The 56,489-nt window shown below is 40.6% G+C and carries 65 protein-coding genes, 2 tRNA genes and 1 other RNA gene (1 of these 68 running past the window's edge); 53 read left to right on the top strand and 15 right to left on the bottom strand.

The genetic code is table 11. The annotated features are described in order from the left end of the window. From N2257_01720 to N2257_01620, 21 genes are all read left to right on the top strand, one after another. A protein-coding gene (locus N2257_01720) for a Ppx/GppA family phosphatase (protein ID MCX7793115.1) crosses the window boundary here: on the top strand, positions 1-679 show its 3' portion. 290 nt of this gene lie to the left of the window's left edge; the window shows 679 of its 969 coding nt (coding positions 291-969); its start codon lies off the left edge, out of view; it ends in the stop codon at positions 677-679. Further along, positions 679-2,088: a sensor domain-containing diguanylate cyclase gene (locus N2257_01715; GenBank protein MCX7793114.1), complete on the top strand. Its 1,410-nt coding sequence runs from the start codon at positions 679-681 to the stop codon at positions 2,086-2,088. Before N2257_01720 ends, N2257_01715 begins: the two co-directional genes overlap by 1 nt. After that, positions 2,085-2,816 carry a thiamine pyrophosphate-dependent enzyme gene (locus N2257_01710; protein MCX7793113.1) on the top strand — a complete coding sequence of 244 codons (732 nt, stop codon included), beginning with the start codon at positions 2,085-2,087 and terminating at the stop codon, positions 2,814-2,816. The genes N2257_01715 and N2257_01710 overlap by 4 nt, the downstream gene beginning before the upstream one ends. Positions 2,817-2,915: 99 nt before the next feature. Beyond that, positions 2,916-3,128 (top strand): hypothetical protein, encoded by a 213-nt coding sequence (locus N2257_01705; GenBank protein MCX7793112.1) that lies wholly within the window; start codon positions 2,916-2,918, stop codon positions 3,126-3,128. Positions 3,129-3,189: 61 nt separating this feature from the next. Then, positions 3,190-3,753, top strand: a complete 564-nt coding sequence (locus N2257_01700) for a 2-oxoacid:acceptor oxidoreductase family protein (GenBank protein ID MCX7793111.1) — start codon at positions 3,190-3,192, stop codon at positions 3,751-3,753. Continuing rightward, positions 3,725-4,192 (top strand): N-acetyltransferase, encoded by a 468-nt coding sequence (locus N2257_01695; protein MCX7793110.1) that lies wholly within the window; start codon positions 3,725-3,727, stop codon positions 4,190-4,192. The genes N2257_01700 and N2257_01695 overlap by 29 nt, the downstream gene beginning before the upstream one ends. Positions 4,193-4,311: 119 nt before the next feature. Next, entirely contained in the window at positions 4,312-5,508 is a 1,197-nt protein-coding gene (gene dsrA / locus N2257_01690) for a dissimilatory-type sulfite reductase subunit alpha (protein ID MCX7793109.1), read from the top strand. Positions 5,509-5,532: 24 nt separating this feature from the next. Then, entirely contained in the window at positions 5,533-6,603 is a 1,071-nt protein-coding gene (dsrB, locus tag N2257_01685) for a dissimilatory-type sulfite reductase subunit beta (GenBank protein MCX7793108.1), read from the top strand. Positions 6,604-6,662: 59 nt separating this feature from the next. Beyond that, positions 6,663-6,881, top strand: coding sequence for a GntR family transcriptional regulator (locus N2257_01680; protein MCX7793107.1), 219 nt, complete (start codon positions 6,663-6,665; stop codon positions 6,879-6,881). A 128-nt stretch (positions 6,882-7,009) separates the two neighbouring features. Then, positions 7,010-7,082, top strand: a tRNA-Gln gene (locus N2257_01675). A gap of 42 nt (positions 7,083-7,124) precedes the next feature. Then, positions 7,125-8,069, top strand: a complete 945-nt coding sequence (locus tag N2257_01670; protein MCX7793106.1) for a ribose-phosphate pyrophosphokinase — start codon at positions 7,125-7,127, stop codon at positions 8,067-8,069. 54 nt (positions 8,070-8,123) lie between these two features. After that, complete coding sequence (locus N2257_01665; protein ID MCX7793105.1) at positions 8,124-8,777, top strand: 50S ribosomal protein L25; 654 nt, start codon at positions 8,124-8,126, stop codon at positions 8,775-8,777. Continuing rightward, positions 8,778-9,329, top strand: a complete 552-nt coding sequence (gene pth, locus N2257_01660; GenBank protein MCX7793104.1) for an aminoacyl-tRNA hydrolase — start codon at positions 8,778-8,780, stop codon at positions 9,327-9,329. It abuts the gene before it with no gap. Next, complete coding sequence (gene thrS, locus N2257_01655; GenBank protein ID MCX7793103.1) at positions 9,320-11,074, top strand: threonine--tRNA ligase; 1,755 nt, start codon at positions 9,320-9,322, stop codon at positions 11,072-11,074. Before pth ends, thrS begins: the two co-directional genes overlap by 10 nt. After that, positions 11,071-11,577: a translation initiation factor IF-3 gene (gene infC / locus N2257_01650; GenBank protein ID MCX7793102.1), complete on the top strand. Its 507-nt coding sequence runs from the start codon at positions 11,071-11,073 to the stop codon at positions 11,575-11,577. Before thrS ends, infC begins: the two co-directional genes overlap by 4 nt. Before the next feature lies 1 nt (position 11,578). Then, positions 11,579-12,064: a hypothetical protein gene (locus N2257_01645; GenBank protein ID MCX7793101.1), complete on the top strand. Its 486-nt coding sequence runs from the start codon at positions 11,579-11,581 to the stop codon at positions 12,062-12,064. 11 nt (positions 12,065-12,075) lie between these two features. Next, the gene (gene rpmI / locus N2257_01640) at positions 12,076-12,276 is read left to right on the top strand and encodes a 50S ribosomal protein L35 (GenBank protein MCX7793100.1); all 201 of its coding nucleotides are present in this window, start codon (positions 12,076-12,078) and stop codon (positions 12,274-12,276) included. Between the two features lie 12 nt (positions 12,277-12,288). After that, on the top strand, positions 12,289-12,648 hold the full coding sequence (rplT, locus tag N2257_01635; protein MCX7793099.1) for a 50S ribosomal protein L20: 360 nt from the start codon (positions 12,289-12,291) through the stop codon (positions 12,646-12,648). A 31-nt stretch (positions 12,649-12,679) separates the two neighbouring features. After that, the gene (pheS, locus tag N2257_01630) at positions 12,680-13,693 is read left to right on the top strand and encodes a phenylalanine--tRNA ligase subunit alpha (protein ID MCX7793098.1); all 1,014 of its coding nucleotides are present in this window, start codon (positions 12,680-12,682) and stop codon (positions 13,691-13,693) included. Beyond that, the gene (pheT, locus tag N2257_01625) at positions 13,693-15,252 is read left to right on the top strand and encodes a phenylalanine--tRNA ligase subunit beta (GenBank protein ID MCX7793097.1); all 1,560 of its coding nucleotides are present in this window, start codon (positions 13,693-13,695) and stop codon (positions 15,250-15,252) included. The genes pheS and pheT overlap by 1 nt, the downstream gene beginning before the upstream one ends. Before the next feature lie 218 nt (positions 15,253-15,470). Beyond that, positions 15,471-15,743: a hypothetical protein gene (locus tag N2257_01620; GenBank protein MCX7793096.1), complete on the top strand. Its 273-nt coding sequence runs from the start codon at positions 15,471-15,473 to the stop codon at positions 15,741-15,743. A gap of 21 nt (positions 15,744-15,764) precedes the next feature. On the opposite strand, the gene N2257_01615 is transcribed toward N2257_01620, so the two are convergent. Genes N2257_01615 through N2257_01605 form a run of 3 tightly spaced genes read right to left on the bottom strand, consistent with a single transcriptional unit; the run spans position 15,765 to position 17,354 of the window. Beyond that, positions 15,765-15,971, bottom strand: a complete 207-nt coding sequence (locus tag N2257_01615) for a cation transporter (protein ID MCX7793095.1) — start codon at positions 15,969-15,971, stop codon at positions 15,765-15,767. A gap of 23 nt (positions 15,972-15,994) precedes the next feature. Then, positions 15,995-16,555, bottom strand: coding sequence for a DUF882 domain-containing protein (locus N2257_01610; GenBank protein ID MCX7793094.1), 561 nt, complete (start codon positions 16,553-16,555; stop codon positions 15,995-15,997). 13 nt (positions 16,556-16,568) lie between these two features. Beyond that, on the bottom strand, positions 16,569-17,354 hold the full coding sequence (locus N2257_01605; protein ID MCX7793093.1) for a L,D-transpeptidase: 786 nt from the start codon (positions 17,352-17,354) through the stop codon (positions 16,569-16,571). Between the two features lie 189 nt (positions 17,355-17,543). Here N2257_01605 and N2257_01600 point away from each other — a divergent pair, with 189 nt between their 5' ends. The 23 genes from N2257_01600 (at position 17,544) to recR (ending at position 36,250) form a co-directional block, all read left to right on the top strand. Next, complete coding sequence (locus N2257_01600) at positions 17,544-18,098, top strand: NTPase (GenBank protein MCX7793092.1); 555 nt, start codon at positions 17,544-17,546, stop codon at positions 18,096-18,098. A gap of 46 nt (positions 18,099-18,144) precedes the next feature. Then, entirely contained in the window at positions 18,145-19,479 is a 1,335-nt protein-coding gene (locus N2257_01595; GenBank protein MCX7793091.1) for a DEAD/DEAH box helicase, read from the top strand. Between the two features lie 255 nt (positions 19,480-19,734). Further along, a complete protein-coding gene (gene lysS, locus N2257_01590; protein MCX7793090.1) occupies positions 19,735-21,213 on the top strand; it encodes a lysine--tRNA ligase in 1,479 nt (492 codons plus the stop codon). Further along, positions 21,210-22,451 carry a lipoprotein-releasing ABC transporter permease subunit gene (locus N2257_01585; GenBank protein ID MCX7793089.1) on the top strand — a complete coding sequence of 414 codons (1,242 nt, stop codon included), beginning with the start codon at positions 21,210-21,212 and terminating at the stop codon, positions 22,449-22,451. The genes lysS and N2257_01585 overlap by 4 nt, the downstream gene beginning before the upstream one ends. Next, positions 22,444-22,707, top strand: a complete 264-nt coding sequence (locus N2257_01580) for a hypothetical protein (GenBank protein ID MCX7793088.1) — start codon at positions 22,444-22,446, stop codon at positions 22,705-22,707. Before N2257_01585 ends, N2257_01580 begins: the two co-directional genes overlap by 8 nt. After that, a complete protein-coding gene (locus N2257_01575) occupies positions 22,682-23,395 on the top strand; it encodes an ABC transporter ATP-binding protein (GenBank protein MCX7793087.1) in 714 nt (237 codons plus the stop codon). Before N2257_01580 ends, N2257_01575 begins: the two co-directional genes overlap by 26 nt. After that, positions 23,392-24,087, top strand: coding sequence for a dethiobiotin synthase (gene bioD, locus N2257_01570; protein ID MCX7793086.1), 696 nt, complete (start codon positions 23,392-23,394; stop codon positions 24,085-24,087). The genes N2257_01575 and bioD overlap by 4 nt, the downstream gene beginning before the upstream one ends. A 1-nt stretch (position 24,088) precedes the next feature. Beyond that, complete coding sequence (cobB, locus tag N2257_01565) at positions 24,089-25,477, top strand: hydrogenobyrinic acid a,c-diamide synthase (glutamine-hydrolyzing) (GenBank protein ID MCX7793085.1); 1,389 nt, start codon at positions 24,089-24,091, stop codon at positions 25,475-25,477. After that, entirely contained in the window at positions 25,470-25,841 is a 372-nt protein-coding gene (locus N2257_01560; protein MCX7793084.1) for a DsrE family protein, read from the top strand. The genes cobB and N2257_01560 overlap by 8 nt, the downstream gene beginning before the upstream one ends. A gap of 11 nt (positions 25,842-25,852) precedes the next feature. Then, on the top strand, positions 25,853-26,839 hold the full coding sequence (locus tag N2257_01555) for a HEAT repeat domain-containing protein (protein MCX7793083.1): 987 nt from the start codon (positions 25,853-25,855) through the stop codon (positions 26,837-26,839). A 188-nt stretch (positions 26,840-27,027) separates the two neighbouring features. Next, positions 27,028-27,363: a TusE/DsrC/DsvC family sulfur relay protein gene (locus tag N2257_01550; GenBank protein ID MCX7793082.1), complete on the top strand. Its 336-nt coding sequence runs from the start codon at positions 27,028-27,030 to the stop codon at positions 27,361-27,363. Positions 27,364-27,392: 29 nt separating this feature from the next. Next, positions 27,393-27,896, top strand: coding sequence for an RsbRD N-terminal domain-containing protein (locus tag N2257_01545; protein ID MCX7793081.1), 504 nt, complete (start codon positions 27,393-27,395; stop codon positions 27,894-27,896). Between the two features lie 37 nt (positions 27,897-27,933). Next, a complete protein-coding gene (dsrM, locus tag N2257_01540) occupies positions 27,934-28,929 on the top strand; it encodes a sulfate reduction electron transfer complex DsrMKJOP subunit DsrM (GenBank protein MCX7793080.1) in 996 nt (331 codons plus the stop codon). Positions 28,930-28,933: 4 nt separating this feature from the next. Continuing rightward, positions 28,934-30,550, top strand: coding sequence for a (Fe-S)-binding protein (locus N2257_01535; protein MCX7793079.1), 1,617 nt, complete (start codon positions 28,934-28,936; stop codon positions 30,548-30,550). Continuing rightward, complete coding sequence (dsrJ, locus tag N2257_01530; protein MCX7793078.1) at positions 30,547-30,945, top strand: sulfate reduction electron transfer complex DsrMKJOP subunit DsrJ; 399 nt, start codon at positions 30,547-30,549, stop codon at positions 30,943-30,945. Before N2257_01535 ends, dsrJ begins: the two co-directional genes overlap by 4 nt. After that, complete coding sequence (locus N2257_01525; GenBank protein ID MCX7793077.1) at positions 30,942-31,736, top strand: 4Fe-4S dicluster domain-containing protein; 795 nt, start codon at positions 30,942-30,944, stop codon at positions 31,734-31,736. Before dsrJ ends, N2257_01525 begins: the two co-directional genes overlap by 4 nt. Beyond that, positions 31,729-32,898 carry a polysulfide reductase NrfD gene (gene nrfD / locus N2257_01520; protein MCX7793076.1) on the top strand — a complete coding sequence of 390 codons (1,170 nt, stop codon included), beginning with the start codon at positions 31,729-31,731 and terminating at the stop codon, positions 32,896-32,898. The genes N2257_01525 and nrfD overlap by 8 nt, the downstream gene beginning before the upstream one ends. A gap of 149 nt (positions 32,899-33,047) precedes the next feature. Further along, on the top strand, positions 33,048-33,254 hold the full coding sequence (locus tag N2257_01515) for a hypothetical protein (protein ID MCX7793075.1): 207 nt from the start codon (positions 33,048-33,050) through the stop codon (positions 33,252-33,254). 162 nt (positions 33,255-33,416) lie between these two features. Further along, positions 33,417-33,510, top strand: a tRNA-Ser gene (locus N2257_01510). Between the two features lie 41 nt (positions 33,511-33,551). Next, positions 33,552-33,650: signal recognition particle sRNA small type (gene ffs, locus N2257_01505), an RNA gene on the top strand. Between the two features lie 24 nt (positions 33,651-33,674). Next, complete coding sequence (gene dnaX / locus N2257_01500) at positions 33,675-35,291, top strand: DNA polymerase III subunit gamma/tau (protein MCX7793074.1); 1,617 nt, start codon at positions 33,675-33,677, stop codon at positions 35,289-35,291. Positions 35,292-35,321: 30 nt separating this feature from the next. Beyond that, positions 35,322-35,663, top strand: coding sequence for a YbaB/EbfC family nucleoid-associated protein (locus tag N2257_01495; protein MCX7793073.1), 342 nt, complete (start codon positions 35,322-35,324; stop codon positions 35,661-35,663). Then, the gene (gene recR / locus N2257_01490; GenBank protein ID MCX7793072.1) at positions 35,660-36,250 is read left to right on the top strand and encodes a recombination mediator RecR; all 591 of its coding nucleotides are present in this window, start codon (positions 35,660-35,662) and stop codon (positions 36,248-36,250) included. The genes N2257_01495 and recR overlap by 4 nt, the downstream gene beginning before the upstream one ends. Here the strand turns inward: recR and N2257_01485 are convergent. The 5 genes from N2257_01485 to N2257_01465 all read right to left on the bottom strand — a co-directional run bounded on the left by N2257_01485 (position 36,247) and on the right by N2257_01465 (position 40,232). Continuing rightward, positions 36,247-37,563 (bottom strand): amidohydrolase family protein, encoded by a 1,317-nt coding sequence (locus N2257_01485; protein MCX7793071.1) that lies wholly within the window; start codon positions 37,561-37,563, stop codon positions 36,247-36,249. The genes recR and N2257_01485 overlap by 4 nt on opposite strands. Before the next feature lie 135 nt (positions 37,564-37,698). Next, on the bottom strand, positions 37,699-38,445 hold the full coding sequence (locus N2257_01480; GenBank protein ID MCX7793070.1) for a 16S rRNA (uracil(1498)-N(3))-methyltransferase: 747 nt from the start codon (positions 38,443-38,445) through the stop codon (positions 37,699-37,701). A gap of 35 nt (positions 38,446-38,480) precedes the next feature. Beyond that, a complete protein-coding gene (locus N2257_01475) occupies positions 38,481-38,684 on the bottom strand; it encodes a cold shock domain-containing protein (protein ID MCX7793069.1) in 204 nt (67 codons plus the stop codon). 124 nt (positions 38,685-38,808) lie between these two features. Then, a complete protein-coding gene (locus tag N2257_01470) occupies positions 38,809-39,165 on the bottom strand; it encodes a hypothetical protein (GenBank protein ID MCX7793068.1) in 357 nt (118 codons plus the stop codon). Positions 39,166-39,239: 74 nt separating this feature from the next. Next, entirely contained in the window at positions 39,240-40,232 is a 993-nt protein-coding gene (locus N2257_01465; protein ID MCX7793067.1) for a hypothetical protein, read from the bottom strand. Positions 40,233-40,484: 252 nt separating this feature from the next. Here N2257_01465 and N2257_01460 point away from each other — a divergent pair, with 252 nt between their 5' ends. Further along, positions 40,485-41,174: a SagB/ThcOx family dehydrogenase gene (locus tag N2257_01460; protein ID MCX7793066.1), complete on the top strand. Its 690-nt coding sequence runs from the start codon at positions 40,485-40,487 to the stop codon at positions 41,172-41,174. A 1-nt stretch (position 41,175) separates the two neighbouring features. Here the strand turns inward: N2257_01460 and N2257_01455 are convergent, their stop codons facing one another. Genes N2257_01455 through N2257_01425 form a run of 7 tightly spaced genes read right to left on the bottom strand, consistent with a single transcriptional unit; the run spans position 41,176 to position 48,030 of the window. Next, positions 41,176-41,772, bottom strand: coding sequence for an isoprenylcysteine carboxylmethyltransferase family protein (locus tag N2257_01455; GenBank protein ID MCX7793065.1), 597 nt, complete (start codon positions 41,770-41,772; stop codon positions 41,176-41,178). Beyond that, entirely contained in the window at positions 41,766-42,761 is a 996-nt protein-coding gene (gene hypE / locus N2257_01450) for a hydrogenase expression/formation protein HypE (GenBank protein ID MCX7793064.1), read from the bottom strand. The genes N2257_01455 and hypE overlap by 7 nt, the downstream gene beginning before the upstream one ends. Positions 42,762-42,773: 12 nt before the next feature. Beyond that, entirely contained in the window at positions 42,774-43,472 is a 699-nt protein-coding gene (locus N2257_01445; protein MCX7793063.1) for a hypothetical protein, read from the bottom strand. Beyond that, positions 43,469-44,590, bottom strand: coding sequence for a cysteine desulfurase (locus tag N2257_01440; protein ID MCX7793062.1), 1,122 nt, complete (start codon positions 44,588-44,590; stop codon positions 43,469-43,471). Before N2257_01440 ends, N2257_01445 begins: the two co-directional genes overlap by 4 nt. Beyond that, positions 44,587-45,432 (bottom strand): RNase adapter RapZ, encoded by an 846-nt coding sequence (gene rapZ / locus N2257_01435; protein MCX7793061.1) that lies wholly within the window; start codon positions 45,430-45,432, stop codon positions 44,587-44,589. Before rapZ ends, N2257_01440 begins: the two co-directional genes overlap by 4 nt. A 5-nt stretch (positions 45,433-45,437) precedes the next feature. Then, positions 45,438-46,592, bottom strand: coding sequence for a type II secretion system F family protein (locus N2257_01430; GenBank protein MCX7793060.1), 1,155 nt, complete (start codon positions 46,590-46,592; stop codon positions 45,438-45,440). A 1-nt stretch (position 46,593) separates the two neighbouring features. After that, entirely contained in the window at positions 46,594-48,030 is a 1,437-nt protein-coding gene (locus N2257_01425) for a DegQ family serine endoprotease (GenBank protein ID MCX7793059.1), read from the bottom strand. Between the two features lie 270 nt (positions 48,031-48,300). Here N2257_01425 and N2257_01420 point away from each other — a divergent pair, with 270 nt between their 5' ends. The 8 genes from N2257_01420 to N2257_01385 form a co-directional block, all read left to right on the top strand. Next, positions 48,301-48,720, top strand: a complete 420-nt coding sequence (locus tag N2257_01420; GenBank protein MCX7793058.1) for an OsmC family protein — start codon at positions 48,301-48,303, stop codon at positions 48,718-48,720. 106 nt (positions 48,721-48,826) lie between these two features. After that, positions 48,827-49,846, top strand: a complete 1,020-nt coding sequence (ilvC, locus tag N2257_01415; GenBank protein ID MCX7793057.1) for a ketol-acid reductoisomerase — start codon at positions 48,827-48,829, stop codon at positions 49,844-49,846. After that, complete coding sequence (locus N2257_01410; protein MCX7793056.1) at positions 49,843-50,472, top strand: phosphatidylserine decarboxylase family protein; 630 nt, start codon at positions 49,843-49,845, stop codon at positions 50,470-50,472. The genes ilvC and N2257_01410 overlap by 4 nt, the downstream gene beginning before the upstream one ends. Continuing rightward, positions 50,469-51,200 carry a CDP-diacylglycerol--serine O-phosphatidyltransferase gene (pssA, locus tag N2257_01405; protein ID MCX7793055.1) on the top strand — a complete coding sequence of 244 codons (732 nt, stop codon included), beginning with the start codon at positions 50,469-50,471 and terminating at the stop codon, positions 51,198-51,200. The genes N2257_01410 and pssA overlap by 4 nt, the downstream gene beginning before the upstream one ends. Beyond that, positions 51,178-52,686, top strand: a complete 1,509-nt coding sequence (locus tag N2257_01400) for a 2-isopropylmalate synthase (GenBank protein MCX7793054.1) — start codon at positions 51,178-51,180, stop codon at positions 52,684-52,686. Before pssA ends, N2257_01400 begins: the two co-directional genes overlap by 23 nt. A gap of 51 nt (positions 52,687-52,737) precedes the next feature. Continuing rightward, a complete protein-coding gene (gene ileS / locus N2257_01395; GenBank protein ID MCX7793053.1) occupies positions 52,738-55,506 on the top strand; it encodes an isoleucine--tRNA ligase in 2,769 nt (922 codons plus the stop codon). After that, positions 55,503-55,979 carry a signal peptidase II gene (lspA, locus tag N2257_01390; protein MCX7793052.1) on the top strand — a complete coding sequence of 159 codons (477 nt, stop codon included), beginning with the start codon at positions 55,503-55,505 and terminating at the stop codon, positions 55,977-55,979. The genes ileS and lspA overlap by 4 nt, the downstream gene beginning before the upstream one ends. Beyond that, positions 55,945-56,489 (top strand): tetratricopeptide repeat protein (locus N2257_01385; protein ID MCX7793051.1); only part of this gene is annotated, 545 nt, incomplete at its 3' end. The genes lspA and N2257_01385, both read left to right, overlap by 35 nt.

The following is a 56,489-nucleotide window of genomic DNA, read 5'->3' as shown; positions in this document are numbered from 1 at the left end:
AGAGGCAGAAAATTCCAAATACTTTATTGAAAGAGTAAAAAATGAAACAGGTATTGATATCAGGGTTATCACACCTGAGGAAGAGGCATTCCTTACAATAGAAGGTATCAGGCTCGGTCTTGAGCTCCCTAAGGAATTCATTGCCTTTGACATTGGAGGAGGAAGCACAGAATTTGTCATAAGTGGAAATGGTTTTACAGAGCTGCACTCCGTTCCTGCTGGTGTCCTTAAGCTTTCAAGGCACATAAGGAATTTCCCTCCGTCAAAGGAAATTATTTACAGAATAAGTTCTGATATTAAAAATATCTTCTCTGCACTTCAATCGTTAGCCTCAGGGCTCAAGCCTGAGGCACTTATAGGTACAGGCGGAACAGTTACAACCCTTGCCAGTATTGATCTTTCTCTTGATACTTATATTCCAGAAAGAATTCACGGTCACAGATTATTCTTTCCAAATCTGAAAGCAATATTTGACAGGCTTTCTACCTTAACATTAAAAGAGATGAGCGAGATCAGGGGCATGGAAAAGGGCAGGGAGGATATAATCCTTGCAGGCCTTATCACAGTTATGGAGATTATGAAGCTATTTTCTCAAGAGAGCATTGTGGTTAGTGATTTTGGTATCTTAGAGGGTATAATAAAATATGAGACTGATTTAATGAGAGACGAGGGTTTATAATGAGTAGAGCTGTTAATCACTTTCTTGACCTTGTAAGTATCCCTCTTGTTGTAGTAAGACATGACTTTACCATTATTGATTTTAACAGGGCTTTTATGCTTCTGTCAGGTGCAGCAAAGGTTTCAGTAGGTCTTGATGTTAGGGATATAGGGCTGTTCAGAGATATAAGACTTGATTTAACAGAAGCTTTGATTCATGAACACAGGCCAAGAAATCTTTATGTCTATCAGGGAGATTCGGTATTTGAAGTGAAGATTGATTTGAATAGAAGTCAGGAATTCTACGGTGAAAGGACCCATTTTATATATCTTATTGATGTAACAAGATTTATAAATGCGGAAAAAGAACTCCTTAGAAAGAACAAGGAACTGATGATCGCTAATTCCATATCCAATATATTTATCTCATCCTCTGAAACAGAAGAGCTATATGGTAATATACTTGAAAAATGTATGCTCGTGGGAGATTTCGGGGTGGGAGCTGTTCTGACACCAGCAGAGGAAAGAGGAGGTCTTGCAGTCAGGGCGCAGAGGGGTTTTTCACTTGCCTTTCAGAGGTCTATTCAGGGAGATTTTCAGAAACTAATAACCTCTTCAGAGTCTCCCATGAGGGTCTTTGACAGAGAGGAGATCGGAAGTAATGAAATTCTCATGAGAGAAGGTATTTTGTTTTTTGTGATCGTGCCTCTTGTTAGCAGCGGTACTGTGCTTGGCTATCTCCTTCTTGGCAACAGGAAGGAACGGGTCTTTGACCTTGAGCTTGCCTCTATAATATCACTTATCGGGAACAATGTCGCTCTTGTTTTTGATAAGATAAGGCTTTTTAAGGAACTAGAAAGGCTTTCCATTACAGATAGTCTTACAGGTCTCTTCAACCGCAGATACTTCTATGGAGCCCTCGAAAAGGAAATAGAGCGGGTAAAGAGGTATGGGGCTAATTTTTCTCTTGTGCTAATAGATATAGATGACTTTAAGAGGGTGAACGATGAGTATGGTCACCTGGCGGGTGACAGGGTTCTTCAGGTCCTTGCAGATATCCTCAAAAGGACATTAAGAAAGGTTGATATAATAGCCCGTTATGGAGGAGAGGAGTTCATTCTCTTGCTTCCAAATACAGGAAAGGAAGAGGCGGGTGCAATAGCAAACAGGATTAGAGAGGAGATCTCAAAAACAGTGGTTGAATGCAGGTCTGATAAAGGTGCGGAGGTTATATGTCCTGTTACAATAAGTGGTGGAATTACCACATGCCCTGATGATTTTACTGATGCTGACAGGCTTCTGAGTGCTGCTGATAAGGCTATGTATGAGGCAAAGTCACTTGGTAAAAATAAAATGATACTTTACCATAAAGAGCCGGCTATCTTTGAAGCTGATGAGCTGAGAAAGATTGAAAAAGGAGGTTCTGAATGAAACAGGTCTTTTCAAGACCGTCTTGTCTAAAGGATGTTCCTTTCAGGTACTGTCCGGGCTGCGGGCACAGTATAAGCCACAGACTTGTTGCTGAGTGCATAGACACTCTCGGAATAAAGGAAAGGGTAATTGGCATAGCACCTGTTGGATGTGCTGTCTTTGCCTATGGTTATTTTGATTTTGATATTGTAGAGGCAGCTCACGGAAGACCACCAGCTGTTGCAACCGGTCTTAAGAGGGTAATGCCTGATAGAATTGTATTCTCTTATCAGGGAGATGGCGACCTTGCCTCCATAGGTATGGCTGAGATCATACATGCAGCTGCAAGGGGAGAGAATATCACTGTTATTTTTATTAATAATGCTACCTATGGAATGACAGGAGGTCAGATGGCGCCGACTACACTTATAGGCCAGAAAACATCGACAACACCTGAAGGAAGGGATAGACTCAGGCATGGTTCTCCTATAAAAGTGGCAGAGATGCTTTCAATACTTGAAGGAACAACCTTTGTTGCAAGGGGAAGCCTTGATTCAGTAGGAGATATTAAAAAGACAAGGCAGTATATCCTTACTGCTTTTATCAATCAGATGGAGAATAAAGGATTCAGCTTTGTTGAGATCCTTTCTCCCTGTCCGACAGACTGGGGAATGAGCCCTGGTGATGCCAGAAAATGGCTCAAGGAAAACATGAAGAACTATTTTAAAACCGGTATACTAAAACAGTAAAATTTTAGAGGTAGTAATGAAAAGACAAAGGAGACGGTCTGTTAGTGAAGATGACTTCAAAGGCCTTGCAACCATTAAATCAAGAGACATTATAATCAAATGTTTGGCCCAGAAATAAACTTTTGCAAGGTAAAAGAGACTCTGGGTAGAAAGGTTAATAATGAGGAGATACTTGAAAGTGTGACTAATGCAATAAAACCGGTATTCAGGGAGATTAATGCTTTCTTTGATAACCTTTCAAAGACCAATTTCTTAAAAATGGTTGATGGCCTTACAGCAAATCAGCTTCCTGAGGTACTCCTCAGGATATAATAGAGGACCACAGGACCAAGATTGAGAAGGTCCTCAAGACATTAAGATTGTGAGAGAAGTTATGAAAGAAAAGGGAATCATAATAGCTGGTTTTGGAGGTCAGGGAATACTTTTTCTTGGAAAGACCATTGCCCATGCGGCGATGCTTTCAGAAAAAGAGGTAACCTGGTTTCCATCCTATGGCGCTGAGATGAGAGGTGGCACAGCAAATTGTACCGTTGTTATATCTGATGAGCTTATAGGTTCTCCAGTTGTGAACGAGATAGATATACTTATAGTTTTTAATGAAGCATCCCTGAAAAAATTTTTTCAGAGATTAAAGAAAGACGGTCTCCTTTTTTATGATTCTTCAGTCATTAATAGCGATGTAATAGCTGGAACTGCAAATTCTGGATTTCCTGTGCCAGCAACCGAAATAGCCGCTAGGGAGGGAAACCCAAGGGGTGCAAACATGGTAATGCTCGGAGCCTTCATAGCTGTAACAGGCATACTTAAAATAGAAGACATCTTCAAAGCACTAGAAGAGACAATACCTCTTTCAAGGATAAAACTCGTTGAAATAAATAAAACACTTATCATGAGAGGTATAGAATACATTGAGAATAAGAAAACCATCAATAAGTGATGTGAGAGAGATGCAGAAGATTATTAATGAATTTGCAAAAAAAGAGGAGATGCTTCCCCGCTCGCTGAATGAGCTATACGAAAACATAAGAGATTTTTATATCTGTGAAAATAAAGGAGAGATTGTAGGTCTCTGCGCCCTCCATATCCTTTGGGAGGATCTTGCAGAGATAAGGTCACTCGCTGTTAAAAGGGATTATCAGAAAAAAGGTATTGGAAGAAGGCTTTTAAAGAAGTGTCTTGAAGAGGCAAAAGGGCTTAAAATTAAAAGAGTTTTTGCGCTGACTTACCATCCTGATTTTTTTATTAAGAGCGGTTTCAGATTAGTCCAGAAAACAGAACTGCCCCAGAAAATATGGGGAGACTGTCTTAGATGTCCCAAATTTCCTGAATGTGATGAAGATGCAGTGATTATAGATTTAGATAATAAAGAAAAATGATTTATTGATTAAATTTTTTAATTTGACCAGAACCTTTCATATATAGTAGCTTTGTATGTTTTCAAAAAAATCTTCGGCTGAGCCTTAGCCAGCTTAAAAATAAAAAAAGGAGGAGTGTTATGAGTGAACTGCCAAAAACACCCTTGCTTGATGAGCTTGAAAAGGGTCCATGGCCAAGTTTTGTAACAGAGATCAAAAAGGCAGCAAAGAAGAATGCAATGGCAAGAGATGAGCTTGCCCAGCTTGAGAAGTCCTACAGGGATAAACGTGGTTACTGGAAGCATGGTGGAATAGTTGGTGTAAGGGGGTATGGTTCTGGAGTTATAGGTCGATATTCATCTCTTCCCGATCAGTTTCCAAATGTTGCTAATTTCCATACGGTGAGAATTAATTCCATAGCAGGCTTCTTTTACACATCAGAGGCAATCAAGATGATGTGTGATATATGGGATAAATATGGAAGTGGCCTTACTAATTTCCATGGTTCCACCGGAGACATAATCCTTCTTGGAACAAACACAGAAAATCTTGAACCTGTATTTGCTGAATTTTCTTCCCGTGGCTGGGACCTGGGAGGCTCTGGTTCAGCAATGAGAACACCGAGCTGCTGTATTGGTCCTGCAAGATGTGAATGGTCTAATATCAATACCCTTGATATAACCTACAGCCTCACACAGGAATTCCAGGATGAGCTTCACAGACCTGCCTTCCCTTATAAATTCAAGATAAAGACAGCTGGATGTGCTGTTGACTGCATAGCATCCATTGCAAGAGCAGATCTCTCGATAATAGGAACATGGAAGGGAAAAATAGAGATTGACCAGGATGCAGTGCAGTGGTATGCAAAGAATGGTATGAATATCCAGCAGGAGATAGTTGACAGATGTCCTACAAAGTGCATGAGTTACGATGGAAAGAACCTCAAGATAAATGATGAGGATTGTTCAAGATGCATGCACTGTATTTCAAAGATGACAAAGGCTCTCAGGCCAACAGGTGAAAGGGGTGCAACCATCCTTCTTGGTAGTAAAGCACCCTTCGTAATTGGAGCAACACTTTCATGGGTAATAATACCGTTCATGAAGCTTGAGCCACCCTATGATCCTCTCAAGGACTTTATCAGAAAGAGCCTTGAATACTGGGATGAATATGGAAAGAACAGAGAGAGGATAGGTGAGCTCATTATAAGGCGTGGCATGAGGGAATATCTTGAATATGTAGGACTTGAACCGGATCCTCGAATGGTCAAAGAGCCCAGGAGGGATCCTTTCTATTTCTGGAAGGAAGAAGAGCTTGTTCCGAATTCAAAACTTTAAAAATTTCAAATAAAGGAGGATAACATGGCTTTACCACAGAGAAGAACAGATATAGGACCACCTCATTATAAGGATTTCTTACCACCTGTTATACAGAAGAATTATGGTAACTGGAAGTACCACGAGGTTCTTGAACCAGGAGTAATGGTTCATGTGGCAAACAGTGGAGACAAGATATGGTCCGTGAGGGTTGCGTCACCAAGGCTTCTTAGCACAGATACACTAAGGGAGATTGCTGATATAGCCCAGAAATACTGCGGAGGTTATCTCAGGTTTACATCAAGAAATAATATAGAGTTCCTTGTATCTGATGAGAAGAATCTTAATCCTCTTAAGGATGAGCTCAAGAAGAAGGGCTATATGATGGGAGGTATAGGTCCAAGGGTATCAAATGTAGTTCACACTCAGGGCTGGATACACTGCCATTCTGCTGCCTCTGATGCCTCTGGTCTTGTGAAGGTCCTGATGGATGAATTGGCGGAGTACTTCACAACCAAGGAGCTTCCAAACAAGGTAAGGCTTGCAGTTCCCTGCTGCGTTAATATGTGCGGTGCGGTTCACTGCTCTGACATAGCAGTTGTGGCTGTCCACAGAAAACTTCCTGTTATCGACCATGAGAAGGTGCCTAATATGTGTGAGATTCCTTCCACAATTGCTGCCTGCCCTACTGGTGCAATTAGCCCCGATCCAGCAAAAAAGAGTGTTAAGATTAAGGAAGACAAATGTATGTACTGCGGTAACTGCTATACAGTATGCCCTCCTATGGAGATTCATGACCCTGAGTTTGACGGCGTGGCTATAGTTGCCGGTGGAAAGGTTGGAAACCTCAGAACTCCACCAAAGTTCTCCAAGCTTGTTGTTCCTTTCATAAAGAATAATCCACCAAGATGGCCAGAGGTAGTAGATGCAGTTAAAAAGATACTCAATGCCTATGAAAAGGGTGCAATGAAGCATGAGAGGGTAGGTGAGTGGATAGAGAGAATAGGATGGGAAAAGTTCTTTAAGATCACCGGTCTGCCATTCACCTATCAGCATATTGACGACTTCTTAATAGCAAGGGAGACATTCAGAACAGCAGCAACATTTAAGTGGTAAAATATAAGGTCAGGGCTTACAGGCCCTGACCTGATTAATTATTAGAAAGGAGGAGCTGGATGGATAAGGCAGAATTAAAGCAGAAGGTTTACAGCCTTGTAGAGCAGTCCATGGGCAAAAAGAAACTCAAACAGTCTGATATAGAGAAGAAGATATCCGAAGAGACCGGTGTATCAAGGCAGGAGGTAAAAGAAGCTCTGAGAGAGCTCATTGATGAAGGAAAACTTATTTACACATACTTCGGTGGAAGTTTTGTAGAGATTCCACCAAAACAATAATTGTTTATAAAGGGTTGTATAAAAGGCAGTTGCCCGGAGCGGTAGACTGCCTTTTTATTGTTAAGACTTTTATGATTATGTTATAATTTTTCATTCAGGGCTTGCTGTAATATTGCGCATCTTTATATTGGGGCGTAGGCAAACGGGCAAGCCAGGAGACTTTGGATCTCCCATCTGGAGGTTCGAATCCTCCCGCCCCAGTAATTAAAGAATCAATAGATTGAGATTGGTTAAAGGAAAATTATGCCCGAGGGAATAAAACTTATAACAGGGAACGCACACAGAAAACTTGCGGAGGAGGTTGCCTCCTATCTGGGAACACCCCTTTGTGATGCCACTGTAACCACATTCAGTGATGGAGAGATAATGGTACAGATTAATGAAAATGTTCGCGGTACAGATGTCTTTGTAATTCAGCCAACCTGTGCTCCTGTTAACCATAATATTATGGAACTACTGCTTATAATGGATGCCTTAAGAAGGGCTTCAGCAAGACGTATAACTGCAGTTATACCATATTATGGATATGCAAGACAGGACCGAAAGGTTCAGCCAAGGGTTCCCATTTCTTCGAGGCTTGTTGCTGACCTCATAACAGTTGCAGGTGCAAACAGGGTTCTTACAATGGATCTCCATGCAGGACAGATACAGGGCTTTTTTGACATTCCCGTTGACCATCTCTATGCGATGCCTGTATTACTTGATTATATAAAGGCGAATTATGATAGCGAAAAGCTTGTAATTGTATCACCTGATGCAGGCGGTGTGGAAAGGGCAAGGACATTTGCAAGGAAACTTGGTTCTTCTCTTGCAATAATTGACAAAAGAAGGGAAAAGGCAAATATCTCCCAGGTGATGCACGTAATCGGAGATGTGAGGGACAAGGATACCTTAATCCTTGATGATATTATTGATACTGGTGGGACAACGACCCTCGCTGCCCAGGCACTTATAGAGCATGGTGCCAGATCAGTGAATGCAGCATGCACCCATGCTGTCCTATCAGGAAAGGCTGTGGAAAGATTGAATTCCTCGCCGATAAAGGAAGTTATAGTAACCAATACCATTCCCCTTGACAGCAAGCAGGAGGCCTGCAAAAAATTGAAGGTCCTCAGTATAGGACCGCTTCTTGCAGAAGCAATAAAGAGGATTCATGAAGAGACATCAATAAGTTCACTTTTTATCTGAAAATGTCTCTTTATTGTTTGTAGAATAAATAAAAAAATTTTTAGGAGGAGTGAGATGGAAAGGGTTTCTGTAAATGCATACAGAAGAGAGGCTACAGGAAAGGGTGTTGCCCGCTCCTTAAGAAGAAAAGGTGAATTACCAGCGGTTATATACAGGGCTGGCACCTCAGAACCAATAAGGATTCCAAAGGCGGAATTCATAAAGATTATCAGACAGACAAAGGGCGAGAATGTCCTTGTGAATCTTCAGTTTCCAGAGGGTAACAGACTCGCTATAATTAAAGACTATCAGCTTGACCCGATTACTGGTGAACTGCTTCACACAGATTTTCAGGAAGTCCTACTGACAGAGACAGTAAGACTAACTGTAAAGGTGATAACAAAAGGTGTGCCAAAGGGTGTTAAAGACCAGGGCGGAATTCTTCAGCATACTCTAAGGGAACTTGAGATAGAGGCTCTCCCGGACAGGATACCCGGTCACATTGAGGTTGATGTCTCAGGTCTTGGAGTTGGTCAATCAATTCATGTATCTGATCTAAAATTAGAAGAGGGCATAAAGATACTTACAGATCCTGAAGAGGTTATAGTTACAGTTACTGCACCTGCTGTGGAAGAAGCAGCACCAGCAGCTCCTGAAATTACTGAACCAGAGGTCATAAAGAAAGGAAAGAAGGAAGAGGCAGAGGAGAAAGAAGAGGGAAAGAAATAATTGTGGCTCATCACTGGTCTAGGAAATCCAGGTAAAAAATATGAATTTACAAGACATAATGTAGGTTTTATTTTTATCGACAGGCTCTCTGAAATTCTCGGTATAAGGCTCAGAGACTTCGGACTTTATATGATGGAAAAGGCTATTTTTAATGGCTCCGATATATTGCTTCTAAAACCGATGACATATATGAACAGAAGTGGTGAGGCAGTCCTAAAGATCTGTAGAGAATTTAATATTCCTCCAGAGAGGGTTGTCGTGGTTCATGATGACCTTGACATGGTTACTGGAAAGGTAAGGATCAGGAGGAAGGGTTCATCGGGAGGTCACAGGGGTGTGCAGTCAATTATAGAGGCAATCGGAGAGAATTTTACAAGACTAAAGATAGGCATTGGAAGGAGCAGGGAATTTCCTCCGGAAGAATATGTCCTCCAGAGATTCACTGCTCAGGAGCTTGATATAATTAATGATGCCATTGAAAGGGCAATTAAGAAACTTCCGGAGATTATATCCCTGGATATTTTGAAAGGCAATAAGGATTTATGTCAGTGAATTATGGAGAAAAACAGGTCTCCCAGAATCTTGACCTGGAGACCCTGAGACACAGTGCTGCTCATATAATGGCCCATGCTGTAAAGAGGCTTTTTCCTCAGGCAAAGCTTGCCATAGGACCTGCCATAGAAAATGGATTTTACTATGATTTTGATATAGATAAACCCCTCAGCCCGGAAGACCTTGAAAAGATAGAAGATGAAATGGAAAAAATAATAAAGGAGGATAAACCCTTTGTAAAAAAGATTCTTAGCAGGGATGAGGCCCTGAAGATTTTTGAAGAACTTCAAGAGCCTTACAAGATTGAACTCATAAAAGAGATCCCCGATGAAGAGGTATCTATCTATGAGGAAGGAGATTTTATAGATCTCTGTAGAGGTCCCCATGTTTCTCGGACAGGTGATGTTAGGGCCTATAAATTGTTAAGTATTGCTGGTGCCTACTGGAAGGGCGATGAAAAGAATAAGATGCTCCAGAGAATCTATGGCACAGCCTTTTTTACAGAAAAAGAGCTAAAGGATTATCTTGATTTTCTTGAGGAGGTCAAAAAGAGGGACCACAGAAAACTTGGCAAGGAGCTGGACCTTTTCAGTATCAACGAAGAGGTCGGTCCTGGTCTGGTTCTCTGGCATCCCAATGGTGCAATCGTAAGGAAGATTATAGAAGATTTCTGGAGGGATGAACATCTGAAGGCTGATTACAGGCTTCTTTATACACCTCATATTGCAAGGCTTGAACTCTGGAAGAGGAGCGGCCATCTGGATTTCTACAGAGAGAACATGTATTCGCCAATGGAGATTGAGAACATACTTTATGAATTAAAACCGATGAACTGTCCCTTTCATATTACTGTATATAAAAGTCAGCTCAGAAGTTACAGGGATTTGCCGCTTAGATTTGCTGAGCTTGGCACAGTATATAGATATGAGAGATCCGGTGTACTTCACGGTCTTCTTAGAGTAAGGGGCTTCACCCAGGATGATGCCCATATATTCTGCAGAGAGGATCAGATAGAAGAAGAGGTTCTTCATGTCCTTGATTTTACACTTTATATTTTAAGAACCTTTGGTTTTAATGATTATGATGTCTATCTTTCCACAAGGCCGGAAAAGTATGTAGGAACACCTGAAAACTGGGAGAGGGCAACCAATGCCCTCAAAAGGGCTCTCGAGATAAAAGGCCTGAATTACTCCATTGACCCTGGTGAAGGAGTCTTTTACGGACCAAAGATTGATATAAAGGTAAAGGATAGTTTAAATAGACCCTGGCAGTGTAGCACCATACAGGTTGATTTTAATATTCCTGAGAGATTTGATATTACCTACAGGGGAAGTGATGGAAAGGAACGCAGGCCGATAATGATTCACAGGGCTTTAATGGGTTCAATTGAGAGATTTTTTGGTATACTTATTGAGCATTACGCTGGTGCTTTTCCATTATGGCTTGCTCCTGTTCAGGTTGCTGTTCTCACCATTGCTGAAAGGCATAATGACTTTGCAAGAGAATTTTATAAATTACTCCGTAAAAATAATATCCGTGCGGAGCTCAGATCAGAGAATGAAAAGATAGGTCACAAGATAAGAGAATGCACTTTAAAGAAAGTGCCCTATATGGTTATAATAGGTGATAAAGAGGTTTCAGAAAAGAGATACACTGTAAGAAAGAGAAGCGGCGAAAATATTGGACCCTTTGAGGCAGAGGAGTTTATCTCTTACCTTAAAGAGGAGATTAAAGCAAGGAGGTGACTTTCATAGAAAAGGATATCAGAGTAAATGAGGCTATAAGAAGGAGTGAGGTCAGGCTCATTGATGTTGACGGAAGCCAGCTTGGGATTGTGCCTATTAAGGAGGCACTTGCCATTGCGAGGGAAAGAGGCCTTGACCTTGTAGAGGTAGCTCCCAATGCCAATCCACCTGTATGCAGAATAATGGATTATGGCAAGTACAGATACCAGATGCAGAAGAAGTCTCACCAGAAAAAGACGATAGAAGTAAAGGAGATAAAACTGAGACCCAGGATAGATGATCACGATTTACAGCTTAAGGCAAAGAGTATAAGAAGATTCCTCGATGATGGTAACAAGGCAAAGATAACCATGATGCTCAGAGGAAGAGAGGCAACAAGGCCGGATCTCGGGATGAAGGTCTTTGAAAAACTTCTTCAGATGATCGAGGGTAAATATACAGTGGAAAAAAAGGCAACCCTTGAAGGCAGCAACATAACAATGGTTATTGCACCGGGAAAATAGGATGAGTGATTATTTTACTAAAGCGGATGCTGAAGAGTTCAAAGAAGAGCTGAAAAGATATCTCGGTATTCTTGCCGAGGATTTTCAGCACAAACTGAACTTTGTAATAGATGCACAGGAAGATATAAAACGCTTGATCAGGACTACTAATGAAGAGACCAAGAGGGAATTAAGGTCAGAATTCAAGTCAGGATTGAAGGAGACAGAGGAAAGACTCAGGTCAGAATTTAGTAATGGCTTGAATAAGGTTGAGAAAGAGGTATCAGAGGTTAAAAACAGGTTAAATACAGTAGAGGTAGAGGTTGGTGAAATAAAGGTCAGGTTAAATAAGGTTGAAGTAGATGTGGTAGAAATCAAGACAGGATTAAGCAAATTAGACAATGAGGTGGCTGGTTTTAAAAAAGAGCTTTCTGAGCTAAAGACAGAAGTAATCTCACACAGAGAAAGCACAGAGATCAGACAGATAAAGAAGAAAAAGAAGACATAAAGGAGGTCAGAATGCCCAAACTTAAGACTCACAGTGGTGCAAAAAAGAGATTCAAGGTCACAGGAACAGGTAAGATAATGAGGAGAAAGGCTAACAAAAGCCATCTCCTTACAGGTAAATCTTCAAGAAGAACAAGAAGACTCAAAGAATCTGCTCTTGTTTCAGAGAGCGACTACAAGAACATCAAGAGACTTTTACCCTATTCTTTTTAAGGAGGAACAGATATGCCAAGGGCAAAGGGTGGTTTCAAGACGAGAAGAAGACATAAAAAGATCCTTGAACTTGCAAAGGGTTATTACGGTGCCAGGAGTCGTTCCTATAAGGTAGCAGCAGGAGCTGTTGAGAAGGCACTTCAGTATGCCTACCGAGACAGAAGGGCAAAGAAGCGTGAGATTCGTGCCCTCTGGATAGTGAGGATAAATGCTGCAGCAAGGGCCCTCGGTATCACCTATGGGAAACTCATGGAAGGACTCAGAAAGGCAAAAATTGAGCTGAATAGAAAGGTACTTGCAGATATGGCATTAAACGATCCAAAGGCCTTCCAGAAGATAGTTGATACAGCAAAATCAGCACTCAGCGCCTGAGATATTTGCTCTCCTTTTAGCTTATTAACCTATGGAAAATCCTGAGATTCTGAAGGAAGAGTTTGAACAGGAATTGAAGGCCCTTTCACAAAGAGAGGGCCTTTCAGCATTAAAAGCCCGTTATCTCGGCAAAAAGGGCATTATTGCTGAGGCAATAAAGGCACTCCAGGCCCTTCCAAAAGAGGAAAGGCCACTTCGAGGCAAGATCCTCAATGAGCTTAAAGAATATATTGAAAGAAGGCTTTCTGAAAAAGAAAAAGAACTTGCCGAGGCTGAATATTTTAAAAAAATCACATCAGAAAAGATAGACATAACCATTCCAGGAAGGATACAGAGATTTGGAGCAGAACATCCCCTGACGAAGACTTTAAGAGAGATTATAGATATATTCTCATCAATGGGCTTTTCTGTGGAAGAAGGACCAGAGGTTGAGCTTGATTATTATAATTTTGAGGCACTTAATATCCCAAAAGACCATCCTGCAAGAGATATGCAGGATACCTTTTATATTACAGATGAGATACTTTTAAGAACTCACACCTCACCTGTACAGATAAGGGTAATGGAAAAGAAAAAACCACCTCTCAGGATGATTGCTCCTGGAAAGGTCTATCGCTGTGATGCTGATGTTACCCACAGCCCCATGTTTCATCAGGTTGAAGGTCTTATGGTTGGTGAAGATGTTTCTATGGCAAATCTAAAGGCAGTACTTGAATTATTTCTCAGAGAGCTCTTCGGTCCCCAAACACCTATCAGATTCAGGCCGAGTTATTTTCCCTTTACAGAGCCCTCTGCAGAGGTTGATATAGGATGCCTCTTCTGCAGCCAGCAGGGCTGCAGGATCTGTAAAAACTCTGGATGGCTCGAGATCCTCGGAGCAGGAATGGTCCATCCAGAGGTATTCAGGGCTGTTGGTTATGACACAGAGAAATATACCGGGTTTGCCTTTGGCCTCGGAGTAGAGAGGATTGCAATGCTTCGTTACAGGATAGACGATATAAGACTTTTCTATGAGAATAATCTCATGTTCCTGGAACAGTTCTGATGAGGGTACCCCTAAGCTGGATAAAAGAATTTGTTTCTTTTGAGTCATCAGCCGGTGAGATTGCCTCAAGGCTTACCATGCTCGGTCTTGAAGTTGAATCCATTGAAGAGAATGCTGGAGATATTATCTTTGATATAAGTATTACACCAAACAGAGCAGACTGCCTATCTGTAGCAGGAATATCAAGAGAAGTATCAATTGCCTTCAGAAAGAAATTTATAGAGCCCAGATTAAAAAGGCCTTTGGCTTCAGTATCTGAAGGTCCTTTCAGAATAATCATAGATGATCCGGTCCTCTGCCTCAGATATACAGCAAGGATAATAAAGAATGTAAGGGTCAGCGAATCACCTGATTGGTTGAAAAGAAGGCTTGAGCAATGCGGCCTGAGGTCTATAAACAATATAGTTGACATTACCAATTATATACTCCTTGCCTACGGTCATCCCCTCCATGCCTTTGACCTTGATACTTTAAGGGGAAATCTCATAAGAGTCGCTCTTTCAGGCAAAAAAGATAAGATAAAGACCCTTGATGGAATAGAAAGAGAAGTTCCAGATGACACATTACTTATCTGGGATGGTGAAAGACCAGTTGCAATTGCTGGTATCATGGGTGGTCAGGAAACAGAGGTAAGGCATGATACAAGGAATATATTGCTTGAGGCAGCCTATTTCTCACCTTACTCTATAAGAAAAAGCTCAAAGAGGCTCGGACTCAGGACCGAGTCATCCTATAGATTTGAAAGGGGTACTGATATAGAGGGACTTCTTTTCTGCGCAGATAAGGCAGTGGAATTAATCCTTGAGCTTGCTGGTGGTGAACTCATACAGAGTATTGATGAGTATCCTAATAGATTCAGACCTGTTGACATAAGAGTACGGGCAGAAAGGATAAAATCCATAATTGGTGAAGATATACCCGCTGAAGAGATAAGGAAAATTTTTGAACTACTGGGTTTTGAGACAAGAACTGATGGTAAGGACTTTATTGTAAAAAGTCTTTCAAGAAGACCTGATATAAATAAAGAGATTGACCTTATAGAGGAAATAGCGAGGATAAGAGGATACGAAAAAATACCTTCTATCCTTCCAGAGGTAAAAATAAGCTTTTCAGTGAATAAAAAGCTTCATGATACAGACCTCATAAGGACAGCCCTGCGGGCAAGGGGATTTTCAGAGGCAATAAATCTCAGCTTTATGGATCTTGAAGAATTCAAAAAACTTTCACTTCCTGAAGAAGATTATAGATTCCGTGCTGTTGAACTCAGGAACCCCCTCAGAAAGGAAGAATCCTTTTTAAGGACGAACTTAACACTTTCCCTTCTTAAAAATCTCAGGACAAATATAAGATATGGAATAAAGGAGGTCTCGCTTTTTGAGATAGCAAGGGTATTCTTCAGAAAAGATAATTCCCTTCCAGATGAAAGACTCCACCTGGGAGCTATCTACTGGAAGAGTCCGAGACCCCTTCTGTGGAAGGAATCTATCAATCCCTATTACATCATCAGGGAGATAATAGACGGTCTATTTAATGAATTCAGGATCTTGTTCTTAAATTAGAACCATCTGATGAGCCCTTTCTCCATCCAGGCCAGTCAGCAGATATATTCATAAAAGAAAAAAAGATAGGCTTTCTTGGCGTACTTTCTCCGAAGATAGTCGATCATCTAGATTTAAAGACAGAATCACCTGTAGCTGTACTTGAGATAGACCTCGATTCACTTTTCATCCACAGAGGCAGTACACCTCTATTTAAACCCATTCCGGTCTATCCCTATATTGAGAGGGATGTGGCTATGATTGTAGAAAGCGATATAACCGCTCAGTCGCTCAGAGATGCAATCATGGCCTATCCATCAGAGCTCATCGAGTCTGTTACTATCTTTGATTATTTCAGAGGTGGAAATATTCCTGAAGGTAAAAAGAGTATTGGCCTAAGAATTCGCTACAGGTCAAAGGACAGGACCCTTACAGAAGAAGAGATTGAGCAGCTACACAAGGAGATTATTGAACTCCTTATAAAAAGGACCGGCGCTATTATCAGGTCATAAATGAGACCCTAAAAGAAATAATTACTGATTACTATCCTCTTTCACAGAATATCCTGCTTTTGTAATTGCAGCTATCAGGTCTTCTTTACCACAGTCACAATCTACCCTTGCCCTTCCAATCTCTACCATTAAAGATTTTACACCCTTAACAGACTCGAGAGCCTTTTTCACCCTCATTACACAGTGCTGGCAGCTCATACCCTCAATCTTCAGTTCAAACTCTGGCATCAAAACCTCCTTAATAAATTTCCTTACCAGTATCTTAACCTTCCCACATCAATGTGGATAAAATCCTTATACTTTCCAACTCCTCCTGCCTTGAAGGATTTAGCCCTTTCATAGAGCTTTCTTATACTGAAAGAGGGCAGGTAAAAATCTATTGCCTTGCCATATAAATGAAGACTATTCTTTGAGACATTTCTTCCAGCATTTATGAGATAATCGTTATAAACCTTAGATCTGTAACCTGATATAATGTGAATCTTCTCATTTCTGCTAAAAGAATCCTTTATACTGCATAAGAGGTCTATAACCTTTAAGTCTATCTCTTTTATTTCTTCAGTATAGGGACAGCGGAGTAAATAATATATATCCCTCAGAGCAGCTTGATCATATTTTCCATCCTTAAAATATCTTATTAAGGCATACTCACCTGAATGAATATTATAAAGATGGAGAATTCTATCCTCTGTATTAGAATATGCAAGTTTAAACTTACCTAAAAAAAATGATGCAGCTGCAGCCTTCAGAAAGGTCCTTCTTGTTATATCTGACCTCCAAATTTTATGGAAATATATTATTTTACGGTGCACTTTCATTTAAATACTATGGTGTCTTGCCCGTAATTCTTACTCTCGGTCCCTCTTTGAGAAAATGAAATTTTCCATCATCCTCAATGGGAGAGATAACCCATTCAAAAAGCCTTTTTGCATCCTGCAAAACAGGATCTTTCGGATATTTATAATATCTTTTTTGCATCTCTTCATCGTATAGCCCAACACATCCATGAGAAGCAGGATAACCTGGCATGTCTCTACCATGTATCCAGTAGCCCACACCATTTTTGCTTACATAAAATCTTAAACCATAATGCATTGGATAGGGTATATTTGTATTTTCTATTACATAAAGGGATGATCTATGGCGGCTGTTATAGGCATCAATCCTGAAGTCTCCCTTTGGTGTTTCATTATCCTTCTCGCCTGTTATCGCAGGAGCTGAGAATACAATCCTTCCGTATTCATAGGCACCCAGGAATTGCTCTGAGAGGTCAATGAGAATGAACTTCGGTTCATCCTTTGCAGGTTCATAGTATTCTGGCATAGGAGAGAAATTCTTTATCTCATCCAGATTATAGGGTACCTTGATCGACACTCCAGTATATACATGGCGTCTGTCTATCCTGTTAAATCTCGCTACATCTATCCATCTATCTCCGAAGAGACCTTCGAGGGTTTCACCCTTTTTTATCATGTAACAGTACCAGGCGATTCTTGAATCACTGGGATATTTTATATTGCATGGTGAACGGTAAATATCACCTGAAAGCTCTGATGAGCCTGCAAGGAAGATAATAATTATTAAAAAAAATATCTCATTATATCTTCTCATCGTCAGATAGCTATAATAAGGTTCATGTTAAAAAATTTTTGAAAACCAAAAAATTATAGCAGAAAGTTCATTAAGTATCTACTTTAACCAATTTTTAGTTACATGAATTTTATTAGACCTTTCCATGTTATGCAATCTTCATCTGCGAGGATGAAAATGACCATTTAATTGGCTAAAATAATCTTAGCCATGAAACTCCTTATCACTGGAAGACCTGGTATTGGAAAGACAACCATCTTAAGGAGACTTTCACTGAAGTTTAGGGATCTTAAGCCTTCTGGTTTTTACACAGAGGAGATAAGGGAAAGGGGTATCAGAAAGGGCTTTGTGATAAAGAGAGTTGATGGTTCAATGGCAGGCATTCTGGCTGGTGTAGATATAAAGAGTCCTTATAGGGTGGGAAAGTATGGTGTGGATATAGAGGCTTTTGAGAAATTCCTTTCTGAAAGTGAGGGTGAAATCCTTGCTTCAGCAGTCGTTCTTATAGATGAGATAGGAAAAATGGAGTGTTACTCAAAGAGGTTCATGGAGCTTATAGAAAAACTTCTTTCTACTGATAGATTATTGATTGCTACGATAGCGGAAAAGGGTACAGGTTTTATAGAGGCTCTTAAAAAAAGAGATGGTATTCAGATCATTTATATTACAGAGCAAAACAGGGATGCAGTAGTTGAAGAGCTTGCAGAGACTGTGATGAGCCGATTTAAAAATGATTTAAACAATAATCCTGATTCTCCTGTTTAATCAAAAAATCTATAAACCTGATAAAATATATTGTCCACAATTCTTGATGAAGGTCGCTCCGGAGCTCAGCGAATCCTTTGTTAGAGCCCTGGATATTATGGAGGGCTCAGATAAGCATGTCTTCATAACAGGCAAAGCAGGCACAGGGAAATCCACCCTTCTTGATTATTTCAGGAAAAAGACAAAGAAAAATATTGCTGTCCTTGCACCAACGGGAGTGGCTGCAGTGAATATTAAAGGTCAGACCATTCATTCCTTTTTTAATTTCAGACCTGATATAAATCCACATAGCGTAAAGAATATAAAACCAAGAAATAAAGAACTTTACGAAAAACTTGATGCCATTCTTATTGATGAGATATCAATGGTAAGGGCTGATCTTCTTGACTCTATTAATGAGTTTTTGAAGCTTCATGGAAAGAAAAAATCAGAGACCTTCGGCGGTATAAAGATGATATTTATTGGTGATCTTTATCAGCTTCCACCAGTTGTTAGTTCAAAAGAAAGAAATCTATTTACTGAACTTTACAGAAGTCCTTATTTCTTTGATGCAAAGGTTTTTGAAGATTTAGAGATAGAGTTTATCGAGCTTGAAAAGGTCTATCGACAGAAGGATGAGAGGTTTCTTGCAATACTTAATGCTATAAGAAACAATACAATTACAGATCAAGAGCTTGAAGAGCTTAATAAAAGATATATCCCTGATTTTATTCCAGACAGTAGATTTTATATTTACCTTACTACCACAAACAGCCTTGCTGATTCAATAAATAGGCAGAGACTTACCGAGATAAAGGGTAGGGAATATTCATATGAAGGCTTAGTTGTCGGAGACTTAAAAGAGACAGACCTTCCAGCACCTACTGTGCTCAATGTAAAGATTGGCTGCCAGGTAATGCTTCTTAATAATGATTCCTTTGGGAGATGGATTAATGGAAGTATTGGTACGGTAGTTGATATAGAAAAACATAGCGGTGCTTCTGACACAATATGGGTTAAGTTAGAAAATAAAGATGTCGTTGATATTACACCCTATACCTGGGAGATGTACGAATTTAGCTTTGATAGAAACTCTAAGACGATAGTTTCTAATATAATCGGTACATTTTCACAGTATCCGCTAAGACTTGCCTGGGCAATCACTATTCATAAGAGCCAGGGCCTTACCTTTGACAGGGTAATTATAGATATTGGAAGGGGAACCTTCTCCCACGGTCAACTCTATGTTGCCCTTTCACGATGCCGATCCCTTGATGGCCTTATATTGAAAAGACCTGTGACGAGAAAGGATGTATTAACGGACAGAAGAGTAGGAGATTTTATTTCAAAATGCCGGATGCTTGCAGAAAAAAGCTCTCCCTTAGTGAAAAGATTTCTATGATAGAAAGAGCAATCAAAGAGGGTAAGACCCTTTAAATCCTTTATTTTAAGGCAACAGATGAAAAATCAAGGAGAATAATAATTCCCCATGAGTTATCCGAAATTGAGGCTGATGGAAAGACCTTAAGGGGTCTCAAAGCATTCTGCAACCTAAAGAATGAGAAATGAATTTTTAATATAGAAAGAATACAGGAGCTAAAGATTCATTGAGGCTTTCCTTGACTCTTACCTTCTTATATTTTTATAATCAATTTCTATGATTGAAGATATCAATGAACTGATAGAGCAGAGAATAAAGAAGCTTAACGAGCTGAGGTCCATGGGTATTGATCCCTATGGATGCCCATATGATGTTTCCCATCTTGCCTCCGAAATACACAGACTTTATGGAGACAAAGATCAGGAGAGTCTTGAGCAGAATCCCCACGAGGTATCCATAGCAGGAAGGATCATAATGTTCAGGGATTTTGGCAAGGCCTCCTTTGCCCACCTTCAGGATTCAAGTGGAAGGATTCAGGTCTATTTCAGAAAGGACATACTTGGAGATAGATTTAACATTCTTAAGAAGATAGACATCGGTGATATTATCGGGGTTAAAGGAAGACTCTTCAGGACAAAGACAAATGAGCTTACAGTTGAGGTGAAGGATTTTGTAATTCTAACCAAGTCTCTGAGACCGCTTCCTGAGAAATGGCACGGGCTGAGAGATATTGAATTGAGATACAGGCAGCGTTATGTGGACCTAATAGTTAATCCTCAGGTAAAGGAGGTTTTTCAGAAAAGAAGCGCTATTATTAAATCCATAAGGGATTTTCTTGAGAAGGAAGGTTTCATAGAGGTTGAAACACCAATGATGCATCTCATTCCTGGTGGCGCAGCAGCAAAGCCTTTCAGAACCCATCACATTGCCCTGGGTATAGATCTTTATTTGAGGATTGCACCTGAGCTCTATCTCAAAAGACTGCTTGTTGGAGGGTATGAGAAGGTTTTTGAGTTGAATAAGAACTTCAGGAACGAGGGTATATCAACAAAGCACAATCCAGAATTTACAATGCTTGAGTTTTATATTGCCTATAAGGATTATAATTACCTCATGGATTTTACAGAGAGATTGATTACAGAGGTGGTTCTCAAAGTCTGCGGTAAATTAAAGATTGACTACGGAGATCACGAGATAGACTTTACTCCACCCTGGAAGAGACTTTCCTGGAAAGGTGCTCTTCTTGACCGTGGTGTGCCTGAGGAGGTCATCAGTGATCAAGAGTATGCAAAGAAATGGGCTCGTTCAAAGGGTATAGAATTAAAGGAAGGTCTTAGCCATGGAAAGGTACTTGATGAGATATTCAAGGAAATAGTTGAACCCTATCTTGTAGAGCCCACCTTTGTGATGGATTACCCTGTTGAGCTTTCGCCCCTTGCAAAAAGGAAAAAGGATGAGCCGGAATTTGTTGAGAGGTTTGAGCTCTACATTGCTCAAAGGGAGATTGCCAATGCCTTTTCAGAGCTCAATGATCCCTTTGACCAGAGGGAGAGATTTCTTAAGCAACTGGAGGCAAAGCTAAAGGGTGATGAGGAGGCTCATCCAATGGATGAGGATTTTATACGGGCACTTGAATACGGAATGCCACCTGCTGCTGGTGAAGGAATAGGTATAGACAGACTTGTTATGATTCTTACAAATTCTCAATCCATAAGGGATGTAATACTGTTCCCCCAGATGAAGCCTGAATCATGAATTCAAAGAGATTTTTGCCCTATCCACTTTTTATCTCTCTCAGATATCTTAAGTCAAAGAAGAGGCACAAAGGCATATCCTTTAATACCTTCATATCAATAGGTGGTGTTACACTCGGTGTTATGGCTCTGCTCACTGTACTCTCAGTCATGAGTGGTTTTCATGAAGATCTTCAGAGAAAGATACTCGGCGTTAATGCTCATGGAGTTGTCCTTAATTATAAAGGCACAATTGATGATTATCAAAGGGTAAAGTCCGTGATTGATGGGACAGAGGGAGTTGTTTCATCATCTCCTTTTGTCCTGGGGCAGGTGATGATTTCCTTTCAGGACAGGGCGAGGGGGGTTGTTTTTAAGGGCATTGTTCCTGAAATGGAGATAAAGGTATCAGAACTTGGTAAGGCAATGAAGGAAGGCTCACTTTATGAGCTTTCATCTAAAAGAGATCTGCCCGGTATTATAATAGGAAGGGAGCTCGCCAGATATCTTGGAGCCTATACTGGCGACAGGATAAATGTTATTTCACCAATGGGAGAGATAGGACCCCTCGGAATGATACCGAAAGTTAGACAATTCAGGATTGTGGGCATATTTGAAGTAGGCATGTTTGAGTATGATTCAAATCTCGCAATTGTCTCTTTAAGTGATGCGCAGGATTTTCTCAGGCTCGGCAATTCTGTAACAGGTATAGAGATAAGGGTAAAGGATATATATAAGGCAGACAGGGTAATTGCGGCAATCCAGAAAGACCTGGGTTATCCCTATTATGGGATGGACTGGGGTAAGATGAACAGGACACTCTTTTCTGCTTTAAAACTCGAGAAGTTTGCCATGTTTATAATCCTTACACTTATTGTTCTCGTGGCATCTTTTAATATTGTGAGTACATTGATGATGAATGTTATTGAAAAAGAGCGGGAGATAGCAATACTAAAAGCAATGGGTGCATCAGATAGAGGTATCATGGCTATATTCATGCTACAGGGATTAATCATTGGATCTATCGGCACACTTCTTGGTGTAGCCGGTTCTCTTGTACTCGGATACATAATAAATAATTATGAGATAATCAAACTTCCTCCTGATGTATATTACCTCAGTCATCTGCCGGTGAAACTCAAACTCTCTGATTATATAATCGTTCCTCTCTGCTCAATGCTCATAAGCCTTTTTTCAACGGTCTATCCTGCCTATCAGGCAGCAAGGCTTAATCCTGTGGAGCCATTGAGATATGAGTAAGTTTTTTAAATTTATTTTAAGAATTACCTTATATCTTATTATTATTGTGATCATCTTCACGGGCCTTTCTCTCTGGAGGGGTGGAGACTGGATACGATACGCTGGTAATATTATATATAAGGCATCGGAAGAGGCAGCCCGGACATCTGATAGTATTTACAATTCTAGAAAGTCTGCTGAGAGGTTCTGTGGTAAGGTAAAAAGAAAAATCACGGCTATCTTTAAAAAAGATGGAGACACTGATAAAGGTAGATAATCTTAAAAAGTCCTTTTTTACACCTGCAGGTGAACTCAGGATACTAAGGGGTATTGATCTTGAGATAAAAAAAGGCGAGATGGTTGCCATAGTTGGTGCCTCAGGTGTAGGAAAGAGTACCTTTCTCCACATTCTTGGCACACTGGACAGACCAACAGAGGGAAGGGTAATACTTGATAATACTGATCTTTTCAGTCTATCCGAAAAGGAACTTTTCAGGATAAGAAACAGCCAGATAGGTTTTGTATTTCAATTTCATTATCTTCTTCCAGAGTTTACTGCCCTTGAAAATATCCTGATACCGGCTATTATATATAGAAGTCAGAACAGAGAATTCAGGGGTCAGAAGTTTGATATCACACCATGGTATGAAAGGGCACTTTATCTCATGAAAGAGCTTGGTGTTCATGAAAGAAGGGATCACAGACCAGGTGAACTTTCAGGTGGTGAACAGCAGAGGGTTGCTGTTGCCAGGGCACTTATCCTTGAGCCGAGGGTGGTTCTTGCAGATGAACCAACGGGTAATCTTGATACTGCTACAGGAGAGGAGCTTTTTGAGCTCCTTGTTTACCTGAATAAAAAAAGGGGAATAACCTTTGTCATAGTTACGCATAACAGACAACTTGCTGATAGATGTTCAAGGATTCTGAAAATGATCGATGGAAGGATTTTTGAGGAAAGGTCATGAAAGGATTTTTTGTTACGGGAACTGATACAGGTGTTGGAAAAACAGTGGTATCGGCAATACTTATACATATACTGAAACTTCAGGGTCTTAAGACCTGTGCCATGAAACCCTTTGAAACAGGATGTCTTAGAGAAGGGGGAGTACTTATTCCATCAGATGGCATGTTTCTTAAAGATGCTGCAAATATGGAAGAATCAGTTAATTATGTAACGCCTGTTTGCCTTGAAAAGCCTCTTGCTCCAATGGTTGCTGCGGAACTTGAGGGTGTTGAAATTGATATGGAGAATGTCTGGAGGTCTTATGCTCATTTAAAGAAGAAATATGAGGCAATAATTGTGGAAGGAGTCGGTGGTTTACTTGTACCGATTAAAAAGGACTATTTTGTAGCTGATCTGATAAAGGATTTCGGTCTTCCGGTGATTGTGGTCTCAAGGCCGAAGCTTGGAACTATTAATCATACCCTTCTTACCTTAAGGGAACTCAGTCAGAGGGGAATAAGTGTAAAGGGAATAGTATTTAATTATTCATCACCACCGGAAGGCACAATTGCTGAGGAGACAAATCCCTCTGTTATATCAAGACTTACAGATATACCTGTTATAGGGGTTATTCCCTATTTAAAGTCCTTTGATCCTGAGACACTTATTCAAGTTGCAAGAAAAAATTTGAACCTGAAACTCCTTGAAGTATAAGATGGCTCTCAAGGGATTGATTATATCAGGTATGAGAGGTGGAAGTGGAAAGACACTCCTTTCACTTTCCATAATATCCTATCTCCATTTTAAAAAAGGTATGAAGGTTATCCCTTTTAAAAAGGGTCCTGATTATATTGATGCAGGATGGCTTTCAGTAGCAGCAGATAATCCCTGTTACAATCTTGATTCTTATCTGATACCCGAGGAAAGACTTATCCGCTCTTTTGTTTATCATTCAAAGGGAGATATATCGATAGTTGAAGGCAATAGAGGACTTTATGATGGCATGGATGTAGATGGTACCCACAGCACAGCAAGACTTTCAAAAATTCTTAATCTACCAGTAATTCTAATAATTGACTGTACTAAAATTACGCGTACAGCAGCAGCCCTTGTGCTTGGAGCAATGAGTCTTGACAGAGAAGTAAAAATAGCAGGTGTTGTTCTCAATCAGGTATCGGGCAGCAGACATGAATCCATCATTAGACAATCTGTAGAGAGATATTGCGGAGTATCTGTTATTGGTGCTATACCCAGACTCAATGAAGAGCTTCCTGAAAGACATATGGGCCTTCTGCCTCATCAGGAACATCACAGAAAAGATGCTATCATGCAACTTGCACTCACCATAGCAGAGAAATACCTGGATATAGAGGCAATTCTTGAGATTGCCGATACTCACTGTTCATGGCTCCAGGCAGCAGAAGATCCGGTCTTTTCTTTTCCACTCAGCCATTCTGCTTCAGGTATCAGGATTGGCATAATGAGAGATCCTGCTTTTCAGTTCTATTATGAGGAAAATCTGGAGACTTTAAGGCTCAGTGGTGCAGAGCTTGTAGAGATTAATGCACTGGAGGATTCCGCTATTCCTGATATAGATTGTCTTTATATAGGTGGAGGATTTCCTGAGACTAATGCTATTGATCTTTCAGAAAACAGAGGATTAATGCAAGATCTCAAAGATGCCATAGAGGATGGGCTTCCGGCATATGCAGAATGTGGTGGTATGATGTATCTTGGTAAGGAAATTATTTATAACGATAGGAGATATCAGATGGCAGGGATACTTCCAATGAGTTTTCTGATGAATGACAAACCAGTGTCTCATGGTTATACACTTCTTGAGGTAACAGGGAGGAATCCTTTCTATCCAGGAGGTCTTCAAATCAGGGGGCATGAGTTTCATTATTCAAGACCCGTAATTTCCGGTGACCTTACCTTCTCTTTTAGCATGAAACGAGGCGATGGTATAATGGATAAAAAGGATGGAGTCTGCTATAAAAACCTTCTTGCTACTTATACCCATGTACATGTTTATGGTACACCTCAATGGGCAGAGGGTTTAATAAAAAAAGCTATTGAATACAGGAGGAGAAAAGATGCTTAAGTGTCTCATTCATGTTAATGAACCTGAAAGATGGCCTGTGGCAGTTGGCAATATAATTAATCTTCTTAATGATGTGGGTGATACTAATATTAATGTTATAGTGGTAAGCAATGGTGCAGGCGTGAGAGGGTATGTGTCCTGTCCTGAGGAAGGCATAGGTGTTTGTCTGCCTGGTGCAATGGATGTCTTAAAAAAGATGGAAGAGCTTTCAAAGAGGGGAGTAAGGTTCCTTGCCTGCAGGAATGCACTCAGGGCAAACAATATTGATGAAAAAAGCCTGCCTTCCTTTGTAGAGGTTATACCTGCCGGAATGACAGAGCTCATAAAGAGACAAAATGAGGGATATGCATATATAAAGCCTTAGGGAGTAGGAGTTTGAAAGAAAAGATAAAGGAGTATCTTCTTAAAAGAGATTTTGATAAATTACTCGAGCTTGGAGAGCCGAGTAAGGTAGTAAGGGCACTTGTTAGCCTTTCCTATGATAAAACCTCTGAGATTGCCTGGAGAAGCATTGAGGCAATTGGTAGGATAGTTGCCATTGTTGCAAAAGAGAGGGCTGAATTTGGTAAGGATCTCCTCAGAAGGCTTCTCTGGAGTATAAGGGATGAGGCTGGAGGCATCGGGTGGAGCTCTCCAGAGATAATTGGTGAGATCGTAAGAAATGACCCTGAAAGATACCGGGATATACCGAAGATTCTCTGGTCTTTCATGGATGAGGAGTTTTTAAGAAAGGGGATCCTCTGGGCAATGGGAAGGATTGGAGAGGTGTCTCCAGAGCTTGTTGAGTTTGCTCTGCCCTTTCTCAGATTGATTGCAAAAAATGACAGTGACAGAGAAATGAGATTTTATGCAAGCTGGACTCTATGTAAGGTCGGTGAAGAGTACAGCGGAACTGAAAGAGATGAAAAAAAGGTTCTGATCTATGATGATGGAGTATTAAAGGAGATGGCTTTTTCTGAACTCAGAACCTGTAAAAAAAGTGGTGGACAGAGAGATAAAATTCCCCTGTCCTTACCGGAACAGGAGATATTCCATGGTGAAAAACAGGCATTAAGTTGTCCTTTTTGTAACTCGCCCCTGCAGAGACCGGGTGAACTCAAGAATGGCTTTGCTGACATCATAGGAGGGAGATGCCGATGCGGTGCCCTATATGCCTATGATCCATCTGGAAGAGCACTCGGTGAGACTCTTATGGATAGCCTTGCCATTTTATGCAAGGGTGATTATAATAAAGCGGTAAGTCTCGAGGAAGGTAAGGATTATCTGGTGAAATATTTCATTTACGAACCTGGCCTGAATCGTATAGTGAGGACAGGTTCAGTATCCTCAAGGAGGATGATATTTGTAAAGATCTTGATATAGTGAATGAGATAAAGGATAATCATGCATAAATAAATTTTTTTAATTTGACCAGAAGAGAAGTTATGTTGTATATACTATGACACAAAAATCTTTTTGAATGCTTATCAGGGAAAATTTAAAGTCATAATTTTAGATTTTTAAGAAAGGACAGTATTACTGTCAAAAAAAACAAAAAGGAGGTAAGGAAAATGCCCTTTATAGAATTTCAGGGTAAGCAGATTGAGGTTGATGAGGACGGTTATCTTGTTAACCTCAGTGACTGGTCTAAAGAGCTCGCAGAGTATATGGCCAGCAAGGATGGCATCACCCTTTCAGATGCTCACTGGGAGATCATTAACTTCCTCAGGGACTATTACCAGAAATACCAGATAGCACCAATGATCAAGATACTTGTCAAAGAAGTCGGCAAAGTTATGGGCCCAGATAAGGGAAATACTAAATACCTATACCAGCTCTTTCCTGATGGACCAGCAAAGCAGGCATGTAGATACGCAGGACTTCCAAAGCCAACAGGTTGTGTATAAAAAGCCGCCAGTAAAAGGGGCTATTTTTAATGAAATTAAAAAAGTTCCTTGAAGAGAGGAGACCCCTGATCCTTGAGAGGTGGTTCCAGACGCTTCTGGAGGAGTATCCTTCTCACGGAAGACAGTTCATAGCGAATATAAAGAAGGATAGATTTGAAAACCCGATGGGTTTTACCCTTTTTGAAGGATTGGAGGGTCTCTTTGATTATCTCCTCCATAAGAGAGACCTCAACGGAAACCTTGATACCTTTATCAGACTGAGGGCTGTCCAGGAACTAAAACCATCTCAGGCCCTAAGTTTTATCTTTATCCTGAAAAATATAATCCAGAAAGAAATATCAATCCTTTCTGATCAAACTCTTATGGAGGATTTTCTCTCTCTTTCTGAAGAGATTGATGCATTAGGTCTGAGACTTTTTGACATCTATATGGAATCAAGGGAGAGGTTGAACGAGGTAAGGTTCAATGAAATGAAAAATATGACAGCCTGGATACTGAAAAAGGTAAATATTCTTAAAGAATATTCTGAATAATAGATTTTTATAAAAAACTTTAAAAGAGGTTAGGAAGATGAGAATAGTGGGATCACTTTTGCTGGTTATAATTCTTATATTAATTGCTTATTTTGGTGCTGGAGTTGCTCAACTGAACTCACTCTTTGGAATAGTTATTCCATATTTTGCCTTCGCTATCTTCCTGCTGGGATTCCTGTGGAAACTTCTTAAATGGGGCCGTTCCTATGTGCCTTTCAGAATCCCCACAACAGGAGGTCAGCAGAAATCCCTTAAGTGGATTAAATGGAGTAAACTTGATAATCCCTCAACTCCTGCTGGTGTCGTTGGAAGAATGATCCTGGAGATCTTTTTAATGCGTTCCCTTTTCAGAAATACAAGAAGTGAGATCGTCTCTTCAAAGCTCGTTCATGGCTCATCAAAATGGCTATGGATAGGAGCAATGGCATTTCACTGGGCATTCTTCATTGTGCTGATAAGGCACATGAGGCTTTTTATAGAGCCAGTGCCAGGTTACGTACATCTTCTTGAGAGCCTTGATGGATTCTTCCAGATAGGCCAGCCCCGGCTGATGATGACAGGTGTAATTCTTATTGGTGCCGGGGTGTATCTTTTCTTAAGAAGATGGTATATCCCGCAGGTTCGTTATATGTCCCTTCCTGCTGATTACTTTCCTCTATTTTTGATAATAGCCATTGCTACTACAGGTGTTCTTATGAGATATTTTTCAAAAACAGATATCGTTGCTGTAAAGACATTACTTCTAAGCCTTATGACGCTAAGTCCTGAGATTCCTGAAAAGGCTAAGATTGACACAATATTTTATATCCATCTCTTTCTTGTAAGCATACTTCTTGCCTACTTCCCTTTCAGTAAGCTCATGCATCTAGGGGGAATCTTTATGAGTCCCACAAGAAATATGGCAAATAATCTCAGGTTCAAGAGACATGTCAACCCCTGGGATTATCCTGTTAAGGTTCATCACTATGAAGAATATGAAAATGAATTCAGGGACAAAATGAAAGCAGCAGGAATCCCTGTAGAAAAGGAGTGAGACCATGGCAAAATTACCAAAACCGCAGGAATTAATGAGTACAATAAACTTCCAGCCTCCAAAAGCAGACTGGAGGAGCCTCAAGGTTGAATTAAAAGATGGAATGTACTGCCATCCAGCAAAAAAGAAAGACCTTGAGCTTGTTGACTATCCCTATATAAGGGAATGGTCACCAAAGGATGAGGACTGGAAACTTCCCGAGAACTGGAAGGAACAGGTTCTTGAGGCTATAAGGCAGCGGCTCATAAGATTTCGCTCCTTCCATGTATTTATGGACATCTGTGTAAGATGCGGTGCCTGTGCTGATAAGTGCCATTTCTTCCTTGGCACAGGTGACCCAAAAAATATGCCTGTCCTCAGGGCAGAGCTCATGCGTTCAATTTACAGAAGATATTTCACACCTTCAGGCAAGATACTCGGAAGCATTGCAGGTACAAGGGAGCTAACACCTGATATCATAAAAGAGTGGTGGTACTATTTCTATCAGTGTACAGAGTGCAGGAGATGCTCTCTTTACTGCCCCTACGGGATAGATACAGCAGAGGTCACTATCATAGCCAGGGAGATACTTAATCTTCTTGGACTTCAGCTTGGATGGATTGCAGGACCTGTTGCTAACTGTTACTGGAAGGGGAATCACCTCGGTCTCGAGCCTCATACGATAAAGAGCAACATAGAATTTATGCTTGATGATATAGAAAATATTACTGGCATTAGGATAGAGCCATCCTTTAACAGAAAGGGTGCTGAGATACTCTTTATCACTCCTTCAGGTGACCTTTTCGGAGTTCCAGGTGTTTATACCTGCATGGGTTATCTCATGCTCTTTCACGAGCTTGGACTTGATTACACATGGAGCACCTATGCCTCTGAAGGTGGTAATTTCGGATTTTTCACATCCATGGAGATGGCAAAGAGACTTACCTATAAAATTTATGCAGAGGCAAAAAGGCTCGGTGTTAAATGGATTCTCGGTGGTGAGTGCGGACATATGTGGAGGGTATGGAATCAGTACCTTCCCACATTCTGGGAACCACCTGATAATCTTGAGGTTCCTGTATCACCCATTACAGGAACAAGATTTGAACATGCAAGATATTCCAAACTCGTCCATGTAGTGGAATTTACTGCAGATCTTATAAAACATGGAAAGCTGAATCTTGACCCGAGCAGAAATGACCATCTTGTTATTACCTGGCACGATTCCTGTAATACCTCAAGGGGTATGGGAATGTTTGAGGAGCCAAGATTCGTGATAAAGAATGTAGCAAGGAATTTTTATGAAATGCCTGACAACACAATCCGTGAGAGGACATTCTGCTGCGGGAGTGGCTCAGGACTGAATGCCTCAGAGAATATGGAACTCAGGATGAGGGGTGGATTCCCAAGGGCAATGGCAGTAAGGCATGTTAATGAAAAATATGGAGTGAATGTACTTGCCAATATGTGTGCCATTGACAGGGCAGCACTCCAGCCACTCATGGATTACTGGGTACCTGGAGTTACGGTAATGGGTGTTCATGAGCTCGTTGGAAATGCCCTTGTAATGAAGGGTGAAAAAGAGAGGACCCTGGATATGCGTGGTGAGCCTCTTCCAGGAAAGGAGGCAAAGGAAGAATGAAAAAGTATTTTTACATAGGAATAGTGCTCTTTCTTGTGATAGTTACCTATCCATTCTGGAGTGTATCTGGAAGGGCAATAAAAATGCCTGAGCCAAAACTTGATACACCTGAGATAGAAAAACTTATTGAAAAAAAATGTGTAGAACCAAAGGAGTTTATAAAGCGGGAGCATATGAAGCTTTTAAATGAATGGCGAGATGCTGCTTTAAGAGAAGGCAACAGGGTTTATGTAAACAGTGAGGGCAGAGAATTCACAGTCAGTCTCCAGAACACCTGCATGAAGTGTCATTCGAATAAAAAGAAGTTCTGTGATGAATGCCACACTTATGCCGGTGTGAAACCTTATTGCTGGGATTGTCACATTGCACCAAAGGAAGAGGAGGGCCAGATATGAGCATGGACAGAAGAGAATTTCTTAAACTCGCAGGTACAGGTACGATACTCGGTATAGCAGGTTTAGGGCTCTTTGAGAGGGTTACAGAGGAAGCACTCGCAGCTCAGTTTACTAAAGACCCGAAGGCCCTTAAAGCAAAGAGATGGGCCATGGTAGTTGACCTAAGAAGATTCAAGACAGAAGAGGATTACAGGAGGATAATAAATGCGTGCCACAGTATCCATAATGTGCCTGATTTTGGAAATCCAAAAGATGAGATAAAATGGATCTGGACAGATACCTACAAGCACACCTTTCCTGGTCAGGAACATTCCTTTTTACCTGAATGGCTTGAAACCAAACCTATCCCCCTTCTCTGTAATCACTGTGCAAATCCTCCCTGTGTTAGGGTCTGTCCTGTAAAGGCTACATTCAAGAAACCTGATGGAATAACAGAGCAGGATTACCACAGATGCATTGGCTGTAGATTCTGCATGGCAGCCTGTCCCTATGGAGCAAGGAGCTTTAACTGGAGGGATCCAAGACCCTTTATCAAGAAGACAAATAATGAATTTCCAACAAGAACAAAGGGTGTGGTTGAGAAATGCACCTTCTGTACAGAGAGGATTTCAAAGGGTTTAAAGCCTGCCTGTGTTGAGGAATCAAAAGGCGCGTTAATATTTGGAGACCTTATGGACCCTGATTCAGAGGTAAGACAGGTATTGAGAAAGGAGTTTACTATCAGGCGGAAGGCAGAGCTGGGTACTGATCCCAGCGTCTTCTATATTATAGGAGGTAGTGAAAATGTTTGAGAAGGCCCTTGAAGGAAGTAAAAGATACTGGATCTGGCTTATCATACTTGCAGCTATTTCGGGGATTGGCACCCTTTATTATCTTAAACAGCTTCAGTACGGATTGGGACTTACTGGTTTAAGCAGAGATGTATCATGGGGTCTCTATATAGGTCAGTTCACCTTCCTTGTAGGAGTTGCAGCTTCAGCTGTTATGGTGGTGCTTCCCTATTATCTTCATAACTATAAGGTCTTTGGTAAGATAACCATTCTTGGAGAGTTTCTAGCAATCCCATCAGTTATAATGTGCCTTCTTTTTATCTTCGTTGACATGGGCCAGCCAATGAGGATACTAAATGTCCTTCTTCATCCAACACCAAATTCCATACTTTTCTGGGACTCTGTAGTTCTCAGTGGTTATCTATTTTTAAACCTGCTTGTGGGCTGGACAGTCCTTCATGCTGAAAAGAAAGAGATTCCACCTCCAAAATGGATCAAACCTTTTATCTATCTTGCCATTATATGGGCACCCTCAATCCATACAGTCACGGCTTTCATTTACGCAGGGCTACCGGGAAGGCATTTCTGGCTTACTGCTATAATGGCAGCCAGGTTCCTGGCGTCAGCCTTCTCATCAGGACCAGCCTTATTAATAATCCTTGCTATGATTATTAGGAGATTTACGAAATTTGACCCCGGCAGAGAGGCAATTCAGGCTCTTGGAAAGATAGTCACATACTTCATGCTTACAAATGTATTCTTCTTGGGGCTTGAGCTCTTTACAGCCTTTTACAGTGGAATACCCGGTCATAAACATCCTTTCCAGTACCTATTTGTAGGGCTTGAGGGTCATGGAAGGCTTGTTCCTCTTATGTGGATGTCTGTGATACTGGCTATTTTATCACTTGTATTACTTCTCAATCCTGCAACAAGGAAAAATGAAAGAACCCTTGCAGTGGCAGCTGCAGCAGTATTTATATCCCTGTGGATAGAAAAGGGCTTTGGTCTTGTTGTTGGAGGGTTTGTGCCAAATCCTTTTGAGAGAGTTTTTGAATACTGGCCAACAGCACCCGAGACAATAATTACCTTAGGTGTATGGTCCACAGGACTTCTGATACTAACACTTTTATACAAAATAGCAACAACGGTAAAGGTGGAGGTTGGAGAATCAGCACCTCACTGAAATTAAAATATTTACATTGAAATCTAAAAGGGTGAGTTGGATACTCACCCTTTTTTTGCGTTAATGACTGAAACTCTTATTTTCCTCATACTGATTTGTGATAGCTAATTTTTTTGAAAATATTTTTAAAACTTTTTTATAATATTTCTATGGAAACATCTGTAGAACAATATGAAGAGCTTATTAAAAAAGGTTTTGAGTTAAAGAAAAAATTGAAAAAATGGTATATGAAGGAACCCTCATCAGTTCTTGAGATATGGCAGTTAAAACAGGGATTGATAGAGATTACACTTTTCTTGATGAAATTAGCCAAAGACTCGGTATCGACAAAAAAATTTCTTATTTATAGGATTTAATCAACAATTCATTGTTTTAAGAGCAATATAAGAATCCCAGATCAATTAAATATCTCATTTACTCTTAAATTCAGAGTTAAAATCAAATTTGACCTTACTTTTTCTCTTGTTTGACATTTTAAGGTACAAGCGGTTAGAATTAGTTATTTAATTTAAATAAATGGAGAGGTGCCGGAGTGGCCGAACGGGCACGACTGGAAATCGTGTGTGGAGCCTAAAAGCTCCACCGTGGGTTCAAATCCCACCCTCTCCGCCATAAAAAATTCGGAGGACGAGACTGTCTCCTTTTTCAACCAGGCAGCAGCCCTGCGCAACAGTCAGATACGAACCCCGTCAGGTCCGGAAGGAAGCAGCGGTAAGTATTCATGACTGGGTGCCGCAGTAAGTTGCTGCCTGGTTGAGAGGGGAGAAAGAAGGGTTATGTCATATCTGGTTCTTGCTAGGAAATGGAGACCACAGATATTTGATGACCTTGTTGGTCAGGCTCATATTATAAAGATATTAAAAAATGCAATCCTGCAGAATAAGATCGCCCATGCCTATGTCTTTTCAGGTCCAAGAGGTGTTGGCAAGACTTCAACTGCAAGGATTCTAGCCAGATCTCTTAATTGTGTGGAAGGACCAACTCCAGCGCCGTGTGGAAGGTGTGAGTTCTGCAACGGGATAAGAGACGGTTCTTCAATGGATGTTATAGAAATTGATGGTGCATCAAATAATAGTGTTGATGATATAAGAGAGATAAGAGAACGGGTAAGATATGCACCATCTGTTTCTGGAAAGTATAAGGTCTATATCATAGATGAGGCTCATATGCTCAGTGAGTCTGCCTTTAATGCCCTTCTGAAGACTATTGAGGAGCCTCCTGCTCACACGATTTTTGTCCTTGCAACCACCGCCTACAGAAAGATCCCCACCACGGTGCTCAGTAGATGCCAGCATCTTGCCTTCAGAAGGATTCCGAGAGATGTAATTATGGAAAGACTCAGATATATATGCAATATTGAAAATATAAAAATATCCGATGATGCCCTGGAGATTATTGCCCGTGCTGCTGATGGAAGTATGAGGGATTCACTGACCATACTTGATCAGGTCTCATCATTTGCTGATGAGATTACCGCAGATGATGTGGCTCAGCTACTAGGTGTGAGCGATTCAGTAATGGTCTCAGAGATTGCCCGGGCAATATTTGATGGAGATCAGAGGAGGATTATTTCTCTCATAGGTGAGGCGTCTGAGAGAGGTTCGGATCTCAGGACACTTTATAAGGATATCATAGTATTTTTAAGGGATATGTTTGTACTGAAGGTATTTGAAAGGGCCGGCATGAAAGACCAGAAGAATTATTTTGAGCTCTCCAGGAATGAGATTGAAGAGATGAAGAGATTACTGCCCAGTGTAACAGAAGAGGAACTTGTACTCATGATAAATGAACTCCTTAAAGGTGAAAATGATGTGAGAAATGCCATCTTTCCAAGGATTGCTCTGGAGGTTAATCTGCTCAGGGTGAGTTTATTTAAAGAGTTCAGCTCTGTAAGGGATCTTATAGGTAAACTCAAGACCTTGAAACCAGAGACTTCTGCTTTTTCAGGACAAACATTTTATTCTGACGGAGATAAAGAAAAAAAAACATTTGAAAAAACTTCAGAGCCTGTAGAGTCCGCCGAACCCGCTGGTACAATAGAAAAGAATTTTTCATTTGAAAAATTTCTGAAATTTATTGACGAGAAGAATCATGTCCTTGCATCAAAACTCATGCATGCAGATATAGAGATAAAAAACAATATGATTCATTTTAAGTTCAACGGTGGTCATGCATTTCTCGCAGAGCTCATTGAAGCAGAAAGGGATTTTATCAGCAAGGCTCTTGAAGAATTTTCAGGAAGAGTCTGGAAGATAAATATAAGTGCTTCGGAAAAGACAAAGACCTCCGATATGAATAATTTTAAAAAAGAGGTTCTTTCAAGACCTGAGGTCAGAGAGATAATGGAGCTCTTTGAAGGTTCTGTTATTGATATAAGGGAGAACAGGATTTAAAAATTTTTAAATCTTTAAAGGAGGCTTTAGATGTCAAAAAGGATTATAGGAGATCTGGTGAAAGAGGTCCAGAGGATTCAGTCTGAGATGCTTCGAGTTCAGGAAGAGGCGAAGAAAAAGACCGTTGAGGCATCTGCCGGTGGCGGTATGGTCATTGCCACTGCAAATGGAGCTGGAGAGATTGTTTCCATAAAGATTGAAAGGGATGTGGTCAATCCTGATGATTTGGAGATGCTTCAGGATATGATTGTTGCTGCAGTAAATGAGGCACTGAGAAGGGCTCAGGAGATGGTTCAGGAAGAGATGACCAAGCTTACAGGCGGACTCAATATACCCAATCTTGGTGCACTGGGAAATCTTTTTGGAAAATGAGCAGGGGTATAATAGAGAATCTTATAGAGGAACTTACAAAACTTCCAGGTATTGGAAGAAAGACTGCCCAGAGACTTGCCTTTTATATACTCAGCATGCCTGCTGAGGAGGCAAAGGCCATAGGAAAGGCTATTATAGAGGTAAAGGAAAAGGCAAGATTCTGCAGCCAGTGTTTTAATATAACTGATTCAGAGCTCTGCGAAATATGCAGTAACCCTTCAAGAGACAGAAAAAGGATATGTGTTGTTGAAGAGCCAAGCAATATAGCTGTTATTGAGCGAACAGGAGTATTCAAGGGGCTCTATCATGTCCTTCTTGGTAATATATCTCCCCTTGATGGTGGAAATATGAATAGTGTGAAACTCAGGGAACTTCTTGAGAGGGTATCTCTGGGAGTGGATGAGGTAATAATTGCGACCAACCCAAATACAAGAGGTGAACTAACAGCACAGTATATAAGGGAACTTCTGAAGCCCTATGGGGTGAAGGTTACGAGAATAGCCTACGGATTGCCGATGGGAAGTGATATTGAGTTTGCTGACGAGGTTACCCTTGGAAAGGCACTGGAGGGAAGAAGGGAGATTTAACTGCCCTTTATCCTTTCCTGCCATATTCTTGCTTTTCTGAGTATCTCCCTTTCATCTCCGGTCTTCAGCTCTCTCTGATTTATTACTATTTTGCCATCAATCATAACAGTCTCAACATCAGAAGACTTCATGGTATATACAATATGGGAATAGATATCATATACTGGAGTAAGATGGGGTTTATCGAGATTGCATATTATTAGATCTGCCTTTTTGCCCTTTTCAATACTTCCGGTCAATCCGCCCAGTCCTGTTGCTTCAGCAGCCCATCTTGTTGCCATCAGTAAAGCAGTTCTGGCATCAAGAACAGTCGGGTCAGAAGCTATTGCCTTATGGAGCTTTGCTGCCAGAGATATTTCACTCAGGACATCAAGGTCATTATTGCTTGCTGCACCGTCAGTGCCTGAGGTTACCTTCACGCCCTTTTTAATCATCAGTGGTAGAGGTGCTATGCCTGAGGCGAGTTTCAGATTGCTCTCAATACAGTGAGAAACAGAAGCACCGCTTTCAGCCATTAGATCTATTTCTCTTTCATCGAGCCACACGGCATGAGCTGCAATCACAGAGCTATCAAGAAATTCTATTGAATTGAGATATTCCACGGGTCTCTTATTGAAATTTTTTAAGGACTCCTTTACTTCCCATTCTGTCTCTGACAGATGAATGTGAAGTGGCACCTTATATCTTGCTGCAAGAATCTTTGACCTGATAAGAGTTTCTTTGCTGCAGGTGTATATTGCATGGGGTGCAACTGCAGGTCTTATATATTCATCGTCCTTCCATTTAAGTATAAAATCCTCTGCCCTTTTAAGATAGTCATCAGGTCCCTTACCACCTGGAGTGGGAAAATCTAAAATTCCGAGGCCTATGACTGCCCTCATTCCCATCCTTTTTGCTGCCTCTGCTGTAGCATCAGAGAAGAAGTACATATCGTTAAAGCATATAACTCCTGCCTTGAGCATTTCGAGACAGGCAAGTTCAGTGGCATCACTTACGAATTCTCTGCTAAGCCATTTTGCCTCAGCAGGCCATATGTGATTTTCAAGCCACTCCTTTAATGGCAGGTCATCTGCAAGTCCTCTGAAATAAACCATTGGAGCATGGGTATGGGTATTTATAAGTCCTGGCATTACAAGGCTGTACGAATTACCGATGACATTTGCTGAATAATAATTCTTTGAGATTTCATTATACGGGCCTGTATCCAAAATGATGCCATCCTTTACCGCAACAGCACCATTTCTTAACACTGTAAGCGCACTGTCTGCCGTAACTATGTATTCTCCATGGACTATATAATCAACCCTTTCCATGAATGATATTTTAACATAATATTTATCTTAAATCTAAACTCGCTGTAGAAAAGGAGCTTGAGATTGTTTTAGAAAAGGAATAAGATTATTAATTATTATAAGATTGAGGAGAATACTGGCATTCAGGATAATGTTTCAACCAAGATCACCATAAACAAACTGCATAAGGCTCAATGCCACTATTGAAGCAGTTTCTGCCCTGAGTATCCGGGGTCCGAGTCCCGCTGGAATAAAACCATAAGAAATAGCCAGTTCTACCTCTTTTTCAGAAAAACCACCTTCAGGACCTGTTATGCAGAAGAGTTTGAATTGTTGTTCTCTACCTTCATAACATGTTTTGACTGCAAATTCTTTCAGTCCCCTTTCGGCACCCTCATAGAAAATAAAACCTCTATGTCTTTCAGATCTGTCAAATTGTTTAAAGAATTCTTCAAAGAGAACCGGTTCATGCACAACTGGAATCTCGGTTCTTCCACACTGCCGCACTGACTCCTGAGCAATCCTGAGCCATCTTTTGTGTTTCTCCGTGCTTCTGACAATAGTCCTTGAGGTTATTACCGGATAAATCTCTTTAACGCCAAGTTCTGTTGCCTTCTGGATGACAAGGTCCATCTTCTCTGACTTCAGTATTGCCTGTACAAGTACGAGGAAAAGGGATGACTCCGTACTGCTTTTTTCTGTGGAGATAATTCTTGCTACAACCTCTTTTTTCTTTGTTGAGATTATCTCTGCTGTGTGAAGTTTACCTCTACCATCCAGTATCTGAAAGCCTTCCCCTTTATTGAGTCTCAATACATTAATAAGGTAATGGGCGTCCTGTCCTGAAATTCTTATCTCTTTCCCTGAGGATATTTCATTGGTAGGTATTATTAGGCGGGCCATCAAATATTTAAAAGGCCCCCGAAGGGGCCTTTCTTTTAAAGCTTTACTACATTGATCGCCTTTGGACCGCGTTCACCTTCTTCAATATCAAACTGTACGCGCTGACCTTCTGCAAGTGTCCTGAAACCATTTCCCTTGATGGAGGTGTAATGAACGAAGACATCGGGTCCATTATCCTGCTGGATAAATCCGAAGCCCTTCGCTTCATTAAACCACTTCACCTTTCCTTCGTACGGCATACTGCTAAAACCTCCTTCTTCTCCTGACTTCTCAGGTAACTCAGCCTGATAACTACAGGCAGGCAAATGAAACTCCATTTACCATCCATGTTTAGCATACCTTAACTAAGGTTAAAAAGTAAAGTTAAATTTCTTTCTCTATTTTGGGAGCAGTAATCTTAAGAAAAAATCTTGCCTTCCCAAGGTTTCCACCTGGTTCTGTTACAAGGACTAAATAATACTCAGGCGAGATCTTCCTGAGAGCAATCTTATACCTTTCTGTGGTGACAGAGAATTCATCCATGTTTCCAAGCTGGAGATTTTCAAGTGCGAAATTCATGGTTTTTAAAATTGCAGAGAATTCAGCGCTCAAAGCTGACTGGTCAATAGAGTCTTTCTTTATATAAGCCTCAACAGGTATTCCATCAGATGCTATTATAAATGCACCTACAGAGCCTTCTACCTTGGTCACTACATCCTTAAGAATTTCTGAGAAACTCATTCTTCCTCTTTTTTATAGCCTCAAGGAAATTCGTAAGCTGCTGGACTATAAGTTCATTTCCCTTACCCAGTAACTTAAGAAGCTGTCTTGAGTTCTTCAAGCCTCTGTATGACTCTTCTGTCACCAGGATAATCTTCAAGCATTTTTTTGTAGGCTTCCAATGCTTTGATATAGTTACCCTGCGCTATGAGTCGATCTGGATAGGAAAAATCAGGTTCTGTTCTTTCAATAGTATATTTAGTATCCCTTATAGTTTCACGCTCAGAAGAGTCAGCTTTAAAATATTGAGTATTAAGAACTGATTCTTCCATCTCAGATTTAGAAGACTCAATAAAAAAATCATCCTCCGAAATTTCCTGAATTTCTTGAATCTCTTCAGTGGGAGGTTCAGCTCCTGAAAGAATAGAATTAGCTGGTTTTTCAATTTCCCCAGTTGTACTTTCTACCATCTCAGGAGTTTCATCATGGAGTATTTCTTTAGAATAAAATTCATTTTTAAATTTTTCAAATTCATCATCACTGAAAGAGGTCTGGCTCAATGGCATAAAACCTTCAAGCTCAAAGTGTTCCGGTTCTTTCTCCTCATGTGGAGCACTGGTTGTTTTCTGCTCAGATTTGAGCTCAATGGGTTTTGATGCAGGAGGTTCAGGTATTCTTTCTTCAATCTTTTTTGACTTCAGTTCTTCAAGATTTAGCTTTGCCTCTTCATCGAGGGGATTGAGTTTTAAAATCCTGCTATAGGCATCAATGGCTTCTGGTATTTCTCCAAGCTCAGCAGAGATTTCTGCTATCTTTTTGAGAGCAAACAGATTATCAGGTATGGCGGTAACAACCTTCTTGAATTCCTCTTTTGCCTCCCTGAGCATCTTCTTTTCTAGATATATCTTTCCAAGTGCAACTCTCGCCGTCATATAGCTGGGCTGACTTTCCAGACCTTTAAGAAGTACGGATATGGCTTCATCGAGCATGCCCATCTTTCTGTATTCCTCTGCAAGGGGAACAAAGAGTTTTGAAAGAGGATCTTTTTCAACCTTTTCTTTCAGTTTTTCAATTTCTTCCTTTGCCATGTTATTATAATTTTGCTTGAAATCCTTTAAAAAGTCAATATCTTATATTTTGTTGAATTTAAGAGTGCGGGGCTCGCACACATGTCATTTAAATATGCAAAATTATAGATTTCCTTCTGGAGATTAATAATTTTATCTGCCGGATGTGCCTTAATTATCTGCTAACAGTGAGTGGACTGTAAAATATAAATATGAAAGAAAAGCAGAAGAAATCTTAAAAGAAATAAATTTTATGTTTATAATTAAATAAAGATGAATAAAAGAATGGTAATAATTTTGGCCCTTATCGCCATTGCAGGATATTTTTACGGCTTATCACCTGCTCAGGAAAAAGATTTAAATTATGAGAAGATAAAACTTCCATTACCGAAACAGGATGGTAATATCTCTGTAGAAAGAGCCCTGCTTGAGAGAAGATCTATTAGAGATCTTAAAGATGATCCATTAACAATTAATGAGATCTCCCAGTTACTCTGGGCAGCTCAGGGAATAACTGATCCCGAAGGGTTCAGGACCGCACCATCAGCCGGTGCGCTTTATCCCCTTGAGGTTTATGTGGTTATTTTCAATGTTAGAGAGATTACAAAAGGGGTTTACAAGTACAATCCTGTCAGACATGAACTCAGAAGGGTTAAATCTGGTGATTTTAAAAAAGAGCTTATCCTTGCTGCTTCAGGACAGTACTGGGTCGGTAAGGGCTCTGCTGTTATTGTACTTTCTGCTGTTTATGAACGGACAACAAAAAAATATGGAGAAAGAGGTAAAAGGTATGTTCATATGGAAGCAGGTCATGCATCGCAGAATATCTATCTGCAGGCACAGTCTCTGAATCTTGGAACAGTTGCGATTGGTGCTTTCATTGATGAGGCAGTAAAAAAGGTTTTGAATATGCCCGATGAAGAACATCCTCTTTATCTCATGCCTGTAGGAAGGAGAAGATAAATTATTTATACTTTCTACAAGTGAATGGAAAAAACCTGTTTCTAACCCTTTCTGAATAACTTCTGAATTCTTCACCAAATCTCTCTTTTAATTCCTTCTCCTCAAGTGGAATGATAATAAGGTTTACGATAAGAAAATCAAGGAGTGTGAGGATTCCAACAGCAAGATTTCCTGTGAATAAAAATATTCCTGTAAACATGACTGTATGGGCAATGTAGGTAGGATGTCTGACAATTGAAAATGGTCCTTCTGTGACAAGTCTCCCTTTTACCTTCTCTGATACCTCTGGAATACCTATGAGTCCCTTGAGCCCGAGGAGTTTACCTGTCCATAGATGTAGAAGGGTTCCAAGGGCTGTTAATAATATTCCTGTGATAATTAGCGCCTCAGGTATTTTAATCCTCAGGCTGAGAAGATAATCTTTATTTAGATAAATAAAAAAGGCAAGAGGTGGCCAGAGCAAAAGTGGCAGTATATAGGTTATGAGACCGATTCTTTTAAAGATCTTTGATAGACCGTGAACAGGAATCCAGAAGAGGGGTACAACGGGCCAGACCATGATTGTCAGGAGTGCAACAAGGTCAGAAAAATTCAGCATATCCTTGGAAGCTGTTCTCCAGAAAGCATGTCTATTAGCCTTGTACCGCCTATCTCTGTTTTAAGGAGCACAGTTCCAGGCGGTTTATCTTTTACAGTACCGATTATTGATGCAAGGTATTCACCGGAATTTTTTAAAATATTTAATGTCATCTCTGCATCCTCTTCTTGAACAAATATAACCATTACGCCTTCATTTGCCACATAAAGGGGGTCAAGACCGAGTATATCACATGCACCCTTCACCTGTGGAAGAACAGGTATTTTACCTTCTTCTATCTCGATGGATAGACCTGTTTCAAGAGCGATTTCTTTAAGGGTTGTTGCAAGTCCACCTCTTGTAGGATCACGCATGGCATGTATATTAATGGATTCATTTATAAGTCTTTTTACTAAAGGAGCAAGAGGTTTTGTATCACTATGAAGAGGAGGATCAAAGGAGAGGCCATTTCTTTTTGAGATTATACTTATACCATGATTTCCGACCGGCCCGCTTATTATCACCCTGTCACCTGGCTTTATATATTTTGGACCTATCTCTATGCCATCAGGTACTATTCCCACCCCGGAGGTATTAATAAAAAGTCCGTCTGCCTTTCCTTTTTCAACAACCTTTGTATCACCTGCCACTATCTTGATACCAGCACTCTCAGCAGCCCTCGACATGGATGAAAGTATTTTTTTGAGATCTTCAACAGGAAATCCTTCTTCAATTATAAATCCTGCTGTTAAATAAAGTGGTATTGCTCCCATCATAGCGAGGTCATTCACTGTGCCGTTCACAGCAAGGTCTCCGATATCACCACCAGGAAAGAATAAAGGTGTCACAACATAGGAATCTGTGGTAAAGGCAAGCCTTCCATTTATCTTCTCAAGGACAGCAGCATCAGTGGCTTCTTTTATGGAAAAAAGAGGAAGAAAATATTTCCTCAGGAGCTCATGCATGAGCTTTCCACCGCTTCCATGACCCAGGAGTATCTTTTCAGACATCGGTATTTATTTTCACCTGTTTTTTCCTGAAAGTTTAGCCCTGAGAATACCCAGATATTTATTTATGGGATTGCTCCTTTTTAAAAATGGTATAACCGGTCGCTGCCTTATCCCGAGATTTGATAATTCTCTGATAGCCTCTCTGTTTTCACTGTCTATCCTGAGAATTTTATAAAAGGTATCAACAGCGAGTCTTTTATTCCCTGAAAGAAGATAGGTTCTTCCTAAATAGATATAAAAGAAGGGTAGAAAAAATTCCTTTCCTATGCCAGCCTTCTTACTGTAAATGGCAATAGCCTGGTTGCAAAGATTTATACCATCCCTGTACCTCTTCTCCACAAGTGCTGTAAGATAACCGTCAAGGCACATGAGATAGGGATCTGAGGGATGAAAGAATCTAACCTCTCTTAAAAGGAGAATTGCATCACTGAAATTTTTTCTTTCTAACAGTTCAGGAATTTTCTTTATATACTCCCCGAGGTTTTCTGCCATTATTATCCTTTTAATATGCTCTACAATATTTCTATGTTCTCTTATTGCATCTTCCAGGGTGCAGACGGATTCTTTTGTCCTTATGGAGATGATCTGTTTTTCTGAAGTAACCTTGACAAATAACTTGGTTCCCTGAATTTCGGAATCAACCGATAGGGTCTTATCTCTGTACACAATATCTGTGGAAAGGTCTCCTTTTTCGAGTATTGTGATGTTCATGAGTTCCTAAGTCTGTTTATTTCGTATTTAATGATCTCAAAGGCCTGGACTATTTCGTCTTCCGATGTATCTTTTCCTGTAGTTATTCTTACTGAAGAGATCGCCTGTTCATCTGTAAGTCCCATTGCCTTGAGGACATGGCTCGGTTTCTTTTTTCCTGCATGGCAGGCAGCACCTGCTGATATAGCCACCCTGTCAGATAATCTCGAAACAAGGTCATCACCTTCTATTCCAGAAATAGATATATTTATTGTGTTGGGAAGTCTGAAGTTTCTGTGTCCATTCAGGTTTATACCCTCTATTGAAAGTAGGAGGTCAAGCAGTTTTTCTGTAATATTCTGAATCCTGCTTTTCCATGCAGGCAGTTCAGCGGTAGCAATTTCAGCTGCTTTGCCTAGGCCTGCAATACCAGTGATATTTTCTGTTCCGGGTCTCAGACCCATTTCATGACCTGCACCGTGTAGGATTGGTTTTATTTCAACACCCTGTCTTATATAGAGGGCACCTACACCCTTTGGACCGTAGAATTTATGTGATGCTATGGTGAGCATTGATACATTAAGCTCTTCTACAGAGGTATTAATCTTACCGATGGTCTGGGCTGCATCTGTGTGAAAAAGTATACCCTTTTCTTTTACTATCTTTCCGATTTCCGATATGGGCTGTATTACACCTGTTTCATTATTTGCATGCATTATGGTTACAAGTATGGTATCCTTTCTGATTGCATTAACCACATCATCTGGTTCTACCATTCCTTTTGGGTTTACAGGAAGATAGGTAACAGTGAATCCCAGGGATTCAAGGTATCTCAGAGGATTGAGCACAGAGGGATGTTCTATGCTGGAGCTTACTATATGACCCCTGCCAAATCTCAGGGCTGTACCGATTATTGCAAGATTATTTGATTCAGTTCCTCCTGATGTAAAAATTATCTCCCCTTGTTTTGCACCTATAAGCTTTGCGACATTTGTCCTTGCCTGATCAATAATAAATTTTGCCCTCCTTCCAAAGAGATGTGAGCTTGACGGATTACCGAATTCCTTGAGGGCATTGATCATAGCCTCCTGCACTCTCGGGTCAACCGGTGTTGTGGCATTATAGTCTAAATATATCATGTAAGCTCCCTGTGTATAACAGAGACCTTTAGAGGAAATTTTTCTATATCCTTTTTGAGCTCCTCAACAATTACCGGTGATCTGTGTTTTCCACCCGTGCAGCCAACTGCTATAACGATATAGTTTTTTCCTTCTTTTATGAACTGAGGGATAAGATATTCTAACAGATTGCTCAGCCTATTAAGAAGTTCTTTAGTTTCAGGACTTTTCAGAACAAAATCCCGTACCTCATCCTGAAGACCATTTTTTTCACTCAGCTCGGGTACAAAATAAGGATTGGGGAGAAATCTTACATCAAAGAGCATGTCTATATTCTGGGGAATACCGTATTTGTAACCGAAGGAAATAAGGGTCACAACAGGTCCTCTCTGTTCCTCCTTTGAAAAATTTGTTAGTATCCAGTGTCTTAATTCATGGGGAGACATGTTGGATGTATCCTGTATCCTGTCTGCCATATCCCTGAGTACAAGCAGGCTTTTCTTTTCTTTTTCAATAGCTCTGTCAAGGTCATCTCCCAGTGGATGGGGTCTTCTTGTCTCCCTGTATCTCCGCTTTATAACCTCAGGGTCAGCCTCAAGAAATATTATCTCTATAAAGACCTCTTTTTTCAAAGAAGATATAAGTTCCTTTGCCTCTTTTAAAAAGTCCTTTTCCCTCACATCCACTCCTATGCCTATTCTCTGGATCTCGCTACCTTCAGGAAGGAGTTTCAGAAATGCCGGAAGGAGGGTGAGGGGAAAATTGTCAACACAGAAATATCCTCCATCCTCCAGAGCCCTGAGGGCTACACTCTTTCCAGAACCTGAGAGCCCTGTTACTATTACTATTTGCCTCTTTGGCACATCGCTCATAATCTTATTAATTGATTCAACTCAAATATTGGAAGGACAACACCAAGTACAACAAAAAGAACAACGATTCCCATAACTATTATCATAACAGGTTCAAGAAAATTAATAGCTGATGTTAATCTTCTTGAAAACTCTTCCTCATAGGAGGTTGAAGCTTTTTTAAGGTTTTCTATTAAGATGCCGCTCTTTTCACCTGTTGCTATTAACTCAACGAGCACAGGAGGAAATCCCTGAAGGGATGCTGAAAGCCTTCTACCTTCTGCAACTGTTCTTGATGCCTGAAGGATATTTTTTTCAATAATTCTATTTCCCGTTGTTCTTGCTGATACCTCTAGGGCCTTTATCACCGGTACCCCGCCTTCAAGGAGAAAGGCAAGGGTCTTTGTGAATCTTGATATATAGAGTGGCAGGAGGATTCCAAGTGGTTCTCTCAGAAGAAGTTTATCTATCAATTCAGGTTTTTTATTCTTTAGATATCTTATTCCGTAGATAGTCACTATTATAATCAGAGGTATAAGAAACCAGAAGAGTTTAATAAATTTTGTTATACCGATTAGTATTTTTGTGATAAGGGGGAGACTTGCTCTGGTGTCTTCAAAGATCTTCACAATCCGTGGCATTACATATAGAAATATAAAGAAAAGCATACCTGCTGCAACAATGAGCATTATAGAGGGATATATCATTGCTGTTTTAAGCCTTGATCTGATATTTTCCTGTGATTCAAGATAGAGGGCAATCTTTTCAAGAACAGGGGAAAGCTCTCCACTCATTTCAGCACCCTTTACCATGTTAATGTAAAACTCGGGGAATAACTTACTCTCCTCAAGGGCTTTCCATAAAGAGGTACCTCCTGAGACCTTATCTCTTATCTCATTTATAATCCCTGATAGAGAAGGAGAGCACTCCTGTGCAATACTTTTTAAGGCATCCACAAGGGAAACACCCGCACCGAGGAGCGTGGAAAGCTGTCTTGTTATGTGGACGAGACTCTCTCTTTTTGATGAAGGCTTTTTTTCCGGTATAAGAAGTTTTGGATATATTCCCAGTTCTTTTAATTTAATTGAGGCCTCTGCTAACTCAGAGGCCTCAATTACTCCTTCAACCTTTGAGCCGTCAGTCCTGTATCCAGCATATCTGAAACGGGACATTTTATTCCATAGACAGGGTTAGATGAAATGTCTGGCCATCCCTGTATATAAAGAGAAGTACATCTCCATCTTTAAGTTTTGAGACAATGTTTTGGTAATCCTTTATATTATTCACCCTGGTTCTGTTTATTGCCATTATCACATCACCTTTCTGTAAATAGCCCTGTGCAGGACTGTCTTCCGATATATCAGTTACTATAACACCTGTAACCCTTGAAGGAAGCTGTAGCTCTTTTCTAATTTCAGGTGTAATGTTCTGGACCACTACTCCTCTCAGGACATTTTCATATTCACCCCTTGCAGCAACAACCTCCTGAGGTAATTCTTCTATAGTCACTTTAATTGAAAGTGTTTTTCCTTCCCTGAATATCTTTAACTCTACTTCTTTTCCAGGAGGAGTGCCTGCCACAAGGTTTCTGAGCTGAGTGGGATCAGTTATGTCCTTTCCATTATACTGGAGAATTATATCCTCTTCCTTCAGGCCTGCCTTCTCAGCAGGACTGTTCTCAAATATCTGGTTTATAAGAACTCCCCTGTCTTCCTTAAGACCGAAATGTTTCTTCATCTCGGGAGTTAGTGCCTGAATGGATACACCGAGCCATCCTCTAACAACCTTCTTATGCTTGATAAGCTGTTCCATCACAGTCTTTGCCATGTTTGAGGGAATTGCAAAACCTATTCCCTGGTAACCACCGGTAGTGCTGAATATGGCTGTATTGATACCCACAAGCTCACCCCTTACATTAACTAATGCACCACCTGAATTGCCCGGGTTTATTGCAGCATCTGTCTGGATAAAATCTTCATAGTCTGCAATACCAACATTCGCTCTTCCTGTGGCACTGACAATACCCATTGTAACTGTCTGATTGAGTCCGTAAGGGTTACCTATTGCTATCACGAGTTCCCCGACCTTTAATTTATCGGAATCACCGAACTCCAGATAGGGAAGGTCTTTTGCATCTATCTTCACAACAGCAAGGTCTGTCTTGGGATCTGTTCCGATAACCTTTCCTTTAAATTCCCTTTTGTCAAAGAGTGTTACCCTTATCTCATCAGCTCCTCTTATTACATGATTATTTGTGAGTATATATCCAGATGGATCCACTATAACTCCTGAGCCAAGGCCTGTCTGCCTTCTCTCCCTGGGTATTCCGAATGGTTCACCGAAAAATCTTCTGAAAAAGGGATCATCAAAAAAAGGATCTCTCAGCCTTACTGTTTTAACAGTTGAGATATTGACAACTGCTGGTTTCACCGCCTCAACAATAGAGGCCATTGCCTCTCCAGTTTTTGTAAGAAAGTCAACGGATTCTTTAGGAATTTTCGGGCTTGAATAAACGAGACTCTGTATATTAAGGTTTGAAGCAAGGATCAGACCAGCAATAAGGCCTGCAATTATAGAAAATATGGATACTGTAAGTAATAATTTTCTCATCTCTATTTCCTCCTTATTTAGGTTCAGGTAAGTTTCTTTATTTTACCATAAAATTTTATATGAAGAACTATAATTTCATACAAAATTAATGACTCTATCCGGCTAAAATCTTAACTGATTTTAATAACAGATTAGTACATTCCGGGAAGAAGAACACCCTGTTCTTTTATTTTATAATCCGGTCCTTTTACTGGGATAATTAATTTTAACCCTTGTTATCCTGTGAGTCTTTTTGTTAGGATATTTAACAAAAAAGAATAAGGAGGTTCTATGAAGGCAAAGGTCATACATGTTAAGGGTCTACAGTTTGTTGGTGAATCTGAAACAGGCCATGCAATTGTGATGGATGGAGACAGAGCTTTTGGAGGTGAAAATACAGGGCCAAGACCAATGGAACTTCTTCTCCTTGGTCTTGGTGGATGTACTGGAATGGATGTGGTATCAATCTTACAGAAAAAGAGGCAGGAGCTGGAAGGACTTGAGATAATTGTAGATGGTAAAAAAGCAGAGGAGTATCCAAAGAGATTTACTGATGTAAATATAGAATTCAGACTTAAGGGTAAAAATCTGTCTGAAGAGGCTGTAAAAAGGGCTATAGAGCTCTCGATGGAGAAATACTGTTCTGTTAAGGCAACCCTTGAGGGTGATACAAAAGTCTCTTTTAAATACACTATTATTCATGAGGATTAATGATAAAAGGTAAGAGCAACAATTAATTTATGGAATATTAAAATAGAACGATCATTCAGATGCAAAGAGCTAATAGAAGATTTCAAAAAATTTTTTAAAGGAGGCCATGATGGTCAGGATTTATTACGACAAGGATGCAAATATATCAATTCTTAAGGGAAAGAAGATTGCCATTATGGGATACGGCAGCCAGGGACATGCCCATGCTAATAATCTTAGAGATAGCGGAATGGATGTAATAATTGGTGTGAGAAAGGGTTCAAGCTGGGAAAAGGCAACGAATGCCAATTTTCAGGTAATGACCCCTCCCGAGGCTGCAAAGGTTGCTGATATTGTAATGATGCTTCTTCCTGATGAATATATGGCGGATATATATAAGTCAGATATCCAGCCTTATATAAAAAAAGGTGCCTATCTTGCCTTTGCCCATGGCTTTAATATCCATTACGGTCAGATAGTGCCATCTCCTGATACAAATGTCTTCATGGTTGCTCCAAAGGGACCTGGTCATCTTGTAAGGTCTGAATATACAAAGGGAAGCGGTGTTCCCTGTCTCATAGCAGTGCATCAGGATCCCTCAGGAAATACAAAAGAGATTGCCCTTGCCTATGCCTCTGCCATTGGAGGAGGAAGGGCAGGTATAATTGAGACAACCTTCAGAGAGGAGACAGAGACAGACCTTTTCGGAGAACAGGTTGTGCTCTGCGGAGGTCTCACAGCTCTCATAACAGCTGCCTTTGAGACCCTAGTTGAGGCAGGATATTCTCCTGAGATGGCTTATTTCGAATGTCTTCATGAGGTGAAGCTCATAGCAGATCTCATATATGAAGGTGGCATAAGCACCATGAGATATTCTATCAGCAATACTGCCCAGTACGGTGATCTTACAAGGGGTCCAAGAATTATAAATGAAACTGTAAAGGCCGAGATGAAGAAGATTCTTAAAGAAATACAATCAGGAGAATTTGCAAGGGAATGGGTTCTTGAATGTAGAGCAAACAAGCCAGTATTTAATGCCCTTACGAGAAAGGGTGAGCAACATCCCATTGAAGAGGTTGGAGCAAGGTTGAGAGCCATGATGCCATGGCTTAAAAGGGACAGGCTTGTAGATAAATCAAAGGCATGATAAGATTTGCTCCTGAGGGCTATCCTTTTATAGTTACTGCTTTTTTAATAGCAGTTTTCTTTCTGATAGCAGGATTAAAGATACCATTCATTCTGAGCTTGCCTGTTCTTTTTTTTCTGCTCTTTTTTTTCAGGGATCCTGAGCGGATTCCTCCACCAGATGAGGGTATCTTTGTTGCTCCTGCTGACGGAAAAGTGATAACAATAAAAAAGGTCTTTGAGGACAGGTACCTTATGAAAGATACCTGGATGGTGAGTATATTCATGTCTCCCCTTGATGTCCATGTGAATCGCTCCCCTCAGAAGGGGATAGTAAAGAAGGTGGTTCATAATAGAGGAAAATTCCTTGCCGCTTACAGGGATGAGGCATCCATAAAAAACGAGAATATAGAAATGGTTCTTGAGACCCCCTACGGTGAAATACTTGTCAGGCAGGTTGCAGGTGTTATAGCAAGAAGGGCAGTATGCAGGGCTAAAGAAGGCGATGTGCTCAAAATAGGTCAGCGATACGGAATGATAAAATTCAGCTCAAGGCTTGATACATACCTTCCATCTGATACCGATATAACCGTGAAACTTGCAGATAGGGTAAAGGCAGGAGAGAGTATCATAGGAAGGATAAGATGAAAAAAGGAATATACATACTTCCCAATATTCTTACCCTTATAGGCATGTTCTTCGGTTTCCTGAGCATAGTTGCAACGATGAAGGGAAATTATATACATGCGGCCTGGGCTATAGTGATTGCCAATATCTTTGATGGACTTGATGGCTTTGTTGCGAGGGCAACAGGTTCATCTTCACGGTTTGGTGTTGAGCTCGATTCCCTTTCTGACCTTATCGCTTTCGGTGCTGCACCGGCACTGCTTATTTACAGATGGACTCTTCAGGATTTCGGAAGGCTTGGCTGGGCTTTCTCTTTCTTTTTCCTTGCCTGCGGAGCCCTTAGACTGGCAAGATTCAATGTCCAGACAGCTCCAGGTCAGTCAAAGGCCTTTACAGGAATGCCCATACCTGCTGCTGCAACCATAATGGCCTCTGTTGTTATATTTCATTATCAATTTCATGATTATCCACCTGAAAGAAGTATCCCCATCCTTCTGCTTACCGGGCTAACCTCCTTTTTGATGGTAAGTACACTAAGATTTCACGGTCTAAAGGAGATAAATCTAAAGAGCAGGAGACCTTTATGGTTTCTTCTGGGCTTTATTCTCATTATGCTCGTCATTGTGATTCATCCACCTGTAGCACTTTTTGTATTTGCAATGGCATACCTTCTTGCTGGTATAATTGAAAATATCTTTTTATTTCTGAAGGAAAAGAGGAGAAAAAATGAGGATAATAAAGGTCTTTGATACAACACTGAGGGACGGTGAACAGTCTCCAGGTGCTTCAATGAATGTTGATGAAAAACTCCAGGTAGCTGGCCAGCTCCAGAGACTGGGGGTTGATATAATTGAGGCTGGTTTTCCCATTGCATCTCCTGGGGATTTCGAAGCTGTAAAGAGGATTGCCTCTGAGATAAAGGGTGTGACCATCGCTGCCCTTGCCAGAGCAAGGGATGAAGATATTGAGAGGGCAGCAGAGGCACTCAGGTCTGCTGAACAGGGAAGGATCCACACCTTCATTGCCACCTCTGATATCCATCTCCAGTATAAACTCAGGCTTTCAAGAGAAGCTGTTCTTGAGGCAGCTATAAGGGCAGTGAAGAAGGCAAGACAGTTTACTGATGATGTTGAATTTTCTGCAGAGGATGCAACACGCTCAGACCGGGATTATCTCTGCAGGGTCCTAGAGGCAGTGATAGAAGCTGGAGCGAGGACAGTTAATATACCGGATACCGTTGGATATGCAATACCTCAGGAGTTTGGTGAACTCATTGAGTATATAAAGAACAGGGTTCCAAATATTGATAAAGCAGTTATATCAGTTCACTGCCATAATGACCTTGGTCTTGCGGTTGCCAATTCCCTTACGGCAATACTGAAAGGTGCAGGGCAGGTGGAGTGTACCATAAATGGTATAGGTGAGAGGGCTGGTAATGCGGCAATGGAAGAAATAGTAATGGCTCTTAAGACAAGACCAAAATACTTTGAGGCTGACACAAAGATAATAACCCAGGAAATATACAAGACAAGCAGGCTGGTATCAAAGATTACAGGTATGGTTGTTCAGCCAAACAAGGCAATTGTTGGTGCCAATGCCTTTGCCCATGAGGCTGGTATACATCAGGATGGATTCCTTAAGGAGCGTTCTACCTATGAAATAATGAGACCAGAGGATGTTGGAATACCTCAGTCAAAACTCGTCCTTGGAAAGCATTCGGGAAGACATGCCTTTAAGGCAAGGCTTGAGGAACTCGGGTACAGGCTTTCTGAGGAAGAGCTCAACCGTGCCTTCGAAAGATTCAAGCGCCTTGCAGACCAGAAGAAATATATCTTTGATGAGGATATTGAGACCCTTGTATCAGAAGAGGTCTCTAAGATTCCAGAGGTCTACAGACTCATTGAACTTTCTGTCACCAGCGGTACAACCACAAAACCAACTGCAAGGATAAAGCTGGGTGTAAATAATAGTGTTATTGAAAGAACAGAGCAGGGAGATGGCCCTGTTGATGCTGTCTACAAGGCAATATCAGCTGTGACAGAGACAAAAAGCGAGCTTCTCAAGTTTGAAGTAAAGAGCATAACTGGTGGTACAGATGCACTCGGCGAGGTTACTGTAACCCTTGATGAGGGAGGTCACACTGTAAGGGGACACGGTGCTGACACTGATATTATTGTAGCCGCTGCAAAGGCTTATATAAATGCCCTTAATAAGCTTGCAATAAGAAAGAGATAATCGTTGATTTGTTGAATTTTTTATAATAAAAAAGATTTAGTAGGAAGAATAATGGATTACAGAGACACTTTGAATCTTCCAAAAACAGATTTTCCGATGAAGGCGAATCTTCCAGAACGTGAAAATGATATTTTGAAGTTCTGGAAAGAAAGGTCCATTTACGAGAAGCTTCAGTCCAGAGATAAAAGAAATACATATATCCTTCATGATGGTCCTCCCTATGCAAATGGTCATATCCACATGGGGCATGCTTTAAATAAGGTTCTCAAGGATATCATTATAAAATACAAGGTTATGAAGGGATATTATGCTCCTTTTGTTCCTGGATGGGATTGTCACGGCCTTCCTATAGAGCTACAGGTTGACAAAAATCTGGGTCAGAAGAAATCACAGGTCTCCATACCGGAGAAGAGAAAGCTCTGCAAGGAATATGCGGAAACTTTTGTTCATATTCAGCGAGAGGAATTCATAAGGCTCGGGGTTTTTGGTGACTGGGATAAACCATACCTTACTATGGACCCTCAGTATGAAGCAGCAATTGTCAGAGAGTTTTTTGAATTTGTAAAAAGAGGAAATGTCTACAGGGGTAAAAAACCAGTGCACTGGTGCCCATCCTGTGTCACAGCCCTGGCAGAGGCAGAGGTTGAGTATGCTGTAAAGGAATCTCCATCAATATATGTGAAATTCAGAATTACTGACAGTGATGTGGAGAGACTCTTTCCAGAGCTAAAAGGCATGGATGTTTATTTCATAATATGGACAACCACACCATGGACACTGCCTGCAAATCTTGCCCTTGCTGTCCATCCTGAGATTATCTATATTGGAATAGAAAAGGAAAATAGTGTAAACATATTTGCTTCAACACTTCCAGAGGAACAGAGAGTAAGGCTTAATCTTCAGGGAAGATGTGTCCTTGAGATAAAAGGTTCAGAACTTGAAGGAACAAAGGCTCATCATCCCTTTATTGATAGATTGAGCCCTGTTTTGCTTGCTGATTTTGTAAGCTTTACAGAAGGAACCGGAATTGTCCATATTGCGCCCGGTCATGGTGAGGAGGATTATGAATTAGGCATTAAATATGGTCTTTCTGTTTATGCACCTGTTGATGACAGGGGAAATTTTACAGAAGAGGCTGGAGAGCTTAAAGGAGAATTTGTATTTAAGGCAAATGAAAGAATAATAAGAATTCTTGAAGAAAAAGGAGCAGTTCTTCATAAAGAGAAATACAGCCACTCCTATCCTCACTGCTGGAGATGCAAGAAACCTGTGATATTTAGGGCAACAGAGCAGTGGTTCATATCTATGGAAAAGAACGACCTTAGAAGAAGATGTCTTGAGGAAATAGAAAAGGTAAAGTGGATACCTTCCTGGGGTAAGGACAGGATTTACAATATGATGCTACACAGACCTGACTGGTGTATCTCCAGACAGCGTTCCTGGGGTGTACCTATAACCATTATTAGCTGTACCAGCTGTGGTGAATATATAAGAGATGAGAGATTCTTTGAGAAGACACTGGAGCTTATTTCTAAAAAGGGTTCTGATGTCTGGTTCACTGAACCTGTAGAGGCCTTTCTTCCTGAGGGGGTTAGATGCGAAAAATGTGGAAATAGTACTTTCAAAAAAGAGATGGATATCCTGGATGTATGGTTCGAATCAGGTGTCAGTCATGCGGCTGTCCTTCTGAATGATAACAGACTCCAGTGGCCCTCCGACCTCTATCTTGAGGGAAGTGATCAGCACAGAGGATGGTTTCAGAGCTCCCTCATAGCCTCAACAGGAACCCGTGATAGTGCGCCTTACAGGGCAGTGCTTACCCATGGCTTTGTTGTTGATGGTCAGGGAAGAAAGATGTCCAAATCCCTTGGTAATGTCATTGCACCTGATGATGTGATCAAACGGTCAGGAGCAGAGATAGTAAGACTCTGGGTATCTGCAGAAGACTACAGAGAGGATATGAGGCTTTCAGAGGAGATAATTAATCGGCTTGTTGAGGCATACAGGAAGATAAGAAACACCGCGAGATTCCTTCTTGGAAATATCTATGATTTTGATATGAAGGATTACAGCACCGGTCTTCTCGAGATAGACAGGTGGGCTATGAGCAGGCTGCAGAATCTTATCAAGAAAGCTCAAGAGGCCTACGAGAGGTTTGAATTCCATGAGGTCTTTCACAGTATTTACAGATTCTGTGTAAATGACATGAGCGCCTTCTATCTTGACATCCTTAAAGACAGACTTTATACCTTCAAGGCTGACTCAACTGAGCGGCGTGCTGCTCAATGGGTTCTCTATAATATCCTCTCCTCAATTACAAGGCTGATTGCACCTGTTCTTTCCTTCACAGCTGAGGAGATATGGATGCATATGCCCGGAGAGAAAGAGGAGAGTGTTTTTCTTTCAAAGTTTCCCGAGCCAGACCAGAGGTTTATAGATAATTCCCTTGAGGAAAGATGGCAGAGGCTTATTGCTGTCAGGGACGAGGTAAATAAAGCACTTGAGATAAAGAGAAAGGAAAAGCTCATAGGGAATTCCCTGGAGGCAAGAGTGGTAATTTATGCACCCCTGGAGTATTACGAACTCCTTTCAGGATACAGAGATTTTTTACCTTACCTGTTCATTGTTTCACAGGTTGACCTCAGGACAGATAAAGACCAAAGGGGCTTTTATGAGAGTGAGGAGATAAAGGAGCTTTCTATAGATATTGAAAAAGCAGAAGGAAAAAAGTGCGAGAGGTGCTGGAACTGGAGTTTATCAGTCGGAAGATTCAATGACCATCCCTCAATATGCGAGAGATGTTATAATGTAATAAGATGATAAAGAGACTATCCTTTATACTTTTTTTTATCTTCCTCGACCAGTTTACAAAATATCTTATAAGGGAGAACCTTGAACCTCATGAGATAATAAGGGTTATTCCTGGCATCAATATAGTTCATGTCACTAATACAGGTGCAGCCTTTGGAATACTCAAGGGTGCTGGAAATAATTTTTTTATAATCATAACTTTTCTTGCAATCTTTCTTATCCTTTATCTTCTTATAAAGGAAAAAAAACATTTCCTTCCTTACAGTCTTATTCTTAGCGGAGCTACAGGGAATCTCCTTGACAGGATATTCATAGGTCATGTAACTGATTTTATAGACCTTTATGCAGGAAGATTTCACTGGCCTGCCTTTAATGTTGCTGATTCCTGTCTTACTGTTGGAGTTATAATTCTCGGAATTCAGCTTTTTTTAGGTGAAAGGAATAATCATGTCAGAGGCAAGAGAGCTCTTCAGGAAAGGTAAGGAGAGTATCAAGAAGAACTGGATCAGGGCCTATCAGTATTTTCTTGAGGCTAAAAACTCTGATCCCTCCTTCATACCTGTTTATTCTGAGATAGCAGACCTCCTTTATAAAAGGGGATTTGTGAAGGAGGCATTCTCTGTTATAGAGGAGGGGATGAAGGTAAAACCCGATGATCAGATGCTTCTTTTTGCAATGGCAAATCTCTATCTCTCAACGGGCAAACCCGGACCTGCTCTGAGATATTACCACAGATTATACAAAGAGCTGGACAATCCTCCAGCAGATATTTATTTTCTTATGGGGCTGTGCCACAGTCTTCTCGGGCATTACAGAAAGGCACTGGCACTTGTAAAAAGGGCTATTACCATGGACCATTATCTTTTTGAAGCCCATGACCTCTATGGCAGACTCTGTATTGAAACAGGTAAATATGAGGAGGCAGAGTCCTCCTATAGGTATATCCTTCAGTTTGACAGTGAAGATTCTCATGCCCATTATATGCTCGGGAT

The organism is Thermodesulfovibrionales bacterium (assembly GCA_026417875.1).
Classification (GTDB): domain Bacteria; phylum Nitrospirota; class Thermodesulfovibrionia; order Thermodesulfovibrionales; family CALJEL01; genus CALJEL01.
The sequence above is the reverse complement of the archived record's forward strand: the minus strand, read 5'-3'. Positions and strand labels throughout refer to the sequence as shown.

Bases quoted from the DNA above. Each gene is read 5' to 3' on its own strand.
- recR (MCX7793072.1), top strand. From the start codon at position 35,660: ATGAGCAGGGGTATAATAGAGAATCTTATAGAGGAACTTACAAAACTT.
- N2257_01560 (MCX7793084.1), top strand. From the start codon at position 25,470: ATGCTTAAGTGTCTCATTCATGTTAATGAACCTGAAAGATGGCCTGTG.
- pheS (MCX7793098.1), top strand. From the start codon at position 12,680: ATGGAAAATCCTGAGATTCTGAAGGAAGAGTTTGAACAGGAATTGAAG.
- N2257_01550 (MCX7793082.1), top strand. From the start codon at position 27,028: ATGCCCTTTATAGAATTTCAGGGTAAGCAGATTGAGGTTGATGAGGAC.
- N2257_01700 (MCX7793111.1), top strand. From the start codon at position 3,190: ATGAAAGAAAAGGGAATCATAATAGCTGGTTTTGGAGGTCAGGGAATA.
- nrfD (MCX7793076.1), top strand. From the start codon at position 31,729: ATGTTTGAGAAGGCCCTTGAAGGAAGTAAAAGATACTGGATCTGGCTT.
- N2257_01460 (MCX7793066.1), top strand. From the start codon at position 40,485: ATGAATAAAAGAATGGTAATAATTTTGGCCCTTATCGCCATTGCAGGA.
- N2257_01575 (MCX7793087.1), top strand. From the start codon at position 22,682: ATGGAGACACTGATAAAGGTAGATAATCTTAAAAAGTCCTTTTTTACA.
- N2257_01710 (MCX7793113.1), top strand. From the start codon at position 2,085: ATGAAACAGGTCTTTTCAAGACCGTCTTGTCTAAAGGATGTTCCTTTC.
- N2257_01440 (MCX7793062.1), bottom strand. From the start codon at position 44,590: ATGATATATTTAGACTATAATGCCACAACACCGGTTGACCCGAGAGTG.
- lspA (MCX7793052.1), top strand. From the start codon at position 55,503: ATGATAAAGAGACTATCCTTTATACTTTTTTTTATCTTCCTCGACCAG.
- ileS (MCX7793053.1), top strand. From the start codon at position 52,738: ATGGATTACAGAGACACTTTGAATCTTCCAAAAACAGATTTTCCGATG.
- N2257_01420 (MCX7793058.1), top strand. From the start codon at position 48,301: ATGAAGGCAAAGGTCATACATGTTAAGGGTCTACAGTTTGTTGGTGAA.
- N2257_01600 (MCX7793092.1), top strand. From the start codon at position 17,544: ATGAAACTCCTTATCACTGGAAGACCTGGTATTGGAAAGACAACCATC.
- N2257_01445 (MCX7793063.1), bottom strand. From the start codon at position 43,472: ATGAACATCACAATACTCGAAAAAGGAGACCTTTCCACAGATATTGTG.
- N2257_01585 (MCX7793089.1), top strand. From the start codon at position 21,210: ATGAATTCAAAGAGATTTTTGCCCTATCCACTTTTTATCTCTCTCAGA.
- N2257_01715 (MCX7793114.1), top strand. From the start codon at position 679: ATGAGTAGAGCTGTTAATCACTTTCTTGACCTTGTAAGTATCCCTCTT.
- N2257_01645 (MCX7793101.1), top strand. From the start codon at position 11,579: ATGAGTGATTATTTTACTAAAGCGGATGCTGAAGAGTTCAAAGAAGAG.
- N2257_01495 (MCX7793073.1), top strand. From the start codon at position 35,322: ATGTCAAAAAGGATTATAGGAGATCTGGTGAAAGAGGTCCAGAGGATT.
- N2257_01680 (MCX7793107.1), top strand. From the start codon at position 6,663: ATGGATAAGGCAGAATTAAAGCAGAAGGTTTACAGCCTTGTAGAGCAG.
- ilvC (MCX7793057.1), top strand. From the start codon at position 48,827: ATGATGGTCAGGATTTATTACGACAAGGATGCAAATATATCAATTCTT.
- N2257_01400 (MCX7793054.1), top strand. From the start codon at position 51,178: ATGAGGATAATAAAGGTCTTTGATACAACACTGAGGGACGGTGAACAG.
- N2257_01545 (MCX7793081.1), top strand. From the start codon at position 27,393: ATGAAATTAAAAAAGTTCCTTGAAGAGAGGAGACCCCTGATCCTTGAG.
- N2257_01480 (MCX7793070.1), bottom strand. From the start codon at position 38,445: ATGGCCCGCCTAATAATACCTACCAATGAAATATCCTCAGGGAAAGAG.
- N2257_01525 (MCX7793077.1), top strand. From the start codon at position 30,942: ATGAGCATGGACAGAAGAGAATTTCTTAAACTCGCAGGTACAGGTACG.
- N2257_01595 (MCX7793091.1), top strand. From the start codon at position 18,145: ATGAAGGTCGCTCCGGAGCTCAGCGAATCCTTTGTTAGAGCCCTGGAT.
- dsrA (MCX7793109.1), top strand. From the start codon at position 4,312: ATGAGTGAACTGCCAAAAACACCCTTGCTTGATGAGCTTGAAAAGGGT.
- N2257_01475 (MCX7793069.1), bottom strand. From the start codon at position 38,684: ATGCCGTACGAAGGAAAGGTGAAGTGGTTTAATGAAGCGAAGGGCTTC.
- N2257_01670 (MCX7793106.1), top strand. From the start codon at position 7,125: ATGCCCGAGGGAATAAAACTTATAACAGGGAACGCACACAGAAAACTT.
- N2257_01515 (MCX7793075.1), top strand. From the start codon at position 33,048: ATGGAAACATCTGTAGAACAATATGAAGAGCTTATTAAAAAAGGTTTT.
- rplT (MCX7793099.1), top strand. From the start codon at position 12,289: ATGCCAAGGGCAAAGGGTGGTTTCAAGACGAGAAGAAGACATAAAAAG.
- N2257_01430 (MCX7793060.1), bottom strand. From the start codon at position 46,592: ATGTCCCGTTTCAGATATGCTGGATACAGGACTGACGGCTCAAAGGTT.
- N2257_01615 (MCX7793095.1), bottom strand. From the start codon at position 15,971: ATGCCAGAGTTTGAACTGAAGATTGAGGGTATGAGCTGCCAGCACTGT.
- N2257_01485 (MCX7793071.1), bottom strand. From the start codon at position 37,563: ATGGAAAGGGTTGATTATATAGTCCATGGAGAATACATAGTTACGGCA.
- N2257_01705 (MCX7793112.1), top strand. From the start codon at position 2,916: ATGTTTGGCCCAGAAATAAACTTTTGCAAGGTAAAAGAGACTCTGGGT.
- dnaX (MCX7793074.1), top strand. From the start codon at position 33,675: ATGTCATATCTGGTTCTTGCTAGGAAATGGAGACCACAGATATTTGAT.
- lysS (MCX7793090.1), top strand. From the start codon at position 19,735: ATGATTGAAGATATCAATGAACTGATAGAGCAGAGAATAAAGAAGCTT.
- N2257_01425 (MCX7793059.1), bottom strand. From the start codon at position 48,030: ATGAGAAAATTATTACTTACAGTATCCATATTTTCTATAATTGCAGGC.
- N2257_01580 (MCX7793088.1), top strand. From the start codon at position 22,444: ATGAGTAAGTTTTTTAAATTTATTTTAAGAATTACCTTATATCTTATT.
- thrS (MCX7793103.1), top strand. From the start codon at position 9,320: ATGTCAGTGAATTATGGAGAAAAACAGGTCTCCCAGAATCTTGACCTG.
- hypE (MCX7793064.1), bottom strand. From the start codon at position 42,761: ATGTCTGAAAAGATACTCCTGGGTCATGGAAGCGGTGGAAAGCTCATG.
- bioD (MCX7793086.1), top strand. From the start codon at position 23,392: ATGAAAGGATTTTTTGTTACGGGAACTGATACAGGTGTTGGAAAAACA.
- N2257_01410 (MCX7793056.1), top strand. From the start codon at position 49,843: ATGATAAGATTTGCTCCTGAGGGCTATCCTTTTATAGTTACTGCTTTT.
- dsrJ (MCX7793078.1), top strand. From the start codon at position 30,547: ATGAAAAAGTATTTTTACATAGGAATAGTGCTCTTTCTTGTGATAGTT.
- rpmI (MCX7793100.1), top strand. From the start codon at position 12,076: ATGCCCAAACTTAAGACTCACAGTGGTGCAAAAAAGAGATTCAAGGTC.
- dsrB (MCX7793108.1), top strand. From the start codon at position 5,533: ATGGCTTTACCACAGAGAAGAACAGATATAGGACCACCTCATTATAAG.
- N2257_01535 (MCX7793079.1), top strand. From the start codon at position 28,934: ATGGCAAAATTACCAAAACCGCAGGAATTAATGAGTACAATAAACTTC.
- N2257_01455 (MCX7793065.1), bottom strand. From the start codon at position 41,772: ATGCTGAATTTTTCTGACCTTGTTGCACTCCTGACAATCATGGTCTGG.
- pssA (MCX7793055.1), top strand. From the start codon at position 50,469: ATGAAAAAAGGAATATACATACTTCCCAATATTCTTACCCTTATAGGC.
- N2257_01465 (MCX7793067.1), bottom strand. From the start codon at position 40,232: ATGGCAAAGGAAGAAATTGAAAAACTGAAAGAAAAGGTTGAAAAAGAT.
- N2257_01470 (MCX7793068.1), bottom strand. From the start codon at position 39,165: ATGAGTTTCTCAGAAATTCTTAAGGATGTAGTGACCAAGGTAGAAGGC.
- N2257_01605 (MCX7793093.1), bottom strand. From the start codon at position 17,354: ATGAGAAGATATAATGAGATATTTTTTTTAATAATTATTATCTTCCTT.
- pheT (MCX7793097.1), top strand. From the start codon at position 13,693: ATGAGGGTACCCCTAAGCTGGATAAAAGAATTTGTTTCTTTTGAGTCA.
- N2257_01665 (MCX7793105.1), top strand. From the start codon at position 8,124: ATGGAAAGGGTTTCTGTAAATGCATACAGAAGAGAGGCTACAGGAAAG.
- cobB (MCX7793085.1), top strand. From the start codon at position 24,089: ATGGCTCTCAAGGGATTGATTATATCAGGTATGAGAGGTGGAAGTGGA.
- dsrM (MCX7793080.1), top strand. From the start codon at position 27,934: ATGAGAATAGTGGGATCACTTTTGCTGGTTATAATTCTTATATTAATT.